The sequence below is a fragment of the Companilactobacillus pabuli genome (assembly GCF_014058425.1).
Lineage (GTDB): Bacteria > Bacillota > Bacilli > Lactobacillales > Lactobacillaceae > Companilactobacillus > Companilactobacillus pabuli.
This window is the reverse complement of sequence record NZ_CP049366.1, coordinates 461,372-519,042: the sequence shown is the minus strand read 5'-3', so window position 1 is coordinate 519,042 and position 57,671 is coordinate 461,372. Positions and strand designations below refer to the sequence as shown.

Here is a 57,671-nt window from a genome sequence, read left to right as displayed (position 1 = left end):
GAGGAAATACTCGTTGGCTGGAACATTAATTATGGATATAGTAAACAGTTCGTTAAACCAAAAGATTTAAGAGGTGAAAAAATAATCGGCTTGTCCAAGAATAATCCTTTACGCTTAACAATTGATAACTACTTCAATAAGCGTGATATTACTTTGGATTACATGTACGAAGCTGACGACCCAGCAACCGTTCGGGGTTTGATTGAAGCAGGAATTGGTTTGAGTTTCATCCCTTCAGTTACTTGGCAAACGATTGAGCCACGGGTTCAACTCGCAAGACTTTCTCCTGACCCATTGCAACGGACTATTTATCTCAGTTCTCCTTATGGAGTTCTCAATGGTATCAAGCGCGAAATCAGTAATGAATTAATCATGATTTTCTTAGATTTTCAAAATTTTGAATTAAAAATATAGTTGCATTTTATTCTGAATGCGCTTATATTGAATCTAAGTTTCCTTTTGTTGATCTCACAAATTTACAAGAGGAGTGTTTCACATGAAAATAAAAAAAGACACTACAAGCCCGGCTGACATTGGTGATTACATGAAGGTCTTTGCTTGTACTGCCGTTATGATGCAGACCGTATTGAGTCTAGTTCTTGCAACTAGTCCGACTTATAACTATCAAACACCAATTGGTATTATTTATAACTTAGTTAAGTTCACTGCTCCAGCCTTTATTTTTGGTATCTTGTATACCACGACTAGAACGACTAACCAAAATACCTTGGCTAATTATGGTGGCTATATGAAAAAACAATGGTCTGCTCTTTTTGTACCCACGATTTGGTGGACTCTAGCTTACTTACTGATCATGCCAAATGTTCAACAAATCAACCAATATCACAACGTTGGCTCATTTCTTTGGCATTTTATCAATGGTAATGCCGCACCACATTTGTGGTATAACACGATGATGTTACAATTCATTATTTTAATGCCATTCTTCTGGATGCTAGCCCGCTTTGTCAAAAACAACTCTAAACGTGGAATTTGGACTTTAGTTATCACAGTTGTCTTTTTTGCAGCTTGGATTGGTTTCTATGATTTAGAAGTCTTCCATGGACCTCATGAACAAAGTTGGTATTTACTCGATCGAATTTTTATTAGTTTTGTTATTTACGGAATCTTTGGAGTTCTATCGTGGATGTTTAGAGACAAACTAGAAAAGTTTTTAAAGAAGTCTTTTCCTATTTTAGTAATTCTCTTCGTAGTTGTCTTTTACTGGACTAATAAAGAGCTCTTTAATTTCGGTTATCCTGTCAGTTTAGCTAATGCACCTTATTACAAACCTTCGATGACCTTATACGCCTTATTAGTTATCGGATTGGTCGCAACTTTGGCTATCAGACATATCAATACTAATTCCAAAGCTCTACCAGTATTCCATTTTCTAGCAACTTATGCTTACCGTGCTTACTTGTCTAACGTCTTCTGGCTACAAATCATTTGGCGTTTAGGTGGTAAAAATTTAGTAGATGTTAATCCTATCTTAGCCATTATTGTTTGCTATTTATTAACCTGGATACTATCATTTGCTTCTGCATATACATTTCATATCATTTGGTCAAAAATCAAAGATTCTTTACCAAGAAAACGTGTTCAAGAGTCAACTGAATAAATATTTTTATTTATCAAGCTTAGTTTGTTGACCCGATACACATTGTATGCTAAATTAGCACTGTGCTATTAAGAGTGCTAATTAAAAACAGGAGGCATTTTATGTTAGTTCCTACAGTTATTGAACAAAGTTCACGTGGCGAACGTGCCTATGATATTTACTCAAGATTATTAAAAGACAGAATCATCATGTTATCTGGTGAAGTTAACAGTCAAATGGCAAACACTGTCATTGCTGAACTACTTTTCCTTGATGCTCAAGATTCAGACAAGGATATTTCCATGTACATCAACTCACCTGGTGGTTCAGTTACCGACGGATTAGCTATCATGGATACTATGAATTTCGTTAAATCTGATGTTCAAACAATCGCAACTGGTTTAGCTGCCTCAATGGGTAGTGTCTTGTTGTCATCAGGTACAAAAGGCAAACGTTTTGCCCTACCAAATTCAACTGTCCTCATTCACCAACCATTAGGTGGTGCTCAAGGTCAACAAACAGAGATTGAAATTGCTGCCCAAGAAATCTTGAAGACAAGAAAGAGATTAAATCACATTTTGGCTGACAACTCAGGTCAAACATTTGAAAAACTTCAAAAGGATACTGATCGTGATAACTACATGACAGCCCAAGAAGCTAAAGACTATGGTTTGATTGATGAAATCATGACAAACAAAGCTGACAAATAATCTTTTATAAAAATCTTCCTTTATCCGTTTTGGATAAGGGAAGATTTTTTTGCTTCAATGCGTTTATTCCCTCTTATAATTAAACTGATTTGGAGGTAAAAATGACTATCTTAAAACATTTAGATCAAAATTCTCCTGCAGTTCAATATTTGATTCAAAAAGATAAACACCTCGCTAAAGTCATTCAAATGGTGGGTCCAATAAATTACCAATTACAAACTGATGCCTACGCCTTTTTAGTCAGCCAAATCATTGAACAAATGCTTTCAAAAAAAGTCGCCAAAGTTTTGACTGCTCGTTTAACAAATGAATGTGCTGGAAAGATTTGCCCAACCACCATTCAATACTTGTCTGATGAACAACTATTAAGTATTGGTATCTCACACTCTAAAGTTCACTACATTCAAAATTTAACGGAAGCAATTTTAACAAATAAAATAAACTTCTCAGATTATTTGCAAATGTCAGATACACAAGTTATCGACAGCTTAACCACAGTCAAGGGTATCGGTATTTGGTCAGCAAAGATGTTCCTGATTTTTTCATTAAATCGACCAGATATTTTACCTTTTGAGGATGTCGCTTTTTTACAAAGTTACAGTTGGGTTTATAAAACTCATAATTTCAAAAAAACAGCTGTCGAGAAAAAATGTTACAAGTGGCATCCCTATGCATCTATCGCTAGTAGGTATATGTATCAAGCAAAAAATCTAGGCTTAACTAAAAATACTTTTCATTTATACAAAAAATAGCCCTGAAAGCGCTGTATTACGGGCATTGTGTTGGACAGCTTTTTTTATTTAGACTATCCTTTATTTGGTATTAGATTTTACAAAGAAGGGATATTTTTATGAATAAGGGTGAAATTCAAAATAGCCTAGCTCGGAAGTTATTCATCATAACTTTGCTATCAGGAACTTTCACAATGTCGATCAGTCAGTCATCACTTTCAACTGCTTATCCAACATTGATGAAATTCTTCGGTGTCACGGCACCAACGATTCAATGGTTAACAACTGGTTTTATGTTGATCATGTGTATCATGATGCCTATCAGTCCTTGGCTATTAAATAATTTTTCATTTAAGAAAATCTTTTTAAGCGTGGTCGGAATTTTTGCGCTAGGTACATTGATCATTATTACAGCTCAAAACTTTCCGATGGCTATGCTTGGTAGAGCTTTAGAAGCTATTGGTGTTGGAGTCTTGTTTCCATCGTTTCAATCAGTTTTATTGACCATCACACCTGAAAACAAACGTGGTTCAACTATGGGGTACGCAGGTTTGGTCATGGGATCTGCTTTAGCCAGTGGTCCAATTATTTCCGGTATTGTTTTAAACTTTTTGAAATGGCAAGGATTATTCGTCATCTTCTTGCTGATTATGATTGTTATCTTTATTAGCGGACTATTTTGTATTAAAGACGTTATGCCTCGTCATAAGGCTAGTTTGGATTTAATTTCAACTATTTATTTGCTTGGTTTGATTGGCTTGCTATATGTTGTCAACCAAGCTGGAGCTACGAAGAGTTTTAGTACTAATTTAATAATTCTTCTAGTAATCAGTATTATTTTGACTGGTCTCTTCATTCACCGTCAATTGACTAAAAAAGAACCACTACTCGATTTGAAAGTTATGAAAAACTTCAATTTTGATTTGGCTGTTCTTTTAACTGGTTTTTCATATATTTCATTGATTGTTGTCACAATTATTTATCCACTTTATTATCAAAACGTTTTGCACGTTTCAGTTTTGAAATCAGGTTTAGCACTAGTTCCACCAGCTATCGTCTTGAGTATTTTGAATCCATTGACTGGTAAATTAGCTGATAAAATTGATTTCAAAGCTACTTTAATTAGTGGTATGTCAATGATTGTCGTTGGTTGGTTCTTGTTGTTCGTACTTCACTTCAAGTTAAGTATGTTCCCAATGATTTTGATTGCCATTTTAATTGAAGGTGGAAATGCCTTCGTTATGATGCCTGCAACCACACTTGGTGGTAATTCCTTACCGGAAGATTTGATTCCCCATGGAACAGCTATCATTACAACAGTACGTCAATTATTAGGATCTCTTGGTGTTAGTTTAGCTACTTTGATCTTAGTAATCACTAATGAAAACCACCACTTACCTGCTAACAACGGTTTAATTGGTTATCAAAGAGTCTTCGCTTTCTTCTTCGCAATGGCAATTCTTGGATTTATCTTTGCCCTTTTGATCAAGAACAAGAAGACTGATAAATAATAATTTAGTTCATGACTTTGGTCGTGAGCTATTTTTTTGTTTTCAATAATTGAAGTATAATTAAGGTCTGGATTATTTATTTATAGGAGAAATATTTTGGACTCAAAAAATAACTCACACAAGCAAACTATCTTTATTGCATTATTCTTTTTTATCATTTTATTAGTTTGGACTATTTGGCAATTTCATTTTAATTATATGATTTCGCTCTACGATACTTTTTTCCATTCAGAGCGAATCTATGAAATTAGACTAGCCTTCCAACAACATCAATTGCCTAGTTGGGTCAATTTCAATAGTTTCTTTAATACTGGTCAGGCCATCAATGGAATGTATCCGGACATTACTTTATGGCCGTTTGTCTTTTTGACTAACTTCTTAACGCCGATTCATCAGATCATTGCCATTAAAGCTCTTATTGCTGGACTCGGATTTATTGTGACCTTCTTGTCCGTAAATAAACGTTTCGACAGCCGTAACGCCGTTTTAGCAGCAACAATTTTTACACTCTCAGGTTCAGTCTTAAAAGACCTTGTCAATGAAATGCAGACGGGTACTGCTTTAGTGATGATTTTTGCCTTTCCAATCTTTTTTACGCTCAAAGAAGCCATTGAAAGTGAAAAAATCGATCCACCTTTGATCATTAAAACTGCTCTATTGATGTTTTGGGTCATCGGTTCACACCTACTCAGTGCCGTTGTTATTACGATAGTGACAGGGATATTTTTGATTATTAACACTATTATCAAGAAAAATTATTTAGCTTGGCTCAATTTGATTATTGCAGCCGGACTCACTATTATCCTCTGTGCGCCAATTTTATATCGACTAATGAAAATCACGCAGACTGGATTATTGTCACCGTTTGGATTAGGACACGTCGACAGTCTCAGTCTTTGGAAAATTTTTTGGACTTCACGTTGGAACACTAAATCGACGATTTCTTGGCTTTCAATAATTTTATTGTTGATCGTAATTTTCAAATTCAATCGCCAAAAATTAAGACAATTACTACCTTGGATCAGTGTCGAAGTAGTTTTGATCTTACTTTCTAGCAATATCGTTCCTTGGAACTTATTAGGAAAATTACCGATTATCAATAACTTCCAAAACGCCGCCTGGCGCTTCGCTCCCTTTTTAGGAGTCGTACCGATAATTTTGATACTAATTAATTTCAGTTCCAAGACAGCTCGTAAAATCTTTTTTGGAGTAACGATTTTATCTTATCTGATGGCTGGCTATACTGGCTTTCTGGCTCAATATCATAAAACGGCCAAACTACCAGTCATTACGCAAAATTCCACCACCCCAACTGGTTTGAACGGCTATGCCAAAATAACTTCTAGTGGTATTACTAGCGATACACTTTCACGGACCTTGATTCCTGACTACGCCCCTAATTCAGTCCCACTTGCTAAAGGCACTAACGGACTAAGTCTAGATTCCCAAATCACTTACTTAATAAATGGTCATCTGGGAGTAACAAAAGATCGTGATATTCCGCTACAACATAACAGCACTAATGTTAATTCAATCACCTTAACTGCTGACAATGTTCCTAAAGGAAAAATAACTCTGCCAGTTTATGGCTATAATTCATTGATCTATCAAATAAGATTGAATGGACAAAGAGTTAAAGCTAGTCGTAGTTCTGAAGGTTTCATAACTATTCATTCCAATAAAAATCTTCAACAAGCAACCTATCAAATTACGCAAATTCAACCAAAAATGTATCGACCTCTACTTTGGATGTCGACAGTCTTATTAATAGTTTTAATAGGTTTGTTAATCATTCCCAAGATAAAGAAAGCTAGACAACTGTAAAAAGGCTCTTTCTTAAGTTAGGTTACCGTTAGATGTCATCGTCCTTTGTGGATACTGAAACGTACTGGGTACAACTACTGACTGAATAACATCATTTATCGTTTATTTTAAATAATTCAAAGTCAAAAATAGCATCTATTCAAATACAGCCAATTAACGGCTGCCATTATTTGAATAGATGCTTATTTGTTTGATTCCATAAAAATATGAAACAACTTTCTAGTCCGGAATGGCAAAGAAAATTGGCTCAGTAGTGAAATTATTCTTAGCAACTTGTTGCTTAGAATAAGGTCGAGTTTTGAGATTTTGCGCACTTGGTTTATGCAAAAGCTCAAAATCGTGCCCACTACGTTCCAGCCAAATTTTCTTTGCTATGGAGGACGGAATCCTAAACTAACCTAACTTAAGAAAGAACCGTAAATTTTTTTAAACCTTATCTGTTTCTGCTAATTGATTCAACTTACGTAAACGATGATTGATTCCAGATTTTGAAATTGGACCACTTGGTACCATATCGCCCAATTCTTTTAGTGAAACTTCTGGATTCTCTAGTCTCAAGACCGCAATTTCACGTAATTTATCAGGTAAATTGTCTAAACCAACTGTCGCTTGCAAATGCTTGATATTTTCAACTTGACGTTCAGCTGCTGCTACGGTCTTGTTGATATTGGCATTTTCGCAATTAACTAACCGGTTGACTGAATTTCTCATATCACGCACGATTCGAATATCTTCAAATTTCAACATTGAATTCGTAGCACCAATCAATTGTAAGAAATCCGCAATTTTTTCTGCTTCCTTCAAATAAACGATATAGCCGTTACGACGTTTGGTAGTTCTAGCATTCAGATGAAAATAATTCATCATTTGCACAATACCTTCGTTGTGCATTTCATACAATGAATAAATCTCCAAATGGTATCTAGAAGTTTCCGGATTATTGACACTTCCAGTTGCTAAGAAAGCTCCACGCAAATATGAACGCATTCGTTGATCTTCATTGATAACTTCCAACGGTACATTAGTATTGATAGACAAACCAGATTCATCTAAGATATCCAAATCTGTCAAAATTTTATTAGTATCTTGGTTGATCCGTACTAAATACTGATTATTTTTCTTTAACTTCATCTTTTTACGCACTAACAATTCTGATTCAATGCCATACTTTTGCTTGACCAATGAAAAAATTCTTCTGGCAATTGCGGCGTTTTCAGTTTGTGCGGTTAAGACGAAATGATGGTTTTGCAAACTCAAAGAACCGTTCATTCTCAACAACGCCGACAACTCTACTCGAGCGTGTTCGGGATGAACGACTAATTTTGTGAGCTCTTGTTTAACTTCACTAGCGTATGAAACCACTAACGTCTCACCTCATTTTTCCTATTTCCTGATTGCAACGAGAGATTGATAATTTCTCTAGCAACCTTTTCTCCATCGTGGAAAGCTCCCTTATCATGCAACGATAAGAAATCATCTTGAATAACTTTGCAGCCCATTTTTCTCAAGCCATCAAAGTCAGTTTCCACTTGGTTGACGTATTCATCATACTTTTTATGATCCATATAACCGTCAGGAATTTTACGCGTATTGACTAAAACTGTATCGATAAAATTCCCACCTAAATGACGATTCAATACTTTTACGTGATCCGCATCAGTAAAGCCTTCTGTTTCACCGATTTGGGTCATAATGTTACAAATATATACAATTTCGGCTGAAGTTTGTTTAACAGCTTCACCAATTTTTTTAATCATTAAATTAGGCAAAATACTAGTAAATAAACTACCAGGCCCTAAGACGACTACATCGGCTTGCATAATAGAAGCAATAACTGGAAGCACTGATTTAGGTTCTTGATCAGGATTATCTGAATCAGTGACCCAAACTCGTTTTACATGCTTACCAGAATGCGTTATCTCATGCTCTCCTGACAAAGTCGTTCCATCAGTAAATTCTGCATTCAGCGTTAATTTCGTGTTGCTGGCCGGATAAACGTGACCATCAACTTGCATCATTTTAGATAGTTCTTGCACGGCGTCAAAAATATTAGGCGACATTTCTGTTAAAGCAGCAATTATCAGATTTCCAATCGCATGACCAGAGAAGAAATCATCATTGGTCTTGAAACGATATTGGAAAACGTCTAAATCCACTTTAGGCAAATCAGACAAAGATGCTAAAACGTTTCTAATATCCCCAGGAGGGACAACGTTAATATAGTCACGAATGATACCAGATGATCCCCCATCATCGGCTACGGTAACAATCGCAGTAATATTAGCATCCATCTTTCTTAAACTGTTTAAAACAACTGGTAAACCAGTACCCCCACCTATAACTACAACTCTTGGACGGCGTCCCTTAACAACCCGAACTATCCTATTTGTTGCCATGTTCAATTACCTTCTTTTGAGATTTTTCCATGTCACGATGAGTAATGTCTACGTAGTAATCTAATTTCTTTAGATCAGTACCTAAACGTTGAGCAATAGCGACTGAACGATGTTGACCACCAGTACAGCCAATTGCAATCGTCAAACTGGTCTTACCTTCTTTTTCATAGCCAGGAACGATATCTTTTAGTAAACCATAGAATTTGTCATAGAAATTCTTTGTTTCTGCATCATCCATAACATAATCATAAACTGGTTTATCCATCCCGGTTTGAGTCTTTAATTCTTTAATATAGAATGGATTTCTTAAAAATCTAACATCCATCACAATGTCAGCATCAATTGGCAAACCATATTTAAAGCCAAATGACATCACTTCGATGTGAAATGTTGGCACGACAGAACTTTCTTGGAAGTTATCAAAAATTTCTTCTCGTAATTGTCTAGGGGTAAGGTCAGTTGTATCAATCTCAACTGATGCCCGACTCTTGATTTCTGAAAGTAACTCACGTTCCTTTTCGATTCCATCTAATAAACGACCTTCCATAGCCAATGGATGACTACGGCGAGTTTCCTTATAGCGAGAAACCAATTCTTCATTAGATGCATTTAAGAAGAGAATCTTCATATCAACCTTTTGATGTTTCTCTTGTTCGTCTTCGTCCATTTTTGAAAGCATTGAGAAAATTTCATCATAAAATGAACGTGATCTAATATCTACAACTAACGCTACTTTTTTTATCTTACCGGATTCATGAACTAGCTCCCAAAATTTTGGAAGTAAGTTAGGTGGCATATTATCGATACAAAAATATCCTAAATCTTCAAAGGATTGCATCGCAACGGTTTTTCCCGCACCACTCATTCCAGTTACGATAACCAAACTAAGCATATCTTCTGCCATAATGCACCTCACATTCGAATATAAGCATAACACAACAAGCCGGGCGTGTCAGTTTTTAGTACTGAAAAAGCTAATTAAAAAATGACCTCCATAAAATGTGATTAAATTCATTTCATGAAAGTCATTTTTAACTATATTTAATTATTGTGCATCTTTAGTACGTTTAGTATCACGTTCCAAAATTGGTTTCAAATATTGGCCAGTATAACTATCTTTGACCTTAGTAATATCCTCCGGCGTTCCAGCAGCAACGATTTTTCCGCCACCTTCACCACCATCAGGGCCAAGATCAATCAACCAGTCAGCTGACTTAACAACATCCAAATTATGTTCGATAACCAAAACAGTGTTACCTTCATCTACTAAACGTTGTAAAACGCCTAACAAACGCTTGATATCGTCAGTATGCAAACCAGTTGTTGGCTCATCTAAGATATAGAAATTCTTACCGTTAGATTTCTTGTAAAGCTCTGAAGCCAACTTCATTCTTTGAGCTTCACCACCAGACAATTGAGTGGCTGATTGACCTAATGAAACATAGCCTAAACCAACATCTTCAATTGTTTGGAGCTTACGTTTGATCTTAGGGATATTACTAAAGAAGTCCAAAGCTTCTGATACTTTCATATCCAAAATTTGGGCGATGTTCTTCCCCTTATAAGTAACTTCTAGAGTTTCTGAATTGTAACGAGTACCATGACAAACTTCACAAGGTACATAAACATCAGGCAAGAAATTCATTTCAATCTTGATAATTCCGTCACCACGGCAATTCTCGCAGCGACCACCTTTAATATTGAAAGAGAATCTGCCCTTTTTGTATCCACGTAACTTAGCTTCATTAGTTTGAGCAAACAAACCACGGATATCATCAAATACACCCGTATAAGTAGCTGGATTACTTCTTGGTGTTCGACCAATTGGACTTTGATCAATCGCAATTATCTTATCTAAATTCTCATAACCAGTGATTTTCTTATATTTACCAGGTTTTTCAGAATTATGATTCATCTTTTGTGCCAAAGCACGTTTCAAAATCATATTAACTAAAGTAGATTTACCGGAACCAGAAACCCCAGTCACAACGGTAAATTTGCCTAGTGGGAATTTAACGTTTAAGCTTTTCAAATTATTCTCAGCAGCACCGAATACTTCAACGAATTCACCATTACCAGCACGACGTTTCAAAGGTACCGGTATAAACTTCTTACCAGCCAAATATTGACCTGTTAGAGATTTAGGATTTTTCTCAACTTCTTCTGGTGTACCAGCAGCTACGATTTGACCACCATTTTCACCAGCACCTGGACCGACGTCAATCAAGTAATCTGCTGCCCGCATGGTATCTTCATCGTGTTCCACGACTATCAAAGTGTTGCCAAGGTCACGCATTTTCTTCAATGAACTGATCAAACGGTCGTTATCACGTTGATGCAAACCAATTGAAGGTTCATCCAAAATATACATAACGCCGGATAAATTAGAACCAATTTGTGTTGCCAAACGAATTCTTTGTGCTTCACCACCGGATAATGTTCCAGCTGAACGAGAAAGTGTTAAGTACTCCAAACCAACATTAATTAAGAAACTAAGACGATCTTTAACTTCCTTCAAAATTGGTTTAGCAATAACAGTATTTTGTTCACCAAATTTCACTGATTTGAAAAATGGAAGTTCATCTTTGATTGACATATCTGAAGCTTCAGCGATATCTTTACCTTCAATTTTGACCGCCAATGCTTGACGATTCAATCTCTTACCATGACAAACAGGACAAGTTAATTCAGTCATATACTTACGCATAACTTCACGAGTAAAGTCACTGTTAGTTTCATGATAACGACGATTGATATTAGGAATAACGCCCTCAAATGGCACATCGACATCACGAACGCCACCAAAATCATTCTCATAATGGAAGTGGAAGTTCTTGCCATCGGAACCGTACAAAATGGTATTTTGATCCTTTTGTGGCAAGTCTTCAAAAGGTGTATCCATATCAATTTTGAATTCTTTACATGCTTGAGCTAACATTTCTGGATAATATTGTGAACTAATTGGATTCCAAGGAACAATAGCTCCATCATTCAAAGTCTTGCTTTGATCAGGAATAACTAAGTCCAAATCGACCTCTAATTTAACTCCTAGTCCATCACAATTATCACAGGCGCCAAAAGGTGCATTGAAAGAGAATAAACGAGGTTCTAGCTCACCAACAGTAAATCCACACAATGGACAAGCATTCTTCTCAGAGAACACCATCATGTCAGAACCAATTACATCAACGTTCATGTAACCATCAGAAAGTCTCAAAGCTGCTTCAACTGAATCGAACAAACGTGATTTAATGTGGTCGTTGATTACGATACGATCAACAACAACATCGATACTATGCTTCTTGTTCTTATCCAATTCGATATCTTCTGCGATATCGCGAGTTTCGCCATCAACTCGAACTCTAACGTAACCTTGTTTCTTAATTTGATTCAAGGCCTTTTTGTGTTGTCCACGCTTTGCACGCACAACTGGTGACAAAATCTGAAGTTTAGTTTTATCACCTAATTTTAAAATAGCATCAACCATCTGTTGGGCTGATTGACTAGTAATTTTGGTCCCATCATTAGGACAAATTGGTGTTCCTACACGAGCCCACAACAAACGAAGGTAATCGTTAATTTCTGTAACGGTACCAACAGTTGAACGAGGGTTTTTGGAAGTAGTTTTTTGGTCAATTGAAATAGCTGGACTCAATCCATCAATTGAATCAACATCCGGTTTATCCATTTGACCTAAAAATTGTCGAGCATACGATGAAAGACTTTCAACGTAACGTCTTTGACCTTCAGCATACAAAGTGTCAAAAGCTAAAGAACTCTTTCCTGAACCTGATAAACCAGTCACAACGACTAATTTATCACGAGGAATCGTCACGTCAACATTTTTCAAATTGTGTGCACGTGCACCATGAATTACAATTTTATCATTTAACATATTAATTACATTTCCGCCTTTAACTCTAAAATCGTGTCACGTAAATTAGCTGCGGCTTCAAAGTCGAGCTTCTTAGCAGCTGACTCCATTTGTTCTTTCAGATTAGCAAGAAGTTCTTTTTGATCCTTCTTACTCATATCCTTAAAGTCGATATCATCGTCAATCTTTTCCGTCTCTGAAGAAGTATTATCAACTTTCTGGAACATGGAAATAGCATCTCTGATTGGCTTAACAATTGTTTTAGGAGTAATACCATGTTCTTCATTGAATTTCTTTTGCAATCTACGACGACGAGCTGTGGCATCAATTGCTCCCCGCATAGAATCAGTAATGGAATCGGCATACATAATAACTTTACCATGTTCATTTCTTGAAGCACGTCCAATAATTTGAACTAACGAACGCTCAGCTCTCAAGAAGCCTTCTTTATCGGCATCGAGAATCGCAATCAAAGAAACTTCCGGCACATCAATTCCTTCACGTAACAAATTAATACCAATCAAGACGTCGAACTTACCTAAACGTAAATCACGAATAATTTTTGACCTTTCCAAAGTTTTAACGTCACTGTGCAAATATCTAACTTTAATACCCAAATCTTTGAAGTAATCAGTTAAATCTTCAGCCATTTTCTTCGTCAAAGTTGTGACAAAAACTCTCTCGTGCTTAGCTACACGATCATTTATTTCTGCTACTAAATCATCGATTTGACCCATAATTGGGCGAACTTCAATCTTAGGATCCAACAGACCAGTTGGACGAATAATTTGTTCAGCTTTATGATCAGTTCTCTCTAGTTCATAAGGACCAGGTGTAGCTGAAACATAAAGAATCCGGTTAACATGTTTCTCAAACTCTTCTAGTTTAAGTGGACGGTTATCCAAAGCACTAGGCAAACGGAAACCATAATCGACTAATTGTTGCTTTCTAGCTCGATCACCATTGTACATCCCACGAATCTGAGGCATAGTAACGTGCGATTCATCAATCATGATATTAAAATCTTTAGGGAAGAAATCAAGCAATGTGAATGGTGGTTCACCTTCTGCACGACCTTCCATGTGACGTGAGTAATTCTCAATTCCAGAAGTATAACCCATTTCACGCATCATTTCGATGTCGTATTCCGTTCTTTGCTTGATACGTTGGGCTTCAAGCAATTTCCCTTCCTTAGTAAATTTAGCCACTTGTTGATCCATTTCGTCTTTGATTCGCTTAAGAGCTTCTTCCATCTTGGAATCACTGATCATAAAGTGAGTTGCAGGGAAAATTCCAATGTGATCCATTTGACCTTTAACTTCACCAGTCAAGGCATCCATTTCAATAATTCGATCAATTTCATCACCAAAAAACTCCACACGAATAGCATTATCGTCACGTGAGGCTGGGAAGATATCCACAACATCGCCACGAACTCTAAATCTACCACGTTGGAAGTCGATGTCGTTTCTTTCAAATTGATTTTCGACTAATTCTTCTAACAATTCATCACGAGCAATTTCTTGACCAACACGTAAAGAAATAATACTGTCAGCGTACTCTCGTGGGTCACCTAATCCAAAGATACAAGATACTGAGGCAACCACAATAACATCATTACGTTCTAGTAATGAGCTAGTTGCCGAGTGACGTAATTTATCAATTTCATCGTTGATACTAGAATCCTTTTCGATATATGTATCACTAGATGGTACATAAGCTTCAGGTTGATAGTAATCATAATAACTGACAAAATATTCCACCGCATTGTGTGGGAAAAACTCTTTCATTTCACCATAAAGTTGACCGGCTAAAGTCTTATTATGAGAAATAATTAACGTTGGTTTATTGAGATTTTTAATAACATTGGCCATTGTAAAAGTCTTACCAGTACCGGTAGCACCTTCCAAAATGACTTCTTTATCGCCTTTTTTAAAATCTTTAGTGATAGTATCAATTGCTTGGCCTTGATCCCCAGCTGGAGAATACTTTGAGACCAAATCAAATTTATTATTAGTAACTCTATCTATCACGCCGTCAGTCCCCCTTTAAGCTAAAAAATACATCTAACTCGCACAAGAATTAGATGTAATTAATGTCAGGCATATTTCGCTGGCTCTATATTACCATAGCGAACATATTTTCGCCATAGATTTACTTATTCCTTTGTCAATCGTGGCAACATCATAAAAATTGCCAAACCAATTAGGAACAATACACTTAATGAAGCTGCTCCAATCGTTGATTTACCAGTAATTTGTGTCACAATACCAACCAAAACTGGTCCTAAAACGGCTGAAAATTTACCTAAAATATTATAAAATCCGAAGAATTCACTACCGGAATCTTTAGGAATCAATTTGCCAAAATATGATCTACTCAAAGCTTGAATACCACCTTGACTAGTCCCTACTAAAACAGCCAAAATCCAAAAGTCCTTTGCTGTTTCTAGTTTTAAGGCATATAAACAAATTCCAAAATACAAAATAATTGCTAATAAAATTCCCTTACGAGCAGAAAAATGATTAGCTATCCAACCATACAAAATGGAGAATGGAAAAGCGACTAATTGGACAACTAACAAAACTAACATCAAAGTCGTCGTCGTAATACCCATATCCATCCCGATTGATGTTGCCATCGTAAAAATCGTATCAACTCCATCAATATAGAAGAAATATGCTACTAAGAACCAAGCAGCAGCTTTGTATTTGCGTAAATGTGTTATAGTTTCCCATACTCGTTTAAAACTCGAAGTAATAGGATGTGGGTTTTCTGGTAAAGAATAAACTTGTTGAACATTTTTTAGCAGTGGAACAAAGAATATTAACCACCAAATTGCCGCCAAGAAGAAACTCCAACGGGCGACGCCATAACTAGACAACATCCCAAAGCCACTCGTCAATTGTAAAACTAAGAACAAAATAAAGGCTAGGACACCACCTAAATAACCATAAGCATAGCCATTTGACGAAAGTGAGTCCATTCGTGAATTATCGGCCACATCGGTCAAGAAACTATCATAAAATAGATTCCCCGCTGAGTATCCAATTATCGACAGGATATACACAGCTAGTAATATTTGCCATTGATTAGGTGGTAATAACGCTAATCCAAATGTCATTAAAATTCCTAAAAATGAAAAGCTAGTCAATAATTTCTTTTTGTGGTGCGGATAATCAGCCAACGCACCTAAAACTGGTGCCAAAATAGAAACTATCAAAGTTCCAAAACTATTGGCATAACCCCAAAATGCCGTCGCATTAGCCTGTGATACTCCTGAATTTTGAGCTACCGATTTGAAATAAACTGGCAAAACTGCTGTGGTAACGATAATTCCATAACCCGAGTTAGCCCAGTCATAAAAAATCCAACTCCATTGTTTTTTATTGAATCTCATAAATTCCCTCAATTCTAATCTTTAAAAATACCCTCGATAGCACTTCCAGCTAATGGTTCAGGGAATTTTAATCCCAACAATTTAGCAAAAGTTGGTGCCTCGTCAACTAATTTAGCACCGTCAATCGTTTGATTTTCTTTGATCATTGGTCCATTAAAGATAATCGTCGTCTTATAGCCTGACTTTTGTGGATCATAACCGTGAACTCCTTGGTAACGATCAGGATGTCCCATCATTTCTGGCATAACTTTTTCCACAACATTTGAACGACTGCCCTCATCAGTGAAATAATAACCAGCTTTAGCTTCAACCATCAACGTGCATTTAGGATCAGCTCCACGAGCAATAGCCTCTTCATTGGAATAAATCCGTTCGACACCTTCTACTCCAGAGATAACTTCTCGCAAACGTTTAATTTGGCTGAAATTCTTCGTATAAATATACGTTGAGCCGTCACAAGTTTTTGCTAACACGGACCAATCTTTTCTAATCGTCTGATCAGGATTACCCGTTAACCAACCACGTTTAGCAAATAATGTATTCAAGTGAATCATCTTATCAACATTAATTTGGTAATGGTCACCTAATATTACGAAATTAGTATCGTCAAAAGTTCCTGCTTCTTTAGTAGCATCGACAATTTGCTTAACGTGTTTATCAAGTCGATGTAAGGCCTGCATTGCCTCATCAGAACGAACGCCATAACGGTGGCGCATACTGTCCATATCTACAAGATGCAAAAGCGTCAAATTAGGTTTCTTATTTTTAATCGTATCGACGGCACAAGCAGTGATAAACTCATCCAATTGTGGTTGTTTGATACCATTACGTAATTTGCCGTATTTTTTGTTCATTTCTAAAATAAATAAAGGCGAACTAGCTTTCAGAGAGACTAAAACTTGGTTAGTCCAAATCCGATTAGGGAAAATTTCTGCCAAATTATAAGTAATTTTGCTGCCTGCAGTTACTGGCCACAAAAAAGCTGCCGTTTTCATTTTATTTTTGTGAGCTAAATCATAAAGTGTTGGTACTTGAATGTCCTTTTGATACCAGTACCAATCTGGGGAACGTCGAGTCGTTTGAATTTTGGTATTATTAACGATCCCATGAACATTCGGATATTGACCAGTAATAATAGTTGTATGCGAAGGATACGTCAAAGTTGGATAAATTCCACTAACTTCTTTGACCCAAGTTCCTCCGTTAACCAGTTTGTTCAGTGTTGGGAGTTCTGATTGATGTTCATTAATATCGTTAAATCCTAATGAATCTAACGAAATAATTACTAAATGTTGATTTGTAGACAATTTGATTTCCCCTTTTCACAAAGTACATGAAAATATTATATCGCAATTGACTAGTGACTGTAACGTGGTAAAAACGACAAAAAAGACCTTATTAGGAATATCAGCATCCTAATAAGGTCTATTTTTTTATTCCCAGCCTTCGATTTCTTTAGCAAATTCGGCTAGTTTCTTAGCGGCACCATCTTCAGTGTCACTCTTAACACCAATGTAGAACTTCATCTTAGGTTCAGTTCCTGATGGTCTAGCGGCAACCCACGTGTCATCAGCTAGAACGTACTTCAAAACGTTGGCCTTTGGTAGACCCGTTTCCTTAGTACCACTGGCAGTGACATCGGTGTTATTCAAGTAGTCAATTGATTCAACTACTTTAACGCCATTGATTGACTCGATACCTTCTTCACGAAGTGTCTTCATGATTTGAGCCATTTTGTCTTTTCCAGAAATACCTTCAAAAGTCTTGGAAATAGTCTTTTCACGATAATAACCAAATTCTTTGTAAAGATCTTCTAGAGCATCATAGATTGTCTTACCTTCTGATTCATAATAAGCAGCTGCTTCAGCCAACAAAAGAGTTGATTGCATAGCATCTTTATCACGAACGAAAGGTTTAACTAGATAACCGTAACTTTCTTCGAATCCAAAGAGGAATTCATGGCTATTAGTCTTTTCAAATTGTTCAATTGTTTCGGCAATATATTTGAATCCTGTCAAAACGTCGAACATCTTAACATCATATTTATTAGCAATTGCTGTAGCCAATTCTGAAGATACAATTGATTTAACAACTGCTCCGTTAGCTGGTAATTCCTTCAAGTCTTTTTTAGCCATCAAAAGATAGTTCAATAGAACTGAAGCAATTTGATTACCAGTCATTAATTTATAAGAACCATCCGGTTGTCTTACTGCGGCTCCTAAACGATCAGCATCAGGATCAGTTGCAATTAAAATATTAGCACCAATCTTTTTACCACGTTCGATAGCCAAATCAAAAGTTTGGGCAAATTCCGGATTAGGGAAAGGAGTTGTCGCAAACTCTGGATCAAGGATGGCTTGTTCTGTTACCATGTTGAAATTCTTAAAACCTAATTTTTGGAAAATTCTTGGAGCAATCATCTTACCTGTTCCGTGAAGTGGTGAGTAAACAAACTTCATCTTGTCACCAATATCTTCAATCAACTTAGGATTTACGATTACTGTTTCAAGATTCTTCATATAATTCAAATCAACGTCTTCACCAATCAAAGTCAACAACTTGTCAGCACGCAATTGAGGTACTGACATAACCTTGATGCTAAAGAGGTCGCTAGCTTTACGAGCAAAACTAGTAATATTGTCAGATTCAGCTGGAGGCATTTGTCCCCCATCTGGACCATAAATTTTGAAACCATTGTATTGCTTAGGATTGTGGCTTGCCGTAATCATAATTCCTGCATAAGTGTGCAAGCTTCTTACAGCAAAAGATAATTCCGGTGTTGGTCTCAAACTATCAAAGACGTAACTGTGAATTCCGTGAACACCCAAAACTTTAGCTGATTCGTAAGCAAAATCTTGTGAATAGTAGCGAGAATCATAACTAATTGCTACACCTTGGGCTTTCACTTTTTCGTCCAAAGTATCCATAAATGATGCTAGTCCTTCAGTAGCTTGACGAACCGTATAAATATTCATGCGGTTGATACCAGGTCCAATCAAACCACGCATACCTGCTGTACCGAACTCCATAGGTTCATAGAAAGCTTCTTCAGCTACTTTTGAGTCATTCTTCATCTCATTGAGCTGTTGTTTCATATCTGGATCTAAATCTTTATAGTCGAGCCATTGTTGCATATTATCTTGCCAAGACATTAAATTCGTCCTCCTAATTTGTAAGTACCTACAGCTATTATAGCAATCCTAAAGTACTATTAAAATTTGATTTACACAACTTTAACAATAAAAATTTAAAAGAGACTTAAAATTGTGCTTCAAATTTACAAATTAGTAAGCTTCACTACTGATGATCCTGTTAATATCCGTATTATAGTATCTAGCTAAAGCAATCAAAGTATCGATATCTGGCATTCTAATACCAGTTTCATAGTGAGATAAGGTTGTGACATCAATATTTAAATGTTGGGCAACTTCCTTTTGAGTAACGTTTTTTTCTCTTCTAAGGATTTTCAAGTTTTTTGCAATATTAAAACCGGATTCATTCATCAAACGATCCATATTATTATTTACTACTTCACGCATAAGAATCACTTCCTATCTTTTTATACACATTATACTATATGTTTAAACATGTACAAAATGGAACCACTTTTAGAAATTTTATTTTTCGAATATTAACCAATCCCTACAGTCCCAAATAACAAAAAAGGGTTATGTAAAAGAGAACAATTCTCTTTTACATAACCCTCAATTTATTTATAAAATGATTACTTAGCCGAAACTTCACTATCAGAAAGTTCTTGAATATAGTTGTAAGCTTGTTGTCCGGCAATTCCACCTTCACCAACAGCGATAGCAACTTGACGCAAGTCTTTCTTTCTAACATCACCGACAGCAAAGATTCCAGGAACCTTTGTTTCCATGTGTTCATTAGTATCGATCCAACCATCTTTATCAAGCACACCTAGGCCCTTGAATGGTTCAGTCATTGGTTTGATACCAACATAGATAAAGGCACCCTTAGCTGGAACGACATGTTCCTCACCAGTCTTTTTGTCAACATAACGTACACCGGAAACCTTTTCGTCTTCACTTGTGATTTCCTTAACATCAGCATTCCAAACGAATTTGATCTTATCATTCTTAAATGCACGATCTTGCAAAATCTTTTGGGCACGTAATTGATCACGACGGTGAATAATTGTTACGGACTTAGCTAATTGTGTTAAATAAATACCTTCTTCAACGGCAGAATCTCCACCACCGATAACGGCAACGTCTTGACCTTTGAAGAATGCACCATCACAGACAGCACAGTAAGAAACTCCACGACCTGATAATTCTTCCTCACCAGGTACGCCAATCTTCTTGTATTGTGAACCAGTGGCAATAATCAAAGCCTTTGTTTCATAATCGCCATCATCTGTATGGATGATTTTAACATTCCCTTTATCTTCAACTGATTCAACAGCACCATAACCAAAGTCAGCTCCAAATTGAGTTGATGATTTATACATCTTTTCACTTAGGTCTGGGCCCAAAATTGAATCAAAGCCAGGATAATTTTCGATTGCAGCGGTGTTGTTCATTTGACCACCATAAATACCACGATCAAGAATCATTACTGACAAATTAGCACGTGAAGCGTATAAAGCAGCTGTTAAACCACCAGGTCCCGCACCAATAACTACTACATCATATGTTTTCATCGTCGAATTACCTCCTATTACTCAACAAATATTACCATTATTTTTCAACTTGGCAATTAAGTTGCTCACAATTCATTGTACCAAGGTTGTTTTTGTCGTTTACGTCGATAAATGAATAAACCGATAGCGACAACGAATAAAACTAATGATAAGACTTGTGAAACTCTAACTCCAGGAAGGATGTACAAACTATCCGTTCGCATCCCTTCGACAAAGAATCGAACAGCTGGATACCAAATTAAGTAGGCTAAAAATACTTCTCCACGCTTAAAGAGGTGCTTTTTATTTCTCAAAACTAAGATCAAAACTAAACCAATCAAATTTCCAACAGATTCATACAAAAATGTTGGTTGACGATAAGCTCCATTGATATACATTTGTTCAATAATAAAATGTGGCAAATGCAATGATTGCAAAAAGTCTAAACTAGTTTTGGCACCAAAAGCCTCTTGATTCATGAAATTACCCCAACGACCAACAATTTGACCAAATAAGACTGATGGTGCTGCAATATCTAACATCAACCAAGGAGAAATATTTCTCTTTTTGCACAAGACTAGTAATACGATAAAAGCAGCGATCAAACCACCATAAATGGCAATTCCACCGTGCCAAATCTTAATAATTTCACTCGGATTGGCCAGATAAAATGGCAATTCAAAAATCACATAATACAATCGAGCACCAACTAAGGCAATCGGTACCCCATACAAGACTAAATCCAAAATATTATCTGGATCGAGATGACGTCTTTTGGCCTCACGCATTGCCATAATGACACCTACTAAAGCGCCTAAGGCAATGATGATTCCATACCAATGTACTTGTAATCCCCCCAGATTAAACGCAATTGGATTCAATGCTAATAGGTTAAAACTCATTACTTACCTTCTCCATCATTTTTTGTTTTGGCTTCATTTTCTTTGATCAATAAGCCTAAATTATCTTCGAATTTCTTAGTGGCATCGTAGCCCATCTTTTTAGCACGATAGTTCATCGCCGCAACTTCAATAATGATAGAAATATTACGACCAACTTTAACTGGTACAGTGATTTGAGGAACATCAACGTCAAAGAAAGTACGCTTATCTTCCAAAGTTCCGATTCGATCGTAATTCTTATCAGCTGACCAATTTTCCAAATTGATGATCAATTGAATTTCACTCTTGGAACGAACAGCACCGGCACCGAAGAGATTCATCACATCGATAATTCCGATACCACGAATTTCTAGCAAGTGATTTAAAATCTTAGGAGCTTCACCAACGATAGTTTTTTCATCACGTTGGTAAACATCGACACGATCGTCAGCAATCAAACGGTGACCTCTCTTAACTAGTTCCAAAGCTGTTTCACTCTTACCAATTCCAGAATGTCCTGTCAATAGGATTCCAATACCATAAACATCGACTAAAACACCGTGGATGGATTCTCTAGGTGCTAATTTTTCATCGAGGTATTCAGTAATCATACTAGAAAGTCTTGTTGTAGGTAAAGTCGAACCAATTACCGGTACGTTGTGTTCCTTAGCCGCTTGCAAAATTTCTTTACTAGGTTGAATATTTCTAGAAATAAGTAGTGCTGGCGTATCTTCACGACACAATTCCAACATAACCTTATAACGGTTGTTGCTTGTCATTGAACGTGAATAAGCCGATTCAGTTTGTCCAAATAATTGAATTCTTTCACTAGGATAATAGTCAAAGTAACCAGTTAACTCAATTCCTGGACGAGAAATATCACTAGTAATAACTTTTTTACCTTCAAGAAGCTCTTCGCCGCTATAAACTTTTAATTCATTATCTTTTACCAATTGTGATACAGTAACAAAATTTGTCATAACCCAGCCTCACTAATTCATGTTTTACCTTAAGTTTATCATTAAATGATACAAAAAAAACGCGTTCTAGACGCGTCTTTGAAAATTGTCTTTCGTATAATTGTTAATAATAGAATAACAAATTGCTAAAATTACTGCTACGACTAATGCCGAACCAAAACCATTAAAATGAAAACTTGCTGATCCTACTAAAACAGAAGTCAGTTCCAAAGTAATAGCATTAATCACAAACGAAAATAATCCGAAAGTGATAAAAGTAATCGGCAATGAAATAATGTGCAACAGTGGCTTAATAGTTCCATTCAGAATTACCAAAACCAAACTTGCTAAAATAGCCGTACCTAAACTATCAATTTGAAACATCCCCGGCAAAACACGCGCAATTGCTAAAAACAACAGCGTTTGAATTACCAGTCTGATTAATAACTTCATTGCATACCCTCATTTAATTAGTATTTAAATCAATAATATTTTTTGGGAGCCTTAGGTCGACGGTATTTCTTTCTAAAATCAGTTTCTTGAATGTTACGAGTTTCCGGAAATGAAAAGACGCAAACTACATAAACCAAAATCGTCAAAAAATAAGTCAACGGTGTTAAGAAAATAAATAACAGGCGAATCCAAGTCGAGTCGATTCCAAAGTACTCACCTAATCCTCCACAAACACCTGCAAGCATCCGATTTGTACTAGATCTCGTGATCCTATTTCTCATAAAATATCACCTCAACTCGTTCCAAAAATATTAAACACATGCCTATTCAGCAATATGCTTCCGATTCAGTTCTACCACATGTCCAGTGTTCAAGTAAACTACCCATTCGCAAATATTAGTTGCATAGTCACCAACACGTTCCAAATAACTAGCTACTAACATGTAAGAGGAGCCACTCAAAACATTCTCAACAGTCTTTTGCATATCTTTAATACACAATTCATTGATCATAGTACTTTTAGCATCGATTTCAATATCGCGATGAGCAACTTCTTCAGCCATCTTACTGTCTCTTTTTAGATAAGCTTCTAGTGAATCTTCAACGATAGATGTTGCCATATCGCCCATTTCACCAATGACCTTTTCGATTTCTGGAACTCTAGTCTCACCTTTGACCCGAATTGTTTCTTGCGCAATACTTACAGCATGGTCACCCATTCGCTCTAAATCAGAACTTGCCTTTAATACTGTCACAATCATTCTTAAATCGGATGTCACAGGTTGTTGCAGAGCAATCATTTCAAAAGATTCTTTTTCAAGATCCATTTCTCGTTTGTTGATTACATGGTCATGCTGAATTACATCTTTTGCCAAAGCCTTGTCATGATCTATATATGCTTTAACGGATTTCATAATGGCTTCACTGGCCATCATACCCATCTCTGAGAACCGTAAATGTAGATTATTTAATTGTTCTTCAAAAGTAGTACGCATTTTCTTTTCTCCTAACCGAATTTTCCAGAAATATAATCCTCCGTTTGTTTTTCCTTCGGATTTAAGAAAATATTTCTAGTTTTATCCGCCTCAATCAATTCCCCATTTAGGAAGAAAGCGGTCTGATCTGATATTCTTGATGCCTGTTGCATATTGTGTGTAACGGTAATAATTGTGTAATCCTCACGTAAGCGAAGCATAGTATCTTCAACCTTGGATGAAGAAATTGGATCCAAAGCTGAAGTTGGTTCATCTAATAAGATGATATCAGGTTTCACTGCCAAAACTCTAGCAATACATACTCTCTGTTGCTGACCACCGGATAATGACAAAGCACTTTGATGTAATTTATCTTTGACGTCATCCCAAACAGCAGCACTTTGCAAACTAGTTTCAACAGCTTCATCCAAAACAGCTTTATCTTTCACGCCCGCAAGTCTTAGTCCATATACTACATTATCATAAATTGAAAAAGGAAATGGATTTGGTTGTTGAAAAACCATTCCAACTTGTTTACGCAATTCAACCGTATCAATATTAGGAGCATAAATGTTTTTTCCATTTAGACTAATAGTTCCAGTGATCGTTACATCAGGAATCAAGTCGTTCATGCGGTTAAGACATCTAAGATAAGTTGACTTACCACATCCAGAAGGACCAATCAAAGCTGTGATTTCATTTTTGTTGAAGTCCAGATTAATGCCTTTTAAGGCTTCTTTTTTACCATAAAATAAATGTACATCAGATGATGTTAAAATTTTTTCTGTCAATATGAGTGCTCCTATCCAAAGTGTCCAGAAACATAATCTTCAGTTGTCTTAATCTTAGGACGCGTAAAGATTTTTCTAGTTTCATTAAATTCGACAGCATGTCCCATGTGGAAAAATGCTGTGTAATCACTGATTCTAGCTGCTTGTTGCATGTTGTGCGTAACGATAATAATTGTAAACTTATCCTTCAAGCTCAACATTGTTTCTTCAACATTTGACGTTGATATTGGATCTAGCGCACTTGCAGGTTCATCCATCAATAAAATATCCGGTTTCATTGCAATGGCTCTAGCAATACAAAGTCTTTGTTGTTGACCCCCAGAGAGTGCTAATGCACTTTTGTTAAGATCATCTTTAACTTGGTCCCATAAGGAAGCTTGTTTCAAAGTTGTCTCAACGATTTCATCTAATTTATCCTTGTCATGTAAGCCATGACGTTTTAAAGCAAAAGTAATATTGTCATAAATTGATTTAGAAAATGGATTAGGACGTTGAAAAACCATCCCAATATGTTTTCTAACTTCATAAATATCAACATTATCTTTATTGATATCTAAACCACGATACATGATCTGACCTTTAACACTAGCACTTGGTACTTCATCGTTCATTCGATTTAAAGATCTTAAATAAGTCGATTTACCAGAACCAGAGGCACCGATTAAAGAGGTAATCTTGTATCTTTCAAATTGAAGCGATGCTTTGTGCATGGCTTCTTTTTCGCCATAAAAAACTTGTAGATCCTTAGTCTTCATGGCGATTTCATGTTTATCCTCGTCCAAATGAAGGATGTATTGTTGTTCATTTTGTTCTGTCATATTCTACTCACCCGTCATCTTTTTATAAACTAAATTACCAATATATCTAGATAGAAGATTAAAAATCAATACGGCAATAATCAACACGGCTGAAGCTCCGGCAGAAACTTGCACTGCATCAGGAATCAAACCTTCAGAGTTAACTTTCCAAATATGTACCGCCAAAGTTTCAGCTGGTCTCATCAAGTTCAACGGACTTGTGATACTGAAGATATTGAAATTAGTAAAGTCTAAAGGTGGAGCAGATTGACCGGCTGTATAAATCAAAGCCGCAGCCTCACCAAATACTCTTCCGGCACCAATGATCATCCCGGTAATAATTCCTGGTAATCCATCAGGAATAATAACGTGAATCACTGTTTCCCATTTTGATAATCCTAAAGCAAGTCCAGCTTCTCGTTGAGACTGAGGAACAGACTTCAATGAATCTTCCACATTTCTCGTTAGAATTGGCAAGTTAAAGACTGTCAAAGTTAGCGCACCAGAAAGGATTGAAAATCCAAATTTAAAACTAATTACAAAAATCAAGAATCCAAACAAACCGACAACGATTGATGGCAAAGAACTTAAAACTTCAATCGAAACACGAATCAATTCAACGAATTTATTCTTTCCAGCGTATTCAGACAAGTAAATTCCGGCACAAATTGAGATTGGAATTGAAATCAACATCGACAAAATCAATAAGAAAAACGAGTTGAATAATTGAATTCCAACACCACTTCCGGCTTGGAAAGCTTTTGAACCAGAAGTTAAGAAATGCCAATTAACATATCTCAAACCACTACCCAAAATATAAATCAATAAACCTAGCAAGATTAAGACAATAATGCCTGACATCACATAAATGACACCTGTAGCGATCTTGTCTTTATTTTTCTCATTAAACACTAGAATTCACCTCGCTTAGCAATTGATCTGATGATGAAGTTGAAGAATAGAGACATCAACAACAATAGTAAAGCTAATGACCAAAGCGCATTGTTAGGCGTTGATCCCATAATGGTATTTCCCATATTCATCGTCAAAACACTAGTTAAAGTCGATGATGGCGAAACCAAATTTTGTGGTAGTAGCATGGCATTACCGATAACCATTTGAACAGCCAAAGCTTCACCAAAAGCTCTTGCCATACCAAAGACAACAGCTGTCAATAATCCTGGTGTAGCTGCCCTCAAGATTACTTTGTGAATCGTTTGCCATCTAGTAGCACCTAAGGCTAAGGAAGCTTCACGATAATATCTTGGAACTGCCCTTAATGCATCAACGGACATTGAAGTAATTGTTGGCAAAATCATTACGAATAAAACAAATGATCCAGCTAAAATACCAAATCCACTACCACCAGCAATTTTTCTTACAAAAGGTACCACAATTGTTAAACCGATAAATCCGTAAACAACTGAAGGAATACCTACTAATAATTCAATCACAGGTTGTAAAATTTTGCGCCCCCATTTAGGCGAAATCTCTGTCATAAATAAAGCGGCCGCAATCGCAAATGGCGTACCGATTAGAGCTGCAATCAAGGTAACTGCAAACGAGCCAACAATCATCGGCGCAGCTCCCACAATTGGATGTCCAGCACTATCAAGTTTATTTGGAGCCCAAACAGAATGCGTTAGAAAATCAATTGGATTTACACCATCTTTAATAAAGATTAAAACCCCACGTGATGCGATAAAACCAATAATCGTAACCACTAATAAGACAATAATGGCAGTAAAACTGAAAGATATAATCTTACCGCGAGTTTCACGTTTAGCGGAAACTGATTTTTTCGTTAAACTTTCTTTGATTGGATCTTTCAAATTACTTTACCCCCTTTGAAACGGGCGTAACATTGCCCTTATAATCCTTTTGATACTTCATTTCATTAATTGGAACATAATTCATTTTTTTAACAACTTTATTTTGAATCCTATCAGTCATAATGAATTCAAGAAACTCTTTAGTCATAGAACTTGGTTGACCATTTGTATACAAATGCTCGTATGACCAAATCTTCCATTTATTGTTTTCAATATTTTTAATTGTTGGCGCAATGCCATTTATATTTACGGTCTTAACTGCGTCATTTAAATAAGGCATAGCCAAATAACTGATTGAACCAGCTGTATTGTTAACGATTTGACGGACCATTCCACTAGAATCTTGTTCTTGTGAGCGGACAAATGGTGCCCCGTTCATAACGTCGCTTTCAAAAGCAGCTCTAGTACCACTACCATCAGCACGGTTGATAATCGTGATTTTTAAGTCTTGACCACCAACTTGTTTCCAGTTAGTTATTTCGCCGGAAAAAATCTCACGTAATTGCTTGATCGTCAGTGACTTAACTTTGACGTCTTTATTAACGATTGGAATCATTCCAACTGCAGCTATTCGATGATCAACAAGTTTGCTAGCATCAATACCCTTTTTCTGCTCTGCATACAAATCAGAATTACCGATATTTACGGCACCTTGTTGAATCTGGCTGAGTCCTGTACCGGTTCCTCCACCTTGGACGTTAACGTATCTATTGGGGTTACTCTTTGAAAATTCTTCCCCCGCTAATTCCACTAACGGTTGAGCAGCTGACGAACCAACTGCTGTAATAGTTTCTTGGCTTGAAGTGCCTTTGCAACCACTCAAAACAAAAATAATTGGAATCATAATTGCAAATAATGCAACAAGTCTCTTTTTCAATGTTCTCACCTCTATCCGACTAGAATAATACACAATTGTATATTTTTTGTATAAAAAAAAGCTGTAACAAAATAAAATATTTTGTTGCAGCAATTTTATTAAAGTGGTACGTCAACTGTAAACGTTGTCCCTAATCCCTTATTAGACTCGATTCTGATATCTCCGTCCAATGTATCAAGGGTCTCCTTGACGATAGCCAATCCTAACCCAGTTCCACCGGTTTCCAGACTTCTGGAACGGTCAACTCGATAAAATCTTTCAAAAATTCGACCTTGATCTTCTTCAGAGATTCCAATTCCAGTATCTTTAATAACAAATTTAATTCGATTTTCAATTTCATCATGATGTACTTCTAAATCAATCTCACCATTTTCTTTGTTGTAAGAAATGGCATTCTTGATCAAATTACGGAAGACAAGATTGATTTTTTCTTTATTGATCGTTACTTCGGGATTACCAAAGTACTGTTGTTTAACTGTTATATTGTGCTTCTTAATCGCAATTGACTGACGATCCAAAATCTTATCAATGTCATCATGCAAATTAATCGTATCAGCCTTTTGCGTATCACGTTTAACTTTAGATAATGACAAAATATCTTGAATTAAATCAGACAAACGAACACTTTCGCTATGAATAATTCCCAAGAAATGATCTAGCTTCTTAGGATCATCTTTAGCACCATTAAGCAAAGTCTCTGAGAAGCCTTCAATTGAGGTTACCGGCGTTTTTAATTCGTGACTGACATTATTAACAAAGTCTACTTGCATACGCTCAATTTGACGACTCTGTGTTAAATCATACAAGATTACTAGGACTTGTTGTTCATAATCTTCTCTTGAGTGAACCAAACGAATAACATTAGCATCCACAAATTTTTGTGAATTACCAACTAATTGAATTTCACGATGATGGTTCTTGTTTTTCTTCAAAGTATGCTCAATCATACGACTCAAACTATAAGTTTTAACATCTTCAATGAACGGATGAATTTCATTAGAAATATTTTCATCCAACAAACTCGACATCGCTTGATTGTGCAACAAGACATCCCCTTGCGAGTTCAACAACATAACTCCAATTGGCAAATGTCCAACCAAACCACGAAAACGTCTTTCACGTAATCTAACATCGTCACGCAATTCATTGATATCCATACTAATTTTGTTAGTTTGTTCAACCAAACCGTATAACTCATCAGTTGGTGACAAAATCAATGAAGACATTTCCTTATCTTTGCGAACTCGACGCAAGTTTTCAGTTACATTTTTAATATCGGCACTCAATTGCTGACGCTTGCGATAATAGAATAAAATCACTGAATCAGTAATTAAGAAATACATCAAAGTAACGATCACAAAAGTCATTGGACTTTGGCTCCAAAAACGATTGTAGGTCTTAGCTACAATGTGACGACTAGAACTCGACATGAAATACATCGTTCTAGTAGTAAAGGTCTTATCAGTCACATAATTCTTGCCAGGAGTAGTCCGGCCATTGTGATACATGTCGTAAGCTTTTTTTTGCATCGTAGTATTTTCTTGACTGGCATCGACATAATTCAAGCCAGCAATTCTAGCTGCGTCTGCAGGTTCATGGTTTTTCTTTAATTCTTTATAAGAGATGGTTTCCTCGGTAAACATATTGTTTTGAGAATCCGCCAAAATACTATCGGAGAAAGTAACTAAAATCAAAAATATTGCAACAGAAATCAAAATGGCAACTATTGGTCCAATTCTTTTCTTCATAAATGTCATACCTCTAAAATATAACCGAATCCATGCACGGTTTTTATTATTTGTGGGTTCTTTGTATCCTGTTCAATTTTATCACGAAGATGGCTAATTTGAATATCGACCATCCGCATTTGTGAATTAGAATTAATGCCCCAGACATTGTCGAAAATCTGTTCTCGAGAAACGACAATACCTTTATTTCTAATCAAAAATTCCAATAATTCATATTCTTTTTTAGTTAGCGAAATTTCTTTGCCATCTAAAATAAGTCCTTTGACATCAGTATTGAGTTCAAAGGTTTTACTCTTCTTCTCTCCCGAAGTTCGGCGCAACACTACTTCGATTCGAGCTAATAATTCCTTAATACTAAAGGGCTTAGTGACATAATCATCTGCACCACTAACTAATCCCTCAATCTTGTTATCTTCTGAATCTACAGCTGTTAGAAAAATAACTGGCGTTAGATTACCGGATTTACGCATTTTTTTCAAAACTTCAATTCCACTCATTTTGGGCAACATTTGATCTAACAACATCAAATCAAAAGTCTGCTCGTTTACTTTGTCAAAGGCTTCTTGACCGTCTTTAGCAGTGGACACTTGATAATCATTACTTTCCAAATTATATTCAATCAACTCTAAAATCGAAGGTTCATCATCGACAACTAAGATTTTTTTCTTCATCTTTATTTGGCTCCTTGTAATTTCCATTGGAGATAAGCATAAATAAATGGATCTAAATCACCATCCATAACGCCTTGACCATTGCTAGTAGAGTAATTTGAGCGATGATCTTTGACCATAGTATATGGATGAAATACATAAGAACGGATCTGTGAACCCCAACCAATATCTAGTTGTTCACCTTGAATCTCAGCATGCTTCTTGGCACGTTCTTCCTCTTCTCTTTGGAACAACTTAGCCTTCAACATGTTCATAGCTGTTTCCCTGTTTTGCAATTGTGAACGTTGTGCTTGCGAACTGACAACGATACCTGTTGGCAAATGGGTAATTCTAACCGCTGAAGAAGTCTTATTGATATGTTGACCACCGGCACCAGAAGATCTAAATACATCAACTCGCAAATCATCATCATTAATATCAACGTGAATACTATCGTCCAATTCAGGCATCACGTCAACTGATGCAAATGATGTATGACGACGACCAGCAGAATCGAATGGAGAAATTCTAACCAATCGATGGACCCCACGTTCAGAGCGCAGCAATCCATAAGCATTTTTACCACGAATCATCATGGAAACACTCTTGATACCAGCTTCATCACCTGGTTGATAATCTTCAATTTCAACTGAGAAATGATGTTGTTCAGCCCATCTTTGATACATTCTCAAAAGCATCGAACCCCAATCTTGCGATTCAGTTCCACCAGCTCCTGGGTGGATTTCCAAAATTGCATTGTGAGAATCATATGGTTCGGCTAATAACATCATTAACTCATATGAACGAAGCTTTTCAGCTAATTTAGACGAATCGTCTACTAATTGTTGCATCAAATCATCTTCTGGATCGTCTTGATACAGCTCGGCTAAAACTTGTAAATTTTCTAAACCTTCACTTAATTCTTTAAAATTATCAAATTTGTCCTTTAAAGAATTAGTCTCATCAATCAGTTTTTGAGCTTTTTCATGATCATCCCAAAAACCATTCTCAGTCATCTGATGTTCATTTTCAGCAATACTTTCTTCGAGATTCTCTAAGTCAAAGAGACCCCCTGAACTGCTTTATTTTGTCTTCCATCTCAGAAATTTTATTTTTAATTTCACCAAATTCCATAACGTCACCTATAAAAAAAGCAGGCCACCGGCCCGCTTTTATCTTTCCATATTTTGTCTGATTTCGGCCTTCATGAATAGTCTTGTAACATCATATTCAATATCTGAAATCATTTCTTCAAACATACGATATCCTTCTTCTTGGTACTCAACCAAAGGATTCAATTGTCCATAACCACGTAGACCAATTGATTGACGTAGTTGATCCATGGCATCGATATGATCAGTCCAATGTTCATCAACAACTCTAAGTATAACAACTTTTTCAAATTCTAGCATTTGTGAAGGATCACCAAGTTGTTGTTTCTTTTGTTCATAGTTCTTGTGAACAAAGTCCATCAAATACTTAACAATTTCTTCAGGCTTCTTAAGTTGTAAATCGACAACGCTCATTTGATCGTCATTAACTAAGGCAGCTTTGGCAAAGTCAGCGATGGCTTCTAATTCCCAATCTTCTTCCTTACCTTGTGTATGAACATCAACTTGTGCCTTAATAGTTCTTTCGATCATAGGAAGCAATACTCGATCAAGATCCTTGTCTTCGTTGATAACTTCCATACGCTCTTTATAAATAACTTCACGCTGTTCACGCATAACATCATCATATTGAAGAGTATTCTTACGTGTATCGTAGTTATTACCTTCAACACGCTTTTGAGCAGATTCAACTTGACGAGTCATCATCTTACTTTGAATAACGGCATCGTCATCTTCAATCTTCAAAGCCTTTAGAACACGTTTGATTCGATCAGAACCGAAACGTTTCATCAAGTCATCTTCTAGTGACATGTAGAATTGTGTTACACCAGGATCACCTTGACGACCAGAACGTCCACGCAACTGATTATCGATACGACGTGATTCATGACGCTCAGTACCAATAACACATAGTCCACCTAGTTCAACAACACCAGGTCCAAGTTTAATATCAGTACCACGACCAGCCATATTAGTAGCAATCGTAACTGCACCACGTTGACCAGCGTTCATAATAATTTCAGCTTCTTTGGCGTGGTTCTTAGCATTCAAGACAGCATGTGGAATACCTTCTTTATCTAATAACTTAGATAGGTATTCTGAAGATTCAACCGCAACAGTACCAACTAGTAATGGTTGTCCCTTAGCATGACGTTTCTTGATTTCACGAACAACGGCCGCAAACTTACTCTTCAAAGTTGGGTACAAAACGTCTTCTTTGTCGACACGGATAACTGGTTTGTTAGTAGGAATTGAAATAACTTCCATGTTATAGATTTCTCTAAATTCTTCAGCTTCTGTCTTAGCAGTACCAGTCATACCAGCTAGCTTGTCATACATACGGAAGAAGTTTTGATAAGTAATGTTGGCCATAGTCTTAGTTTCATCTTGGATTTCTACGCCTTCTTTAGCTTCAATAGCTTGGTGTAATCCATCAGAATAACGACGACCATCCATTACACGACCAGTAAATTGGTCAACGATTTTAACTTCGCCTTCTTGAACCACATAATCAATATTCAAACTCATGATGTAATTAGCACGCAAAGCTTGATCCAAATGGTGGTTCAAAACAGTATTATCAATGTCATAAAGGTTATCAAGACCGAAGTAATCTTCAGCCTTTCTAATTCCTGTTTCAGTCAAACTGATTGACTTTGTAGGCCAATCAATCTTGTAATCATCTTTTTCAAGAGTTTTGGCAAAACGGTCAGCACGAACGTACATTGCAGTTGACTTCTCAGCTGCACCAGAAATGATCAAAGGAGTTCTAGCTTCATCAATTAAAATTGAATCAACTTCATCGACAATAGCATAGTGAAGTGGACGTTGAACCATTTGCTCTTTGTAAACAACCATGTTGTCACGCAAATAATCAAATCCTAGTTCACTATTAGTTGAGTAAGTAATGTCACAATTGTAAGCATCACGTTTCTCTTCAGAACTCATGCTATTAACATTTAGTCCAACTGATAAACCTAGCCAATTGTACAATTCACCCATTTGCTTAGCATCACGGCCTGACAAATATTCGTTAACTGTAACAACGTGTACACCCTTGCCTTCAAGAGCATTCAAGTATACTGGCAATGTAGCTGTCAAAGTTTTACCTTCACCAGTTTTCATTTCCGCAATATTACCTTCGTGCAAAGTAATACCACCGATTAATTGAACTCTAAATGGATAGAGTCCAAGAACTCTTTTTGCACCTTCACGAGCTGTAGCAAAAGCTTCAGGTAAAATATCATCGAGTGTTTCACCCTTAGCTAGTCTTTCTTTAAATTGTGGAGTCTTAGCTTTTAGATCGTCATCAGATAGCTTGCTGTATTCATCAGCATAGCTTTCAATCTTATCGGCAATCTTGCCCATACGTTTGACTTCTCTTTTATCACTTTCGACCCATTTTCTTAGTGGATTTGCCATATTAATATATCTCTCCTAAGTGTTATAAACATACTCTTAATAGTAGCATTAATTTTTAAACTTTTAAACTTAATATCAATTAAACAGACTTTTCAGGATTACAATGATACACCATTTGCGGGTCTTTTTGTGTTAAGAAAGCTTTACAATTCAGCTGAAGATACAAAAAAAGCCGAGATGTCAATTCATCTCAGCTTAAAAATTATTTTTATTCGTTAGTTTCAATTAGACCATATTTACCATCGTTACGTTTATAAACGATGCTTGCCCCATTTGTTTCTGAATCCTCAAAGATAAAGAATTCGTGGCCTAACATTTCCATTTGTAGAACAGCCTCTTCGGCATCCATTGGTTTCAATGATAACCGCTTTGTTCTAACAATTTGTGATTTGTCCTCTTCTGTATCCTTTGGTGTAATGTCATCTAAAGGAAGATCCTTCAAGCTGCCGCCCTCGCGACTCTTACGATTTACACGTGTCTTGAATTTCTTTACTTGTCTTTCTAGCTTATCGACAACTAAATCAATTCCGGCATACAAATCATCATTTACTTCCTCAGCTCTCAATGTGATGTATGGTAGTGGAATTGTTACTTCAACCTTTGTACCTTTTGAAGGGTATGTTTTTAAGTTTACATGAGCAATTGGATTGCTTCCATCACTAAAGTATTTTTCCATTTTGGAAAGTCTTTTTTCGACGTATTCGCGAATTGATGAAGTTACTTCGATATTTTCACCACGTACATTAATAGTTAACATAATAATCTCTCCTTCCGACGATAGGAAATTAAAGAGCGTTCTTACATCTCTTTAGTGTAATTATAATATTCTTACGCCTATATGACAACGTTTTCACTATCGAGATAATGAAAATGTTGAAATATCAGAAAAACCAGCTCTTAAAAATATATCATGACTATGCATCAAAGTCCGTCCGGTCGTATAAATATCGTCCAATATTAAGATACTTTGATTTCTTTGAATCTGCTCTAATTCTGGCAAAGGATAAAAGGTTTGTGGAGTCTGCAGCCTCTCCAAACGATTTTTTTGTGCTTGTGGCTTATCAGCATCTGCTTTGACTAAGAGTTTTTTCAAATTAAAAATATCTTTATATAGCTCATAAACCGGATCAAAACCTCGTGCTTGAAGATGACTCGGGCTAGCAGGAATGTAAGTAACTACATCAAAAGAGTGTTTCAAAGACCATCTCTTTATATCTTGATAAAATAATCGTGCTAACAAGACATCTCCGTATCTTTTATACAGCTTGAAGTAGCTGTGTATGAACTGATTATACTCAAACAAAGCCTGATGGCAATTGATTATTTGATATTTCTTTTCCCACATCAGACAATCCTGACAAATTGTCCCAATATTAGGTTTACAACAACGCGGACAATTGTTTTGTCCCTCTAATGGTTCCAACTGACTACGACATAAATCACAAATATAATTTGGTATCTTAGTTCGAAATAAAAACATTTCTGATATTTTTAAATTATTATTTATTTCTGCGCCACAATTTAAACATCTCATTTTTTTGCCTGCTGATTTAAATATTTGATTTCTGCACAAGCCAGACGAATCTGCTCTGTGTAATATTGATAGTAGAAATGGACTTCATCATCATAAGAATCCTTTCCCCTACCAGCTCTTCCCGCTATTTGAATCAGCGTCGTCTTCGTAAATTCTTTGGCTTGTGCTTCTAAAACGATTACCGTAATCTTTTTGAATGTGACGCCACGCTCTAAAATTGTCGTCGTCAAAATAGCTTGAACTTCTTGATCACGAAATTGTTGTACTTTTTCTAATCGTTGCTTATCTTTGGAACTCACATCAACAAACATTAATGTTGGATATAATTTCTTTAATTGTTCAGCAAAGGATTTCATAATTGGTATTTGTGGGAAAAACAACATAAATCGTTGCTTGTTATGAATCATTTGATTTAATTTATAACGCAATTGGGGATTGATACCACAGAAATCAATTTTTTTAAACAAAAGATGACACTGCGGTTCAGGTAGTGGATGACCATGAAATCTTTGATACAATTTACTCAAGGTAATTTTGCCTTGCTGAACATCTTGAAGTAATTTCTTTGGTGGTGTAGCAGATAGATAAACAATCATTCCACCAGTCTTTTTAGCTTTAAGGATAGCTTTATGCAGCATCTCATTACCTTCCAGGGGATATGAATCTACTTCATCAATTATCAAGACGTCAAAAGCATGCTCAAAACGAATCAATTGATGAACTGTCATAATGGCAATCTGAGTCAAATGATATTTTTCTTCACTCTTGCCATGAAAAAGTCCAATTGAAGTTCTAGGAAAAACTTTTTGAATTCGTGGGAATAATTCAATGCAGACGTCAACCCGAGGTGAACACATTGCCACTCGTTGGCCTTCTTTTAATATTTGTTCAATCAAAGGAAAAATCATCTCTGTTTTACCAGCACCAGTTACGGCCCAAACTAAATGATCTTGTCTCTTTTGAAAAGCATTTATAAGCTCTCTAACACCTTTTTGTTGATTCGAAGTTAATTGTCCATTCCATCGTAGGTATTGGCTCTGAGCTGGATAAGAGACGTCTGTTGGAGTAATTATTAACTTATCGTCTACCTGAATTTTTCCTAAGTTAATGCATTGACGACAGTACTGAAAATCAATTGGTAATTTTTTAATTTCCATTAAACAGCGTCGACAAAATAATTTATTATCCTTTTTAAAAGTTGCTCCACAAATCGTACCTCCTAATGTCTGGAGCTTATATAAATCTTCATTCTCTAAATTAGCCGCATTGAGTACACGGCCACCCAAATATTCATTTATTTTATTCATATAAAAAAATACGCAAAGGAGTCATTATTTTTGGAAAACTATAAAACAATCGCTCAAACTGGCAGTCACGAAAAAGATATCAAAAAGTCTCGTTTCATTGCACATGTCGCTCAAGTCTTTTCTGAAGATGAAGCTAATGAATTTATCAAAAAGATTCGTCAACAAGAATCTGGAGCAACTCACAATTGCACTGCCTTTATCGTCAAAGAAAATGTTCTAATTGAACGTATGTCAGATGATGGTGAACCCAGTGGAACTGCAGGATCACCAATTTTAAACGTCTTACAACAACAGGAATTGCAAAATGTGGCCGTCGTCGTTACTAGATATTTCGGTGGTATCAAATTAGGAGCTGGTGGTCTTATCAGAGCTTATTCTTCAACCACTGCCGAAGCGGTCAAAGAAATTGGCTTAGTTGAAAATCGCATTCAACAAGGATTTGAACTAACTATTCCGTATCATCTGTTTGACAAATTTGACAACTATGCCAAAAACGAGAAAATCAAGCTTGAAAATAAACAATTCACTACCGATATTAAATGTGAAATTTATTTAGATTTAAACGTGGTTGATCAAGCCGTACAAAATATCAAAGATTTATTCCAAAACCAAATTCAATTAAAGGAAACTCAAAAAACTTACAAACAAGTTCCTATTGAAGCCAATTAAAAAATCCGATTCGCATAAAAAAGCGAACCGGATTTTTTTAGTATTTACCCGTCTGCATAGTAAAAACTGGAGTGTCAGTTCCTTGATGCTCTTTTTGGCTTTCCTTAAAAATTTGATACATCCCTCGATATTTTTCATAATCTCGATACATATTATTGCGAATAGATTTAGGAATTGATTCCCAATCGACAAAATTAATTCTAGCAACATAGCTACCACGGTGTTTTACCATTGCATAAGATTTATTTTTAGGAGCTAAGCCACCGTAAAAAGTTAAAAATGAAGAGTCTCCCCATGCATTGTCAGTTACAACCATATTTTTATATGGCGAACCTAGGATTTTTTTAGTTTTACCATGAGAATCTTTAACATTTTCATAATCTGAAGCAATAGCATTTTTTTCAGTTGGCAAAGCAGCATAACCAATTTTTGTCTCCAACAACGGATTAAATCGATCGACCATAACATTCTTATATTGGTAAGTTGATAAAAAGTAAAAAACTCCTCCAACAGCAAAAACTAATACTAAAATTGCTATTAACCATTTTTTATAAACTCGTTTTAATTTCAAATCCTTATCAATTTTTTGCACAGTTTCAAAATCTCCCTTTAAAAATTCGTCTAAGGAAACTTTCAAAATAGAACTCAAATTGATCAACATCGAAATATCTGGATAAGTCCGACCAGTTTCCCAACTAGAAATCGTCTTATCAGAAACATTTAATTTCAAAGCTAATTCTCGCTGGGTTAAGTTACTTTGTTTTCGATACTTCTTTAGCTGTTCACTCAATTCCATATTGAATCCTCCTCAACTCCAATTTAAAAGTATCAACATATATTTACTACCTACGGAAAGTAGAACTCAACCTTTCAATCATCTAAGATTTGTAGAATGTCTCTAGAGACAAAAAAAGCAGGCGCTATAACGGCGCTTGCTAATCTTTCTTTTCCATTCTTTTAACGAATCTTTGAATTGCACGTAATAAAGGTTGACGATCATCGCCAAGTAAACCAATTGATTCAATAAATAATTCCAAACCAATCAAAACGCCAACTGTTAGCAAAACACTTCCCCATAAAGTTGACAATGGATACAACAATGAAATGAAAGCAAAAACTAATGATAATCCATAAATTACTAAAACAGTCTGACGATGTGACAAACCTAATTGCATTAAGCGGTGGTGCAAATGGTGCTTATCAGCTTGCATAATTGGTTTTTTATTCAATAATCTTCTTAAAATTGCATAAACAGTATCTGTAATTGGCACACCCATAATGACTACCGGCATCAATAAACTAATGAAAGTTACATTCTTGAGGCCCTTTAAAGAAAAGACGGCCATCATGAAACCAATAAAGAGTGAACCTGTATCACCTAAGAAAATACTAGCTGGATGGAAATTATGTGGCAAGAAACCAATTAAGGCTGCTACCATCGCAAAAATCCAAATCGCTACATAAACATTAGTCATATTTAAGAAGAAATATGCCATAACTCCCATGGTAAACAACGCAATGATTGAAACCCCAGTCGCTAAACCATCGAGCCCATCAATTAAATTGACCGCATTAGTAATAGCGATAATCCAAATGATAGTTATTGGCAAACTCCACCAGCCAAGTTGGAATGAACCAAAAATTGGTAACGTGACCTCATTCATTCTAATTCCAGCTAAGAAGTAAATTACTAACGCTGCTGCTAAAATACCAGCCAACTTAGCTTTGGGTGACAACTCTCTAATATCATCAATAATCCCTGTCAAAATAATGATACATTCGGCCAAGAAAACACTGAACAACTCATGAGTAGGAAATTGTTCGCGCAATAACACAAACGTCGAGAAATTAAACGCAATAAAAATAGCCAGTCCACCCATTGTGGGCATTGGCTTAACATTTACTCGCCGAGCATTTGGTTTATCCACAGCTCCTAAAATATAGGCTAATTTCACTACGAAAGGAGTTATTGCGGCTGACAGAATCATCGTTAAAAATAATTTTACTATTACACTAAACATAACCGACATTTTAGAAAAACTCACTTTCCATTAATAAAACAATTATACAATACCAGACCCTTAATCTAAAAGAAAATAAAAAAAGAGTGTACCCTTTTGATACACCCCTCAATAATTATTTTGCTAATTCAACTTTTCTGACTTCACGAACAACTGTAACTTTGATATGTCCAGGATATTCAAGGTTATCTTCAATTTCACCTTTAATATCTCGAGCCAAAATTGCAGCTTGATCGTCAGAAATTTGTTCAGGCTTGACCATGACACGAATTTCATGACCAGCTTGAATAGCATAACTATGATCAACACCTTCATGTTTATCGGAAATTTCTTCCAATTTCTCAAGACGGTGAATGTAATTCTCCATCGATTCTGATCTAGCACCAGGACGCGATGCAGAAATTGCATCAGCCGCTGCAACAATTGTTGCAATCAATGATGTTGGTTCAACATCCCCGTGATGTGAAGCAATCGTATTAATGACTACTTCTGGTTCTTTATACTTAGTTGCGATATCCACACCTATTTCTACGTGGGATCCGTCAACTTCACGATCGATAGCTTTACCGATATCGTGTAATAAACCTGCTCGTTTTGCTAACATAACATCTTCACCCAACTCTGAAGCCATTACAGCGGATAATTTAGCGACTTCAATTGAGTGATTCAAAACATTTTGACCGTAACTCGTACGATATTCCATACGTCCAATAATCTTAATCAAATCAGGATTAATCGAGCTGATACCCAAACTATAAACAGTTTGTTCACCAACTTCACGAATATGATCATCCATTTCTTTTCTAGCCTTATCGACCATTTCTTCGATACGAGCTGGATGAATTCTTCCATCTTCAATCAATTTCTCCAAAGCCATTCGAGCAATTTCTCGTCTGACTGGATCATAAGCACTTAATGCAACTGCTTCTGGAGTATCGTCGATTATCAAGTCAACCCCCGTTAACGCTTCGATAGTCCGGATATTTCTACCCTCACGACCAATAATTCTCCCCTTCATGTCTTCATTAGGCAATGTAACGGTTGTAACGGTCGATTCTGAAACAGTATCAGCTGCACTTCTTTGTATAGCTGCAACGATCAAAGCCTTAGCATCCTTTTCTGCTGTTTGCTTAGCTTGTTCGTCACTTTCTTTAATCATTTTGGCACGTTCATGAACCAATTCTTTATTTAATTTATCAAGAATGATTTTTCTCGCTTGTTCGCGAGTTAAGTTACTTACTCTTACCAGCTCCGCTTGCTGTTTTTCAAGAGTATCAGTCAATTGTTTAGCTTTTTCATCAAGTTTTTGTTGGCGCACTGCAAGATTATTCTCGTTGTGCTCGATATTGTCCTCACGTTTTTCAAGCGTTTGGTCTTTTTTATCCAAAATGTCTTGTCTTTCGAGAACACGATTTTCTTGTTTCTGAATATCTTTACGACGTTCTTTCAATTCATCTTCTTGCTTCTCACGATACTGATGAATTTCATCCTTGGCTTCAAGTAATTTTTCCTTTTTCAAGGACTTAGCAGCCTTGTTAGCGTCCGAAACAATATCTTCAGCAGTCTGTTTAGCTTGTGAAAGTTTTTTCTCGTAGGCATCTTTACAGAGAGCATATCCGAAAAGGACACCCACAATTAATGTTACTAGAGCGAAAGAGAAGGTTATGATAGCAGGATACATGCCATCACCTCCATATTTGCTTTTAAAAAATGTGTTTGTAAAAATTTAAATGTTGCAGATTATTACATACAACTTAATATTATAGAATAAATATCGCCTGTCGACCAACTAAAAAGAAAAAAAAGAGACACAATCGGCCTCTTTTCTCTTATTTATTTTCTTTTTTATCAGCCTCAAGATTTAAATCTAGAGCTTCATCGTCTTTTTTAGCTGTTTTTTCATCTTTTTTTGAATCTTTGGAATCTTTAGCATTTTTGGCATCATCAGAATTTTCTTCATCCTCTGGTTTGCCATCCATGCCATAAGCTGCACGAACCTTTTGCTTGATTTCTTCCATCTTGTCAGGATTATTAGCTAGATAAGCCTTAGCATTCTCACGACCTTGACCAATTCTCTCATCACCGTAAGAATACCATGATCCACTCTTGTCGATAATATCCTTGTCGACAGCCATGTCTACTAATTCACCAGTTTGAGAAATACCATGACCATACATAATATCTACCAAAGCAATCTTAAATGGTGGAGCAACCTTGTTCTTGACAACTTTAATCTTTGTACGGTTACCAATTACATCTGTACCATCTTTGATTTGTTCAGCACGACGTACTTCTAGTCTGATTGTTGAATAAAATTTCAAAGCACGGCCACCAGGAGTAGTTTCTGGATTACCAAACATGATACCAACTTTTTCACGGATCTGATTAATAAATAAGGCAATTGTCTTTGTCTTATTGATTGAACCAGACAATTTACGTAGAGCTTGTGACATCAATCGAGCTTGAAGACCAACGTGGGAATCTCCCATTTCACCTTCAATTTCAGCACGTGGAACCAAAGCAGCAACAGAATCGACAACGACGATATCGACCGCACCACTAGATACCAAAGCATCAGCAATCTCTAATCCCTGTTCACCTGTATCAGGTTGCGATAACAATAAGTCATCGATATTAACACCCAAAGCAGTTGCATAAGCGGGATCCATGGCATTTTCAGCATCAATATATGCTGCTGTACCACCTTGTTTTTGAACTTCAGCAACGGCATGTAAAGCAACGGTTGTTTTACCAGAACTTTCAGGCCCATAAATTTCTACGATTCTTCCTCGTGGAAAGCCACCGACACCTAATGCATTATCAAGCGCAAGTGAACCACTAGAAACAGTTGAGATTTGAGTATTTAAATCATCACCCATTCTCATAATAGCGCCCTTACCAAAATCCTTTTCAATCTTTTTTAAGGCTACATCCAAAGCCTTTTGTCGTTCATCTTTAGCCAAATTGCTTTCCTCCTAATGCATTCATCACTAGTTATATTATTAGTAATTCATCAAAAAAGCAAGAAAAAAGCGAACAAATGTTTGTCCGTTATATTATTTCTTGAACGAGAGCAAATCCACAAAGAACAGACTTTTCACGAATTGCTTGACGTGATCCAGAAAAATGAAATTCTTTGACGATTTTTTCGTTATTTGTACGGTTGTAAGCACTGATAAAGACTGTTCCCACAGGGTTTCCTTCTAGTGGATCAGGTCCCGCTACACCTGTGAAACCAACACCAATATCAACTTTTATTTTCTCAGCAGACAATTTGGCCATTGCCAAAGCTACAGGTCCACTGACGACAGTATTATCTTCAATCAACTGTGGATCCATTCCTAGCAATTGTACCTTGATAGAATCGGCATAAGTGACGAAACCACCATCGAAGACGTTTGAAGCACCTGGAACAGTAGCAACAGTTGCCTGAAACATTCCAGCTGTTAAACTTTCCGCTGCAGTAATCTTCAAATGAGCTTGTTTTAATAGCTCAACTGTCTGTTTAGGAAAATTCTCAAGCTCTTCTGGGATCCCCTTTTCAAAATCTAATCGTTCAATTGTCTTTAAAAAATCTATCTCTTTTTTCATTGCTCTCTCTTTCAAATTACGTATTAAGATTTGAAAATATCTTTACTTTGAATAAAGTAATCAGCACCTGAGTAAATAGTGAAAATCAAACAGATATATAAGAAAATTTCTCCAATTGGAATATTGATAGCGGAGAAGAAAATATTATGCATCAACAAGAAAATGATAGCTAACATTTGAGTAGTAGTTTTGATCTTTCCTGGCATTTGAGCTGCCATGACCTTGCCACCAACTTCCAAAACAATAGTTCTTAAACCAGTGACTGCTAATTCACGACAAACAATAATAGCAACAACCCAAGCTGGAGCCATTTTAAAGCTAACCAAGAAAATGAATGCTGTCATGACTAACATTTTGTCAGCCAATGTATCAGCAAATTTACCAAAGTTAGATACCAAATGGTACTTACGAGCAATTTTACCGTCCAACAAGTCAGTCAACGAGGCAACAATAAAGACTACTGTTGCTAAAACATGATTGACCGGAATCAAATCATTAGCGACGTAAATATCACCTAAGCCACTCCAATTAAAAGCTAATAAAATAATAAAGACCGGAATTAAAATAATCCGTAACATGGTTAATTTATTTGGTACATTCCAAACCATTGAAAAAATCCTCCAGAATACTAATTTTGACAAAATAATGGTGCCTACCCATAAAGATTAGACACCATTATTTTATTTTTCAATATTAAATGTCAAAGTTTTGACGATAGTGCTACCACTTTGTGATTTAGACAAGTCAACGTCCTTACCATCAATCGTAACTTTAGTGTTATTAACGTTACCAGTTTGAATAGTGAAAGTTGTTGTATCACTAGGAACAGTAGTTTCCTTTTTCTCATCAGCACTAAGAGCTTGTTGCCAAGTTGTATTGTCGCCTTCCTTGAATTGAATCCAAGCTTGACCATTACTACCTTCTACAACAACTTTTAATCCATCACTTGGAGCATTAGTGATTGTATATGTTCCTTCAGTGTCAGATTCTTTAACAGCTGTCTCTTTAGACTTAGTTTCTGTTTTTTTAGCAGCTTTTTTCTTTGTTGTTGTTTTCTTGGCAGTCTTCTTTTTAGTTGTTTGTTCAGTATTATCCTTGGGAATTGTCACGCTTGATGAACTTTGACTCTTATGAATCATTCCAAAAGCGATAACTCCGATAATTACGATAACTATGATTCCAACGACAATTTGAGGAATATAGTTGCCTAAATTAGAGAAGAAAGAATTTGACTCTTCCTTGATACTTCTAGTCTTAGTTTCTTCAGGAGCAGATTCCTGTGTAGGTTGTGCATTAGGAATATCTGACTTGTATTCTTCCAACAAGTCATCACTTGAAATACCAACAGCATCAGAATATTGCTTGATAAAAGCTCTGACGTAGAAATCACCAGGAAGATGATCAAATTGACCCTCTTCAATAGCAATCAAATATCTTTTTTGAATTTTTGTGATTTGTTGTAAATCATCAATTGTGTATCCTTTTTTGATACGAGCATTTCTTAATTTTTGGCCAATTTCGTCCATTATTTACCACCGATTAACTAATTTTTCTAAGTATAACATATATTATTATCTAACTACTAGCGACCTTATAGCAACCAACCGCCTGCAAAATAAATTGTTTGTCCCGTTAGGTAATTTGATTTGATATTAACTAAATAACTAACCAAATCAGCTATTTCATCAGGATTTGCCAACCTATCTGCTGGTATCTCATCTTTAACGTTCTCAAGGTCTTCACTCGAAAATTCTTGAGTATTCATCTTAGTATTGACGGCTCCAGGAGCAACAACGTTAACTGAAATACCCAGAGAAGCTACTTCCTTAGCATAGGCATCTGCAAAAGAGGACATTGCTCCTTTGACAGTACTGTAAACTACTTCCATTGCCGAACCGATTTTTCCATAAATTGATCCGATAAAAACAATTCGACCATGATGCGTTTTAGCTAGTTTATCTTGAAGCGCCTGTAAAATTAAAATAGGTAACTTTACGTGAATATTCCACAAAGAATCAATTTCCTTTTCCGAAATATCAACTAACAATTTATAGTAAGTGTTACCTTGAGCAAAAACCACAGCATCCAATCCAAAAATCTGACTGGTCAATTGATCAACTGTGTCTTGCTCCATATTGAATTTAATAGGAATAAAATCCTGTTGCGGATATTTTTCCACAAGTTCTGTGCGTAACTTTTCAATTCGTTCCCGATTTTGATTGTAATGCAAATATAAGGACCAACCCTTTTGTGCTAGTTTTTTTGCACTACTGGCACCGATATCACCGGAACTTCCCATAACTAATGCATACATAGTTTACTTCCTATTTGGTAAAAGATTGTAGTAGGTGCAATTATCATCTCTCAAAAACTTCTCTGCAATTGTCAAAACGTCATCTTTTTTAATTGAATCAATCATATTGATTAACTCTAAGTAATCGACATCATAGAAATAAAGTTCCGCCATCTGATTAGCAATGGCTTCAGGAGAATTCTGTGCAAACAAGTAAGAGCCAATGGCATCACGCTTAATTCTTTCAAATTTAGCATCCGTTAGAACTTCTTTTAATGAATCATAAGACAAGTGATTGCCTAGATATTCTTGAAATTTTTGAGGATTATTATTTGACCCACTAATTATGATAAAACAATAGTTATTTTCTGCAACTACATTATAAGAAAAACTATCATCAATTAGACCAGAATTACTCATTTCTTGATAATTCTTGGAAGATTCACCAATCAGAGTCTCCATAATCATATTTAATTCAAATTGTTTCTTTACTAAATCGTACCCAGACATTTCAGTATCAATTCTAATTCCATAGGCACTGCGAGCCTGACTAATATCCATCGTTTCCGATCCACCTTGACCAATTGGTTCAAATTGACGATTAATTTTTTGCAAGGGTTCATCGATTTGATGAAAATTAGAATTTTCAACTATATTTTCAACCTTTTCAAAATCAACATCCCCGACTAGAACGAGGTTCATATTATCAGGTCGATAATTTTGTTGATAAGTCGACAATAAATTTTTGCGATTGATTTGTTTTAACGACTCACTTGAGCCAGCAATATCTTGTGCAATCGGATCATTAGGATACAATTGTCCCAAAATCCGTTGTTCCAATACCCATTCGGGCATATCTAGATACATTTGAATTTCTTGATCGATGATTCCCCGTTCGGATGCAACATTTTCATCGGTGAAATATGGATTTTGAATCAAGTCTAATAAGACCTTCAAATTATCATATGGGTTATCTAAAGTTTGGAACAAATAGGCCGTTTTCGTATAACTAGTGTAGGCATTGGAATTAGCACCGTATTGGGCAAATTTTTCCGATACATCATAATTAGGCTTAGCGAACAGTTTATGCTCAATAAAATGAGCAATTCCAGCAGGTAGAGTCCCTTTATTCGTTCTAGTATCTACTGAGCCAAAATTAGTCATCGCTAATCCATAAACCTGATTAAATCCTGACATCGGTACAACATTGATTTGTAAACCGTTATTTAACTTCTTTGTTTGTTTCTCTAACTTCTCAGTCATTCGAATCTCCAATCAACTGATATTGTGCAATAGCGTGTAAATTATTGGCCACACTAGCAATATGATCACGATCTAAATTATCTAATTCTGTTTGAAACTGCTCATCGCTCATCAACGTCTTGGGATAGACAGTTTCCCAAATACTACGCATGATGTAGTACTGAATTGAATCAGTCGCTATCTTTCTTCTTGTCAACATGACCTTTTGAGCATGTTCAACTTGAGTATCAGTAAATTCACCATTTTTAATAAAGTCAATTTGTTGATTGATCAAATCTAAAGCTTTTTGAACTGAATCAGAATCTAACCCAGCTTGGATCGTGACTAAATGGCTCAATGGTTGATAAGTACTGGATACTGAATAAGCTAAACTATTCTTCTCTCGGACTTGTTGGAACAATTGTGATTGATCATCACCACCCAAAATCAAATTCATAATTTGAGGTGCCAAGCGATTAAATTTTTTAGAAACGCCTTCGGTTGCATAAGCTAGAGCAATTCGACTTTGATTGAGATGTTTATGTTCAATTTTTTCAGCTGGATTAGCAATCAATTGATTGAACTTATCGAATTCAATTTTCAAATCTAGGCGTTCATTATTCATTTGAGTATAAAAGCTACTAGTTAAAATATCTTCTGCAAATTTTTCTTCATCAACATTTCCAACGACATTAATGACAATCGTATCGTTTTTAATTACATCTTGGTACATTTCCAGCAATTTTTCATTTGTTAACTCATTTAGTTGATCAATACTACCAAAAATCGGTATTTGACGATCAGGATTGTTTTGATAAATCAACTTAGTTAAACCAAGCGTACTGACTAAATCTTGATTATCTTGAATCGAAACCAAATTAGACATCAAATTACGTTTTTCAGTTTCAAAAGATGTTTGATTGAATTCCTTGCCTGTTAAATTTGGTTTAAAAATTATCTCATTCAATAATTCCAAATTGTCTTTAATTTGCGTTTGACCATCAATCAAAAAATTAGGATCAGCAAATTCAATGCTGAAAGCTAAATCATTAAAATTCAAAAGATTACGTGTAAAAACATTGATTTCAGAACCATACAATTCCATTTCGCGGTCATTTATCGATCGAAAACTAGGATAATTAGCCGTTGAATTGGACATAACGTTAGCCAACAATCGACGACCCGTAGTTTCTTCTTTCTTCAAAGGACGAAGAAAATCGACTTGAATTTTAATAGTTCGAAATTTTTTGATTGGATTTATATTTAAGAAAATATTCTTTGCTAATGTTTTTCTCAATTTTTCACCTGATTTTTTCTTATTGTTTCTAGTTGTTCGGGAGTAATTAGTACTTTTCGTGGCTTACTGCCCTCTGATGGTCCCACGATACCCTTATTTTCCATTTCATCAACCATTCTTGCAGCTCGATTATAACCGATAGCAAATCTTCTTTGAAGCATAGAGACACTAGCTGACTGACCTTTAACGATCATATCGACAGCATCATCCCAGTATTCATCTTCTGGTTTATCACTATCACTGCCACCTTCTTCAACATCAGTAGGAATCATTTCTTCATCGTAATGGGCCTCTTGTTGCTCACTGACAAATTTCACGACATTTTCAACCTCTGATTCGGAAATATAAGCTCCCTGAAGTCGAATTGGTTTACTCTTCCCGATTGGTTGGAAAAGCATATCTCCTCGTCCTAAGAGCTTCTCAGCTCCAACTGAGTCCAGAATAGTTCTTGAATCGACCCCACTAGAAACGGCGAAAGCCATTCTCGATGGAATATTGGCTTTGATCAACCCAGTAATAACATCAACAGAAGGACGCTGCGTTGCAATAATGATATGTAATCCGGCTGCACGTGCCATTTGAGCTAAACGAACGATAGCCGCTTCTACTTCATGACCAGCTACCATCATCAAATCAGACAACTCATCAACGATAACGACAATAAATGGCAAGCGTTCCATCTTATCCTCATCTGCAGCAGTTTCATTGAACTTATCAACGTCAGCGTTATACTCACCAATGTTACGGTGACTAGTCTCAGCAAACAATTTATAACGACGTTCCATTTCTTTAACAGCTTTTTGTAACGCTCCAGCCGCTCTTCTAGCATCAGTAACTACTGGAATCAACAAATGAGGAATACCGTTATAAACGTTCAATTCAACCATCTTGGGATCAATCAAAATCAGTTTGACCTCATTAGGTTTAGCTTTCATCAAAATACCCGTGATAATCGTATTGATTGCGACTGACTTACCACTACCAGTAGAACCAGCAATTAACAAATGGGGCATTTTAGTAATGTTAGCTTCAATGATATTACCAGAAACATCTTTTCCAAGTGGAACAACTAACGGATGAGTCTTATCTTTTTGATTTTCAGTGATATCTTTAAATGAAACTGTTGAAATAGTCTTATTAGGTACTTCAATACCAACAAATGGTTTCCCTGGAATAGGCGCTTCAATACGAATATCTTTAGCGGCCAATGCCAATGCTAAATCATCAGCCAGATTGACAATCTTACTTACCTTAACACCAACGGCTGGTTGAACTTCATACTTTGTGATAGTTGGTCCTAAACTAGCCTTTTTAACTTCAACGTCAACGCCAAAACTCTTAAAAGTCTGACGCAACTTATCTTTGTTCTCTTCAATCAAGTGAACTTCTGAAGTTTGATCCGTCTGTGGTACTTGCTTCAACAAATCAACGGATGGCAACTCATAACCATCATTATCACCCGGCTCAGCTTTCTTATAACCAACTGGATCTGGTAAATCTTTATCTTTAGTGCCGTCGATACCATAAGGTTTAGATACCACAGTAGCCATTGAAGTTGGCTGTTCCGGAGGTTTTGGTGCTCTTTCGATTTCAAAGTCATCTGGTTTCTTGTCTTCTTTTTTGTCTTCAACAAAACTGTTGAAACCATCTTCCGTCTTATTGTCATCCCTTACTATTGGAGCACGTTTAACTGGCTTATCAGATTTAAGATTAACTTGCTGAGTTTTCTTTTGATCAACGTAATTGCTGTAATGACCAACTAAAATATCTTTAATTTTGATAAACAGATGCTTTAAGAAAACCAAAATATCAGTTGTTACAACTGAAACTTGTTTCATCGTAACGTTTAATAACATTAAAAATCCAATAAAAATAATTAACGCAGTGACAAAGTACGTTCCCACACTTGAAAACATCGGCATGAAGAAACTATATAAATAAGAACCTATCATTCCTCCACCGACTGATCCACCGACATCGACCTGCGTTATATCGGCAGACAGAGTATTCCATGTGACGAGATTATAATTGTGATATAGCGACATACTGGAGAAGAAAATGCCGTGTAAAATTATTAGTGTTCCTAAATAAACAAACAAAAAACCAAAGTTTCGTTTAGGCGACAACAATGGAAATCGCCCTGTAGCAATGATGAATGCCGCTACAACGATACTGATAATCAATAATACTGGATAACTATCCCCAACAAAAATTCGATAAATATTATCGAAAGTTTTGCCAACGAGACCAAACTTGAATAAGCCTAGAATCGCCAAGATTATCCACACTAAACTGACCAAAGATCTAATCAGCCGTGAATTATCAACGGTTTTTTTACTCTTTCTAGGCCTTGAACTTGCCTTTTTTTTAACCATAAGTACCTCACATGAATTTAAAAGTAATCATCTAAAATTATACCTTTTTTGAACATTAAAAAAAACAGCCCTCAAGGACTGTTTATTTGTCTTCTTCATTATTAGGCTTAATTTCTGCATCTTTAGTGAAGTTAAGTGAAACACCGTGATTCAACGTTACACTCGTAACTTGATAAGTTAATGTTTCAATATACTCAACTGCTGAACGAGAGATTTGTTGAACTTGCTTGCCATCTAGGTCTTCCGCTTCACCGTGGAAACCAACAGGTTGAACTACTTGTCCAACTAATCCTGAAACTTTAAAAGGAGCATCTTTCATATGGATTTCAAAAGGAATAACCACTTGAAAAATCTTTCCTTCGTCTTCATTCATAGGCTGACCGTTCTCATCTTTAAATTCAGGATGCTCGATACTAATATTTAAAGTACTCTTCTCATCGGCACTTGGTGATTCAACATCATAGTGAAACGCTTGAACGCTAACTGCACCTTTATTAATTTTCATAGTTTTTCTCCTAATCTAATTTATCGTGTTCATAATGATGACTTAATTCCAAACCAGCAAAATGTTGTTGGCGCACGGCTTCATAAATAACCAAAGCTGCACTGTTAGATAAATTTAATGCTCGAATATTATCACTCATAGGAATTCGTAAGCACTTTTCAGGGTTACGGCGCATGAAATCTTCTGGCAAACCAGTTGTCTCTTTACCAAATAAAAAGTAATGATCAACTGAAGTATCTGAGAAATCTTGATCACTATAAACCTTATCTGAAAATTTAGTAATTAAATATAAATATTTATCGTCAGGTATTGATTCCAAAAAAGCATCCAAATCATCATGATAAGTAATGTCAACTTTTTCCCAATAGTCCAAACCTGCACGCTTCATATGAGCATCATCAGTATTGAAACCTAATGGTCTGATCAAATGTAATTTAGTATTAGTTCCCGCACAAGTTCTAGCAATATTACCAGTATTAGCTGGCATCAATGGTTCATAAAGTGCAATATGGTTCGTCATTATTTAATCTCCTTTTACATAAACAAAAAGCGCATGACCTCGGTGAAAACCACAGCAAGGACATGCGCTAGTATAGCCTCTTGTTTACTTGCTTTTGTCAAAATTACTCCTGAGAAAAACAAATAACCCCAAAACTCATAAAACATTATATACGTTTTATCCGGTCTAGACAATGGTTTTTGAATTATTTGTGATTTTTCTTAGAATTTTCTGTATCTTTTACAGTTGTCGTTTCATCAAGTGGCTCAACATCTTCATCATCGTACCAAGAAGAATTACGTTTGAACCAATTAAAAATTCTCGTACAAATAATTTTTAAAATAGCAAAGATTGGAATTCCTGCAATCATTCCTACTAACCCGTACAATCCAGCCGAAACTAGCAAAACTAGAATTGTCGTTACAGGATGCATTTGCATTTTATTACCAACAATGATTGGTGAAATAACACGCGTCTCAATCGTCTGCTCAACGGCAAAGACAATCAATACTTTTATAACCATCGATGGAGCAATAAAGGCCGCAATGACTAGTGAAGGAATCAAGGCTAATGCTGAACCGACGTAAGGAATCAAGTTTAAAATCCCGGCAACGATTCCTAAAATCAAAGCATATCGTTGTCCAATAATCAAATAGCCAACAAAGAACATAACGGCTACCCAGAAAGCTACTGTCAACTGTCCAGTAATGTAAGAACTCAACGACTGACTAATTTCTGAAAGCATATCACTAACCGATTTCTTCAAACGATTAGGAACGAATTTAACAACTGATACCTTGAATTTCTTGTCGTCTTTTAACATAAAGAACAAGATAAAAGGTGCCGTTAGCAAGATCATGACAACATTAGTCAAGACACTTACCGCCGAGCTTAAATTATTCATCGTCTGTGGCAAGATTTGGCTCATAGATTTTTCAAAACTCTTCGTGATGCTGGCATTAGTTGTAGCTAGTCGCTCTTTAACAATATGTAATTTTGGATCAGAAAACATATTTTGCAAGCTCTTATTCAAAGAATCCCAATATTGTGGCCAATTCTTAACTAATGAATCAACTTGGCTTTGTACGAAGGGAATCAGAGACATAACGCCCCAAATCAATAATGCCAAAATAATAATAAAAACAAAGGCAATTGAAATAATCCGATTAACATGAAGTTTGCTTTCCAAAACATTAATCAGCGGATTAATCAGGTAATACAATACCAAGGCCAAAATAACTGGTGGCATGACAATTCCTAAAATTTGTCCGACTGGTTGAAAAACAAAACTGATTTTCGAAAATAAAAATATAATCAAAAACACTAAAAATATATTAACCAAAATCACCGTCAATTGGTTGTTTAAGAACCATTTGTAAAACCAACTTTTATTTTTTTCCGGTGTTTCTCGCATAGATTGCTCCCCAAAATTTTTATACAAAGATTATACTGTATATTATAATACTATACATTATTTGGAGGAATTGTAATGATTGAAAAGCTTCTTTTAAGCGGTTACACAAAAAAGACTGGTAAAGGCGTCTATTCTGCCGATTTTAATTCTGAAACTGGTGAATTAACTACACCTAAAGTATTGGTCGAATTAAATGGACCAACATACATCGATGTAACTAATGATATGAAATTGATTGCTTTAGCTAAAAAAGGCGATCGTGGTGGTATCGTCGTTTATGATATCAACAATGAACCTAAACTTTTGGATGAGGACTTTTCAGAAGAAACTTCACCATCTTACGTTAAATTTGACCCTAGTCGCAATTTGATTTTTAGTGCCTATTTCCACTTAAGCAAAGTAAAGATTGATCATCTAACTGACGACGGTAAAATCGAACACTGCTCAGAAGTCAAATTTGAGGGTCACGGTCCTCGTGCTGAACAAGATCAATCTAAACCTCACTTCAGTGCTTTGACTCCTGATGGCAAATTAATTATTTGTGATTACGGTGCTGATCGTATTTACATTTATAATATTGACGATCCTAAAGAACCAAAATTGATGAATAACTACATTGCCCCAGCTGGATATGCTCCAAGACACCTAGTCTTCCACCCAACAAAACCAATCGTTTACGTTGCTTGTGAATTAGCTTCAAAAGTTTTGGTTATGGAATACGATGCAGAAACTGCTGGTTTGACATTAGTCGATGAAGTTGAAGCTGCTAAAGATGAACAAAAGAATACAACAGCTGCTATCCGTATTTCTAAAGATGGCAAATTCTTGTACGTTTCAACTCGTGGCGCTGACACAATTGCTACTTTCAGTATCGACAAAAATGGCGACCGTCTAAAGAAACTCAATACAGTTTCAACTAACGGTAATGGACCTCGTGATTTTGAATTAGATCCTTCTGAAAAATATTTGTTAGCTGCTAATCAAGATAGCGACGACTTAACTATCTTCAAACGCAATCCTAACAAAGGAAATTTGACACCATTAGAAAATAAAATTTCCATTCCTGAGTGTGTTTGTGTACACTTTATCTAGTTCCAAATTTAATTCAGGAGAATATTATTAATTATGTTCATTGAAATTATTAAAACCATCATTTTGGGTATTATTGAAGGTTTTACCGAATTTCTACCTATCAGTTCAACTGGACACTTGTACTTAGCTGATGAATTCATCAAATTAAATGAATCTACAGCTTTTATCAACATGTTCATGGTAGTTATTCAATTCGGGGCAATCTTAGCGGTTATCCTTATCTACTTCCACAAGTTGAATCCTTTCTCACCTAAAAAGAACCATCGTGAAAAGAATCAAACTTGGAGTATTTGGTTTAAAGTTATAGTTGCCATTTTACCTTCAGTAATTATTGGACTTCCTTTAAACGACTGGATGGATGCACATTTAACTAGTTGGCAAGTTATTTCTGCCACATTATTGATTTATGGTATTTTATTCATAGTCGTTGAAAATTGGTTGAAGAATAAACGTCCTCAAGTTGAAGATTTAGACCATCTCTCATATAAAACTGCCTTTACGATTGGTCTTTTCCAAGTCCTATCATTAGTTCCTGGTACCTCTCGTTCTGGAGCAACTATTTTAGGTGGTATGACAGTTGGTACATCTAGATTCGTGGCAACTGAGTTCTCATTTTTCTTAGCTATTCCAACTATGTTTGGTGCTAGTTTACTGAAAATTGGTAAGTACTTCATGAACGGCCATTCCTTTACTGGTGACCAAACAATTATCCTACTTGTTGGTACATTAGTTTCATTTATCGTTGCTTACGCTTCTATCAAGTTCTTGCTTGATTACATCAAACGTAACGACTTCAAAGCCTTTGGTTGGTATCGTATCATCTTGGCAATCATTGTCATCGCATACTTTGGAATCAAATCCTTTGCATAAAATTAGGACGTCTTCGGACGTTCTTTTTTTGTATAAAATTGTTAGAATAAAGATACTGATAAAAAGAGGGGTTGAACATTATTTATAAAGAAGTTGCTGTAGAAAATTTCACTAAGATTCCCGCCGCTGTTTTAAAAGGTGCTAATCGAATCGAACTAAACGATAATTTGGCTGTTGGAGGTACTACTCCTAGTTTTGGTGTTTTACAAGAAGCTACTAAATACCTTCAAGAAAAATCCGTTCCTGTTGTTGAAATGATTCGTCCACGTGGCGGAGATTTTGTTTACAATGATCTTGAAATCAAAATGATGGAAGCTGACTTATTCCAAGCTCAAAAATTGGGTGTCGATGGAGTAGCTTTTGGTGCTTTGACTAAGGACGGAGATTTGGATGAAGATGCCATGGAACAATTAATTGCTGCTTCTAGTGGCATGCAAATCGTCTTCCACATGGCCTTTGATGCTTTAGCTGAAGACAGCAAAAAATCAGCTATCGATTGGCTAGTAGATCATGACGTTGATAGAATCCTGACTCATGGTGGACCACTAACAACACCAATCGATCAGACTTTAGACAACATCAAAAAATACATCGACTACGCTGACGGCAGAATCACTATTCTACCCGGTGGTGGCGTTAATTTTGAAAACTGCGATACGATTGCTAAAGAATTAGGCGTTAAAGAATTACACGGTACAAAAATCATTGATGGTATTCAATAAAAAAACTGTATTGACTAAAAAAATTAGTCAATACAGTTTTTTTCACACTTTGATAAAGTATTGCATAAACACTCCGGCAATACTGAAATAAATTAATACACTAGTTAAATCACTTAAAGTTGAAATAAATGGTCCACTGGCAACCGCTGGATCGAATCCAAAGCTAGACATCAACATTGGAATAAAACTACCAGCCAAGTTAGCTACTGTAATAGCGGCACACATCGCCATACCGATAACCATCCCTAAAACAAAGTTATGTTTCCAAATTCCTACTAGCAAAAGAACTGCAACACCTGTTACTAATCCAGTTACAAAACCAGTGATCAATTCTTTAAATAGTAATTTTAAAAATTCGTGTCGATTTATTTCTTCAACCGCTAAACGCCTAACTGCCACAGCCAAACTCTGTGTACCAGCATTACCGGCTGTACCAGTGATTGTTGAAATGAAGACGGCTAAGATACTCGCTTCAGCCAACAAGTTCTCATAATGGTTGATCAAGGTTGCAGTAATCATACTCAAAAGTAACAATGTAATCAACCAAGGCAAACGCTTGGAAGCGGCTTTGAAAGGACCATCATTGTTGGTCTCATCCATACTAACACCGGCCAAACCAGAGTAGTCTTGTTGAGCTTCGTCATCAATAACTTCAATAACATCATCAACTGTAACGATACCAACTAATTTGTTCGAATGGTCAACAACGGGAACAGCTAAAAACTCATAATCTCTAAATACTTGAGCAACTTCGGCCTGTTCCGCATCAACATTGACCGTAATAATATCACTATTCATTTTTTCACTTAAAGTATCGTCATCTTCAAGTAAAATCAAATCACGCAACGACATAACACCAACTAAATCATCGTGATGATCCAAAATGTAAATATAATAAATTGTTTCAGCAGTTTTAGCAAATTTCTTCAAAGCTCTGATGGCTTCAGCTGCTGTTTCTTCCTCATGAAACTCTACGTAGTCGGTCGTCATGATACCACCGGCAGTTTCAGTGTCATAATGCAATAATCCACGCAAATTATTAGCATCGTTACGTGGCATTTGACCTAGGAATCGGTCAACATCGACCTTATCCAAATGTTCCAAAACATCGGCGGCATTATCATCATACATATCGTTCAACATTTTTGAAGCATAACTGAGATCCATTTCCTTCAAAAGTTCAGGAATTTTAGGATTGTCATCTTCAATGGTATCGAACATATCTCCCATTTCGTCCGGTTCCAAAATTGAATAAAGCGTCATTCGTTCAGGCTTATTCAACGTGAGGTAAAAAGTACTCTGGTCATAAAAATGCATATCCAAATAAGTTTTTCGGAATCGCTTTTTATCACCTTCATCAAGATAATCCTTCAATTGCGAAAATTTATCTTGGAGTCTTTTTTCGTTTTCATCCATTCTTCTCACCCCTTAACACACCCTTTAACATTACCATATCTTTTGGTAATGGCGCGGTTAATTTTAATAACTTTTTAGTAACAGGATGAACTATATTTAAACGATAACAATGCAAGGCTTGTCGACCCATTCGAGGGTCAATTTTTTTGCTATACATATCGTCTCCAATTATTGGATGACCAATTGCTGTCAAATGAACGCGGATTTGGTGTGTTCGACCTGTCAATAGTTTCAATTTTAATAAACTGGCATCATCGAATTTCTCGACTGTTTCGTATAAAGTTTTTGACGGCTTACCAAGATTATGATCGATATTACGCATATAAAAAGCCTTCGGATCAATTCCAATCGGCAAATCGATCAAACCTTTTTCTGGTGACACTTGACCGTAAACCATCGCTAAATAAAATTTTTGAAAATCTTCCGTATGTAAAATCCGATCTAACAACGAATGTGCATACGATGTTTTAGCGAAAACCATCAATCCCGAAGTATTTCTATCCAAACGAGTGACTAAATGAATCGAACTATTTTCTTTTTTATCGATCAAGTAAGACTTGACCACATTTGCCATTGTTTTACTGTCCTTAGCTTTTGCAGGTAAACTGGCAATCCCCGGTGGTTTGTTGATAACCAAT

53 protein-coding genes (2 of these 53 running past the window's edge) are annotated in these 57,671 nt (G+C 36.0%); 10 read left to right on the top strand and 43 right to left on the bottom strand.

Features of this window, described 5'->3' with window-relative positions:
- The 6 genes from G6534_RS02425 to G6534_RS02400 all read left to right on the top strand — a co-directional run.
- Positions 1-414, top strand: partial view of a LysR family transcriptional regulator gene (locus G6534_RS02425; RefSeq protein ID WP_182083107.1) — the final stretch only. It extends 462 nt beyond the left edge of the window; 414 of the gene's 876 nt are visible here — the last part of the coding sequence; its start codon lies beyond the left edge, outside the window; the stop codon is at positions 412-414.
- An 82-nt stretch (positions 415-496) separates the two neighbouring features.
- Positions 497-1,621, top strand: a complete 1,125-nt coding sequence (locus tag G6534_RS02420; RefSeq protein WP_182083106.1) for an acyltransferase family protein — start codon at positions 497-499, stop codon at positions 1,619-1,621.
- 101 nt (positions 1,622-1,722) lie between these two features.
- Positions 1,723-2,310, top strand: a complete 588-nt coding sequence (clpP, locus tag G6534_RS02415) for an ATP-dependent Clp endopeptidase proteolytic subunit ClpP (protein WP_010020500.1) — start codon at positions 1,723-1,725, stop codon at positions 2,308-2,310.
- A 101-nt stretch (positions 2,311-2,411) separates the two neighbouring features.
- The gene (locus G6534_RS02410) at positions 2,412-3,062 is read left to right on the top strand and encodes a DNA-3-methyladenine glycosylase family protein (RefSeq protein WP_182083105.1); all 651 of its coding nucleotides are present in this window, start codon (positions 2,412-2,414) and stop codon (positions 3,060-3,062) included.
- A 98-nt stretch (positions 3,063-3,160) separates the two neighbouring features.
- A complete protein-coding gene (locus G6534_RS02405) occupies positions 3,161-4,552 on the top strand; it encodes a DHA2 family efflux MFS transporter permease subunit (protein ID WP_059074827.1) in 1,392 nt (463 codons plus the stop codon).
- 96 nt (positions 4,553-4,648) lie between these two features.
- A complete protein-coding gene (locus tag G6534_RS02400; RefSeq protein ID WP_059074826.1) occupies positions 4,649-6,376 on the top strand; it encodes a hypothetical protein in 1,728 nt (575 codons plus the stop codon).
- A gap of 426 nt (positions 6,377-6,802) precedes the next feature.
- Here G6534_RS02400 and whiA read toward each other — a convergent pair whose 3' ends face one another.
- The 27 genes from whiA to G6534_RS02265 form a co-directional block, all read right to left on the bottom strand.
- Entirely contained in the window at positions 6,803-7,738 is a 936-nt protein-coding gene (gene whiA, locus G6534_RS02395; RefSeq protein ID WP_059074027.1) for a DNA-binding protein WhiA, read from the bottom strand.
- Positions 7,738-8,772, bottom strand: coding sequence for a gluconeogenesis factor YvcK family protein (locus G6534_RS02390; RefSeq protein WP_059074028.1), 1,035 nt, complete (start codon positions 8,770-8,772; stop codon positions 7,738-7,740). The genes whiA and G6534_RS02390 overlap by 1 nt, the downstream gene beginning before the upstream one ends.
- A complete protein-coding gene (gene rapZ, locus G6534_RS02385; RefSeq protein WP_059074029.1) occupies positions 8,759-9,676 on the bottom strand; it encodes an RNase adapter RapZ in 918 nt (305 codons plus the stop codon). Before rapZ ends, G6534_RS02390 begins: the two co-directional genes overlap by 14 nt.
- Positions 9,677-9,817: 141 nt before the next feature.
- The gene (gene uvrA / locus G6534_RS02380; RefSeq protein ID WP_059074030.1) at positions 9,818-12,667 is read right to left on the bottom strand and encodes an excinuclease ABC subunit UvrA; all 2,850 of its coding nucleotides are present in this window, start codon (positions 12,665-12,667) and stop codon (positions 9,818-9,820) included.
- Between the two features lie 5 nt (positions 12,668-12,672).
- A complete protein-coding gene (uvrB, locus tag G6534_RS02375) occupies positions 12,673-14,679 on the bottom strand; it encodes an excinuclease ABC subunit UvrB (protein ID WP_059074031.1) in 2,007 nt (668 codons plus the stop codon).
- A gap of 125 nt (positions 14,680-14,804) precedes the next feature.
- Complete coding sequence (locus tag G6534_RS02370; protein WP_059074032.1) at positions 14,805-16,046, bottom strand: MFS transporter; 1,242 nt, start codon at positions 16,044-16,046, stop codon at positions 14,805-14,807.
- Positions 16,047-16,060: 14 nt separating this feature from the next.
- Entirely contained in the window at positions 16,061-17,353 is a 1,293-nt protein-coding gene (locus G6534_RS02365) for an alkaline phosphatase family protein (RefSeq protein ID WP_059074033.1), read from the bottom strand.
- A 126-nt stretch (positions 17,354-17,479) separates the two neighbouring features.
- Positions 17,480-19,198 (bottom strand): phospho-sugar mutase, encoded by a 1,719-nt coding sequence (locus tag G6534_RS02360; RefSeq protein WP_059074034.1) that lies wholly within the window; start codon positions 19,196-19,198, stop codon positions 17,480-17,482.
- Between the two features lie 132 nt (positions 19,199-19,330).
- Positions 19,331-19,585 (bottom strand): helix-turn-helix domain-containing protein, encoded by a 255-nt coding sequence (locus G6534_RS02355; RefSeq protein WP_057814034.1) that lies wholly within the window; start codon positions 19,583-19,585, stop codon positions 19,331-19,333.
- Positions 19,586-19,770: 185 nt separating this feature from the next.
- Positions 19,771-20,712, bottom strand: coding sequence for a thioredoxin-disulfide reductase (gene trxB, locus G6534_RS02350; RefSeq protein ID WP_182083104.1), 942 nt, complete (start codon positions 20,710-20,712; stop codon positions 19,771-19,773).
- Positions 20,713-20,777: 65 nt separating this feature from the next.
- Positions 20,778-21,593 carry a prolipoprotein diacylglyceryl transferase gene (lgt, locus tag G6534_RS02345; protein WP_059074037.1) on the bottom strand — a complete coding sequence of 272 codons (816 nt, stop codon included), beginning with the start codon at positions 21,591-21,593 and terminating at the stop codon, positions 20,778-20,780.
- A complete protein-coding gene (gene hprK / locus G6534_RS02340) occupies positions 21,593-22,552 on the bottom strand; it encodes an HPr(Ser) kinase/phosphatase (protein ID WP_057814028.1) in 960 nt (319 codons plus the stop codon). The genes lgt and hprK overlap by 1 nt, the downstream gene beginning before the upstream one ends.
- Positions 22,553-22,618: 66 nt before the next feature.
- Entirely contained in the window at positions 22,619-22,984 is a 366-nt protein-coding gene (locus G6534_RS02335; RefSeq protein ID WP_057814026.1) for a phage holin family protein, read from the bottom strand.
- A gap of 29 nt (positions 22,985-23,013) precedes the next feature.
- Positions 23,014-23,265, bottom strand: coding sequence for a PspC domain-containing protein (locus G6534_RS02330; RefSeq protein ID WP_059074038.1), 252 nt, complete (start codon positions 23,263-23,265; stop codon positions 23,014-23,016).
- Between the two features lie 42 nt (positions 23,266-23,307).
- A complete protein-coding gene (phoU, locus tag G6534_RS02325) occupies positions 23,308-23,979 on the bottom strand; it encodes a phosphate signaling complex protein PhoU (protein WP_182083103.1) in 672 nt (223 codons plus the stop codon).
- A gap of 11 nt (positions 23,980-23,990) precedes the next feature.
- The gene (gene pstB / locus G6534_RS02320; protein ID WP_010020535.1) at positions 23,991-24,749 is read right to left on the bottom strand and encodes a phosphate ABC transporter ATP-binding protein PstB; all 759 of its coding nucleotides are present in this window, start codon (positions 24,747-24,749) and stop codon (positions 23,991-23,993) included.
- Between the two features lie 11 nt (positions 24,750-24,760).
- The gene (gene pstB / locus G6534_RS02315; protein ID WP_057814014.1) at positions 24,761-25,567 is read right to left on the bottom strand and encodes a phosphate ABC transporter ATP-binding protein PstB; all 807 of its coding nucleotides are present in this window, start codon (positions 25,565-25,567) and stop codon (positions 24,761-24,763) included.
- Between the two features lie 3 nt (positions 25,568-25,570).
- Positions 25,571-26,407: a phosphate ABC transporter permease PstA gene (pstA, locus tag G6534_RS02310; RefSeq protein ID WP_050783103.1), complete on the bottom strand. Its 837-nt coding sequence runs from the start codon at positions 26,405-26,407 to the stop codon at positions 25,571-25,573.
- A gap of 50 nt (positions 26,408-26,457) precedes the next feature.
- Positions 26,458-27,378 (bottom strand): phosphate ABC transporter permease subunit PstC, encoded by a 921-nt coding sequence (gene pstC, locus G6534_RS02305; protein ID WP_059074040.1) that lies wholly within the window; start codon positions 27,376-27,378, stop codon positions 26,458-26,460.
- A 1-nt stretch (position 27,379) separates the two neighbouring features.
- Positions 27,380-28,255: a phosphate ABC transporter substrate-binding protein PstS family protein gene (locus G6534_RS02300; RefSeq protein ID WP_082666920.1), complete on the bottom strand. Its 876-nt coding sequence runs from the start codon at positions 28,253-28,255 to the stop codon at positions 27,380-27,382.
- A gap of 98 nt (positions 28,256-28,353) precedes the next feature.
- On the bottom strand, positions 28,354-30,003 hold the full coding sequence (locus G6534_RS02295; protein WP_059074041.1) for a sensor histidine kinase: 1,650 nt from the start codon (positions 30,001-30,003) through the stop codon (positions 28,354-28,356).
- Positions 30,004-30,008: 5 nt separating this feature from the next.
- Complete coding sequence (locus G6534_RS02290; protein ID WP_059074042.1) at positions 30,009-30,674, bottom strand: response regulator transcription factor; 666 nt, start codon at positions 30,672-30,674, stop codon at positions 30,009-30,011.
- A gap of 2 nt (positions 30,675-30,676) precedes the next feature.
- Positions 30,677-31,787, bottom strand: a protein-coding gene (prfB, locus tag G6534_RS02285; protein ID WP_238788910.1) for a peptide chain release factor 2 whose coding sequence is annotated in 2 segments (ribosomal slippage) — positions 30,677-31,714 and positions 31,716-31,787 — 1,110 coding nt in all. Because the reading frame shifts where the segments join, the coding sequence is not laid out codon by codon here.
- Positions 31,788-31,825: 38 nt separating this feature from the next.
- On the bottom strand, positions 31,826-34,186 hold the full coding sequence (gene secA, locus G6534_RS02280; protein WP_059074044.1) for a preprotein translocase subunit SecA: 2,361 nt from the start codon (positions 34,184-34,186) through the stop codon (positions 31,826-31,828).
- A gap of 208 nt (positions 34,187-34,394) precedes the next feature.
- Complete coding sequence (gene hpf / locus G6534_RS02275; RefSeq protein ID WP_010020547.1) at positions 34,395-34,943, bottom strand: ribosome hibernation-promoting factor, HPF/YfiA family; 549 nt, start codon at positions 34,941-34,943, stop codon at positions 34,395-34,397.
- Between the two features lie 96 nt (positions 34,944-35,039).
- Positions 35,040-35,720: a ComF family protein gene (locus G6534_RS02270; protein ID WP_059074045.1), complete on the bottom strand. Its 681-nt coding sequence runs from the start codon at positions 35,718-35,720 to the stop codon at positions 35,040-35,042.
- A complete protein-coding gene (locus G6534_RS02265) occupies positions 35,717-36,877 on the bottom strand; it encodes a DEAD/DEAH box helicase family protein (protein ID WP_059074046.1) in 1,161 nt (386 codons plus the stop codon). The genes G6534_RS02270 and G6534_RS02265 overlap by 4 nt, the downstream gene beginning before the upstream one ends.
- A gap of 180 nt (positions 36,878-37,057) precedes the next feature.
- Between G6534_RS02265 and G6534_RS02260 the strand changes: the two genes are divergently transcribed.
- Entirely contained in the window at positions 37,058-37,696 is a 639-nt protein-coding gene (locus G6534_RS02260; protein ID WP_059074047.1) for a YigZ family protein, read from the top strand.
- A gap of 37 nt (positions 37,697-37,733) precedes the next feature.
- Here G6534_RS02260 and G6534_RS02255 read toward each other — a convergent pair whose 3' ends face one another.
- The 14 genes from G6534_RS02255 to G6534_RS02190 all read right to left on the bottom strand — a co-directional run bounded on the left by G6534_RS02255 (position 37,734) and on the right by G6534_RS02190 (position 52,933).
- The gene (locus G6534_RS02255; protein ID WP_082666923.1) at positions 37,734-38,492 is read right to left on the bottom strand and encodes a helix-turn-helix domain-containing protein; all 759 of its coding nucleotides are present in this window, start codon (positions 38,490-38,492) and stop codon (positions 37,734-37,736) included.
- 139 nt (positions 38,493-38,631) lie between these two features.
- The gene (locus G6534_RS02250) at positions 38,632-39,717 is read right to left on the bottom strand and encodes a glycosyltransferase family 4 protein (RefSeq protein WP_059074085.1); all 1,086 of its coding nucleotides are present in this window, start codon (positions 39,715-39,717) and stop codon (positions 38,632-38,634) included.
- A 115-nt stretch (positions 39,718-39,832) separates the two neighbouring features.
- Positions 39,833-41,398: a ribonuclease Y gene (rny, locus tag G6534_RS02245; RefSeq protein ID WP_059074048.1), complete on the bottom strand. Its 1,566-nt coding sequence runs from the start codon at positions 41,396-41,398 to the stop codon at positions 39,833-39,835.
- Positions 41,399-41,546: 148 nt separating this feature from the next.
- A complete protein-coding gene (gene recA, locus G6534_RS02240; protein WP_059074049.1) occupies positions 41,547-42,680 on the bottom strand; it encodes a recombinase RecA in 1,134 nt (377 codons plus the stop codon).
- 88 nt (positions 42,681-42,768) lie between these two features.
- Positions 42,769-43,308, bottom strand: coding sequence for a CinA family protein (locus G6534_RS02235; RefSeq protein WP_059074050.1), 540 nt, complete (start codon positions 43,306-43,308; stop codon positions 42,769-42,771).
- A 23-nt stretch (positions 43,309-43,331) separates the two neighbouring features.
- Positions 43,332-43,916, bottom strand: a complete 585-nt coding sequence (gene pgsA / locus G6534_RS02230; RefSeq protein WP_010020559.1) for a CDP-diacylglycerol--glycerol-3-phosphate 3-phosphatidyltransferase — start codon at positions 43,914-43,916, stop codon at positions 43,332-43,334.
- 72 nt (positions 43,917-43,988) lie between these two features.
- On the bottom strand, positions 43,989-44,834 hold the full coding sequence (locus tag G6534_RS02225; RefSeq protein ID WP_059074051.1) for a helix-turn-helix domain-containing protein: 846 nt from the start codon (positions 44,832-44,834) through the stop codon (positions 43,989-43,991).
- 65 nt (positions 44,835-44,899) lie between these two features.
- Positions 44,900-45,622 (bottom strand): elongation factor P 5-aminopentanone reductase, encoded by a 723-nt coding sequence (gene ymfI / locus G6534_RS02220; RefSeq protein WP_059074052.1) that lies wholly within the window; start codon positions 45,620-45,622, stop codon positions 44,900-44,902.
- 3 nt (positions 45,623-45,625) lie between these two features.
- Entirely contained in the window at positions 45,626-46,864 is a 1,239-nt protein-coding gene (gene yfmH, locus G6534_RS02215; RefSeq protein ID WP_182083102.1) for an EF-P 5-aminopentanol modification-associated protein YfmH, read from the bottom strand.
- Positions 46,857-48,140: an EF-P 5-aminopentanol modification-associated protein YfmF gene (gene yfmF / locus G6534_RS02210; protein WP_059074055.1), complete on the bottom strand. Its 1,284-nt coding sequence runs from the start codon at positions 48,138-48,140 to the stop codon at positions 46,857-46,859. The genes yfmH and yfmF overlap by 8 nt, the downstream gene beginning before the upstream one ends.
- Positions 48,137-50,515, bottom strand: a complete 2,379-nt coding sequence (locus tag G6534_RS02205) for a DNA translocase FtsK (protein ID WP_059074056.1) — start codon at positions 50,513-50,515, stop codon at positions 48,137-48,139. The genes yfmF and G6534_RS02205 overlap by 4 nt, the downstream gene beginning before the upstream one ends.
- Before the next feature lie 82 nt (positions 50,516-50,597).
- Entirely contained in the window at positions 50,598-51,020 is a 423-nt protein-coding gene (locus G6534_RS02200; protein WP_010020569.1) for a DUF1149 family protein, read from the bottom strand.
- Between the two features lie 10 nt (positions 51,021-51,030).
- On the bottom strand, positions 51,031-51,540 hold the full coding sequence (gene trmL, locus G6534_RS02195) for a tRNA (uridine(34)/cytosine(34)/5-carboxymethylaminomethyluridine(34)-2'-O)-methyltransferase TrmL (protein WP_057813974.1): 510 nt from the start codon (positions 51,538-51,540) through the stop codon (positions 51,031-51,033).
- Positions 51,541-51,724: 184 nt separating this feature from the next.
- Positions 51,725-52,933 carry an AI-2E family transporter gene (locus G6534_RS02190; protein ID WP_059074057.1) on the bottom strand — a complete coding sequence of 403 codons (1,209 nt, stop codon included), beginning with the start codon at positions 52,931-52,933 and terminating at the stop codon, positions 51,725-51,727.
- A 75-nt stretch (positions 52,934-53,008) separates the two neighbouring features.
- Between G6534_RS02190 and G6534_RS02185 the strand changes: the two genes are divergently transcribed.
- The 3 genes from G6534_RS02185 to G6534_RS02175 all read left to right on the top strand — a co-directional run bounded on the left by G6534_RS02185 (position 53,009) and on the right by G6534_RS02175 (position 55,617).
- Positions 53,009-54,025: a lactonase family protein gene (locus G6534_RS02185; RefSeq protein ID WP_059074058.1), complete on the top strand. Its 1,017-nt coding sequence runs from the start codon at positions 53,009-53,011 to the stop codon at positions 54,023-54,025.
- 33 nt (positions 54,026-54,058) lie between these two features.
- On the top strand, positions 54,059-54,895 hold the full coding sequence (locus G6534_RS02180; protein WP_059074059.1) for an undecaprenyl-diphosphate phosphatase: 837 nt from the start codon (positions 54,059-54,061) through the stop codon (positions 54,893-54,895).
- Positions 54,896-54,975: 80 nt separating this feature from the next.
- On the top strand, positions 54,976-55,617 hold the full coding sequence (locus G6534_RS02175) for a copper homeostasis protein CutC (protein WP_182083265.1): 642 nt from the start codon (positions 54,976-54,978) through the stop codon (positions 55,615-55,617).
- 42 nt (positions 55,618-55,659) lie between these two features.
- Here G6534_RS02175 and mgtE read toward each other — a convergent pair whose 3' ends face one another.
- Both mgtE and G6534_RS02165 read right to left on the bottom strand, forming a co-directional pair.
- Positions 55,660-57,033, bottom strand: coding sequence for a magnesium transporter (gene mgtE, locus G6534_RS02170; RefSeq protein ID WP_059074060.1), 1,374 nt, complete (start codon positions 57,031-57,033; stop codon positions 55,660-55,662).
- Positions 57,026-57,671, bottom strand: partial view of an RluA family pseudouridine synthase gene (locus tag G6534_RS02165; RefSeq protein ID WP_059074061.1) — the 3' portion only. Its footprint extends 275 nt past the window's final position; only the last 646 of its 921 coding nucleotides appear in the window; its start codon lies off the right edge, out of view; it ends in the stop codon at positions 57,026-57,028. Before G6534_RS02165 ends, mgtE begins: the two co-directional genes overlap by 8 nt.

Bases quoted from the DNA above. Each gene is read 5' to 3' on its own strand.
- G6534_RS02255 (WP_082666923.1), bottom strand. From the start codon at position 38,492: ATGGAATTGAGTGAACAGCTAAAGAAGTATCGAAAACAAAGTAACTTA.
- G6534_RS02410 (WP_182083105.1), top strand. From the start codon at position 2,412: ATGACTATCTTAAAACATTTAGATCAAAATTCTCCTGCAGTTCAATAT.
- G6534_RS02235 (WP_059074050.1), bottom strand. From the start codon at position 43,308: ATGAAAAAAGAGATAGATTTTTTAAAGACAATTGAACGATTAGATTTT.
- G6534_RS02180 (WP_059074059.1), top strand. From the start codon at position 54,059: ATGTTCATTGAAATTATTAAAACCATCATTTTGGGTATTATTGAAGGT.
- yfmH (WP_182083102.1), bottom strand. From the start codon at position 46,864: ATGACTGAGAAGTTAGAGAAACAAACAAAGAAGTTAAATAACGGTTTA.
- G6534_RS02355 (WP_057814034.1), bottom strand. From the start codon at position 19,585: ATGCGTGAAGTAGTAAATAATAATATGGATCGTTTGATGAATGAATCC.
- trmL (WP_057813974.1), bottom strand. From the start codon at position 51,540: ATGACGAACCATATTGCACTTTATGAACCATTGATGCCAGCTAATACT.
- hprK (WP_057814028.1), bottom strand. From the start codon at position 22,552: ATGACAAATTTTGTTACTGTATCACAATTGGTAAAAGATAATGAATTA.
- pgsA (WP_010020559.1), bottom strand. From the start codon at position 43,916: ATGGTTTGGAATGTACCAAATAAATTAACCATGTTACGGATTATTTTA.
- ymfI (WP_059074052.1), bottom strand. From the start codon at position 45,622: ATGTATGCATTAGTTATGGGAAGTTCCGGTGATATCGGTGCCAGTAGT.
- rny (WP_059074048.1), bottom strand. From the start codon at position 41,398: ATGTATCCTGCTATCATAACCTTCTCTTTCGCTCTAGTAACATTAATT.
- G6534_RS02270 (WP_059074045.1), bottom strand. From the start codon at position 35,720: ATGAGATGTTTAAATTGTGGCGCAGAAATAAATAATAATTTAAAAATA.
- pstB (WP_057814014.1), bottom strand. From the start codon at position 25,567: ATGACAGAACAAAATGAACAACAATACATCCTTCATTTGGACGAGGAT.
- phoU (WP_182083103.1), bottom strand. From the start codon at position 23,979: ATGCGTACTACTTTTGAAGAACAATTAAATAATCTACATTTACGGTTC.
- hpf (WP_010020547.1), bottom strand. From the start codon at position 34,943: ATGTTAACTATTAATGTACGTGGTGAAAATATCGAAGTAACTTCATCA.
- uvrA (WP_059074030.1), bottom strand. From the start codon at position 12,667: ATGTTAAATGATAAAATTGTAATTCATGGTGCACGTGCACACAATTTG.
- G6534_RS02360 (WP_059074034.1), bottom strand. From the start codon at position 19,198: ATGTCTTGGCAAGATAATATGCAACAATGGCTCGACTATAAAGATTTA.
- G6534_RS02330 (WP_059074038.1), bottom strand. From the start codon at position 23,265: ATGAGAAATAGGATCACGAGATCTAGTACAAATCGGATGCTTGCAGGT.
- G6534_RS02265 (WP_059074046.1), bottom strand. From the start codon at position 36,877: ATGGAAATTAAAAAATTACCAATTGATTTTCAGTACTGTCGTCAATGC.
- secA (WP_059074044.1), bottom strand. From the start codon at position 34,186: ATGGCAAATCCACTAAGAAAATGGGTCGAAAGTGATAAAAGAGAAGTC.
- G6534_RS02185 (WP_059074058.1), top strand. From the start codon at position 53,009: ATGATTGAAAAGCTTCTTTTAAGCGGTTACACAAAAAAGACTGGTAAA.
- G6534_RS02390 (WP_059074028.1), bottom strand. From the start codon at position 8,772: ATGGCAACAAATAGGATAGTTCGGGTTGTTAAGGGACGCCGTCCAAGA.
- pstA (WP_050783103.1), bottom strand. From the start codon at position 26,407: ATGTCAGGCATTATTGTCTTAATCTTGCTAGGTTTATTGATTTATATT.
- trxB (WP_182083104.1), bottom strand. From the start codon at position 20,712: ATGAAAACATATGATGTAGTAGTTATTGGTGCGGGACCTGGTGGTTTA.
- G6534_RS02405 (WP_059074827.1), top strand. From the start codon at position 3,161: ATGAATAAGGGTGAAATTCAAAATAGCCTAGCTCGGAAGTTATTCATC.
- G6534_RS02225 (WP_059074051.1), bottom strand. From the start codon at position 44,834: ATGGACGAAATTGGCCAAAAATTAAGAAATGCTCGTATCAAAAAAGGA.
- G6534_RS02250 (WP_059074085.1), bottom strand. From the start codon at position 39,717: ATGTTTAGTGTAATAGTAAAATTATTTTTAACGATGATTCTGTCAGCC.
- G6534_RS02200 (WP_010020569.1), bottom strand. From the start codon at position 51,020: ATGAAAATTAATAAAGGTGCAGTTAGCGTTCAAGCGTTTCACTATGAT.
- G6534_RS02295 (WP_059074041.1), bottom strand. From the start codon at position 30,003: ATGAAGAAAAGAATTGGACCAATAGTTGCCATTTTGATTTCTGTTGCA.
- G6534_RS02335 (WP_057814026.1), bottom strand. From the start codon at position 22,984: ATGAAGTTATTAATCAGACTGGTAATTCAAACGCTGTTGTTTTTAGCA.
- G6534_RS02420 (WP_182083106.1), top strand. From the start codon at position 497: ATGAAAATAAAAAAAGACACTACAAGCCCGGCTGACATTGGTGATTAC.
- G6534_RS02190 (WP_059074057.1), bottom strand. From the start codon at position 52,933: ATGCGAGAAACACCGGAAAAAAATAAAAGTTGGTTTTACAAATGGTTC.
- G6534_RS02370 (WP_059074032.1), bottom strand. From the start codon at position 16,046: ATGAGATTCAATAAAAAACAATGGAGTTGGATTTTTTATGACTGGGCT.
- lgt (WP_059074037.1), bottom strand. From the start codon at position 21,593: ATGAGTTTTAACCTATTAGCATTGAATCCAATTGCGTTTAATCTGGGG.
- G6534_RS02290 (WP_059074042.1), bottom strand. From the start codon at position 30,674: ATGAAGAAAAAAATCTTAGTTGTCGATGATGAACCTTCGATTTTAGAG.
- clpP (WP_010020500.1), top strand. From the start codon at position 1,723: ATGTTAGTTCCTACAGTTATTGAACAAAGTTCACGTGGCGAACGTGCC.
- mgtE (WP_059074060.1), bottom strand. From the start codon at position 57,033: ATGGATGAAAACGAAAAAAGACTCCAAGATAAATTTTCGCAATTGAAG.
- rapZ (WP_059074029.1), bottom strand. From the start codon at position 9,676: ATGGCAGAAGATATGCTTAGTTTGGTTATCGTAACTGGAATGAGTGGT.
- G6534_RS02205 (WP_059074056.1), bottom strand. From the start codon at position 50,515: ATGGTTAAAAAAAAGGCAAGTTCAAGGCCTAGAAAGAGTAAAAAAACC.